At 72.3% G+C, this 56,707-nt stretch carries 51 protein-coding genes and 1 pseudogene (1 of these 52 running past the window's edge); 28 read left to right on the forward strand and 24 right to left on the reverse strand.

Translation table 11 applies throughout. The features are described 5' to 3' along the window. Positions 1-73: 73 nt before the first annotated feature. Together ACZ67Q_RS11290 and ACZ67Q_RS11295 are read right to left on the reverse strand one after the other, a co-directional pair. The gene (locus ACZ67Q_RS11290; protein WP_471179553.1) at positions 74-562 is read right to left on the reverse strand and encodes a hotdog fold thioesterase; all 489 of its coding nucleotides are present in this window, start codon (positions 560-562) and stop codon (positions 74-76) included. 80 nt (positions 563-642) lie between these two features. After that, positions 643-2,922, reverse strand: coding sequence for an FdhF/YdeP family oxidoreductase (locus tag ACZ67Q_RS11295; protein ID WP_471179555.1), 2,280 nt, complete (start codon positions 2,920-2,922; stop codon positions 643-645). 1,134 nt (positions 2,923-4,056) lie between these two features. Here ACZ67Q_RS11295 and polA point away from each other — a divergent pair. Beyond that, the gene (gene polA, locus ACZ67Q_RS11300; protein WP_471179558.1) at positions 4,057-6,783 is read left to right on the forward strand and encodes a DNA polymerase I; all 2,727 of its coding nucleotides are present in this window, start codon (positions 4,057-4,059) and stop codon (positions 6,781-6,783) included. Between the two features lie 297 nt (positions 6,784-7,080). Further along, positions 7,081-7,512: a hypothetical protein gene (locus ACZ67Q_RS11305; protein ID WP_471179561.1), complete on the forward strand. Its 432-nt coding sequence runs from the start codon at positions 7,081-7,083 to the stop codon at positions 7,510-7,512. Here the strand turns inward: ACZ67Q_RS11305 and ACZ67Q_RS11310 are convergent. Next, positions 7,475-8,326, reverse strand: coding sequence for a DUF4184 family protein (locus tag ACZ67Q_RS11310; RefSeq protein ID WP_471179563.1), 852 nt, complete (start codon positions 8,324-8,326; stop codon positions 7,475-7,477). The two genes, ACZ67Q_RS11305 and ACZ67Q_RS11310, sit on opposite strands and share 38 nt — an antisense overlap. 314 nt (positions 8,327-8,640) lie before the next feature. Between ACZ67Q_RS11310 and ACZ67Q_RS11315 the strand changes: the two genes are divergently transcribed. After that, positions 8,641-10,413 carry a lytic transglycosylase domain-containing protein gene (locus tag ACZ67Q_RS11315; RefSeq protein WP_471179565.1) on the forward strand — a complete coding sequence of 591 codons (1,773 nt, stop codon included), beginning with the start codon at positions 8,641-8,643 and terminating at the stop codon, positions 10,411-10,413. 47 nt (positions 10,414-10,460) lie between these two features. Here ACZ67Q_RS11315 and hrpB read toward each other — a convergent pair whose 3' ends face one another. Beyond that, positions 10,461-12,971: an ATP-dependent helicase HrpB gene (gene hrpB, locus ACZ67Q_RS11320; RefSeq protein WP_471179568.1), complete on the reverse strand. Its 2,511-nt coding sequence runs from the start codon at positions 12,969-12,971 to the stop codon at positions 10,461-10,463. Positions 12,972-13,068: 97 nt separating this feature from the next. Beyond that, positions 13,069-13,956: a class I SAM-dependent methyltransferase gene (locus tag ACZ67Q_RS11325; RefSeq protein WP_471179570.1), complete on the reverse strand. Its 888-nt coding sequence runs from the start codon at positions 13,954-13,956 to the stop codon at positions 13,069-13,071. A 326-nt stretch (positions 13,957-14,282) separates the two neighbouring features. Between ACZ67Q_RS11325 and rpsA the strand changes: the two genes are divergently transcribed. From rpsA to ACZ67Q_RS11345, 4 genes are all read left to right on the forward strand, one after another. Further along, on the forward strand, positions 14,283-15,773 hold the full coding sequence (rpsA, locus tag ACZ67Q_RS11330) for a 30S ribosomal protein S1 (RefSeq protein ID WP_361635277.1): 1,491 nt from the start codon (positions 14,283-14,285) through the stop codon (positions 15,771-15,773). Between the two features lie 257 nt (positions 15,774-16,030). Next, positions 16,031-16,969 carry a PAC2 family protein gene (locus tag ACZ67Q_RS11335; protein WP_471179573.1) on the forward strand — a complete coding sequence of 313 codons (939 nt, stop codon included), beginning with the start codon at positions 16,031-16,033 and terminating at the stop codon, positions 16,967-16,969. A gap of 45 nt (positions 16,970-17,014) precedes the next feature. After that, positions 17,015-17,620, forward strand: coding sequence for a dephospho-CoA kinase (gene coaE, locus ACZ67Q_RS11340; RefSeq protein WP_471179576.1), 606 nt, complete (start codon positions 17,015-17,017; stop codon positions 17,618-17,620). A gap of 216 nt (positions 17,621-17,836) precedes the next feature. Next, complete coding sequence (locus tag ACZ67Q_RS11345) at positions 17,837-18,217, forward strand: tetratricopeptide repeat protein (RefSeq protein ID WP_471179578.1); 381 nt, start codon at positions 17,837-17,839, stop codon at positions 18,215-18,217. Between the two features lie 102 nt (positions 18,218-18,319). Here ACZ67Q_RS11345 and ACZ67Q_RS11350 read toward each other — a convergent pair whose 3' ends face one another. Then, a complete protein-coding gene (locus tag ACZ67Q_RS11350) occupies positions 18,320-18,586 on the reverse strand; it encodes a DUF6343 family protein (protein WP_471179581.1) in 267 nt (88 codons plus the stop codon). Between the two features lie 149 nt (positions 18,587-18,735). Here ACZ67Q_RS11350 and ACZ67Q_RS11355 point away from each other — a divergent pair, with 149 nt between their 5' ends. Further along, positions 18,736-19,428: a class I SAM-dependent methyltransferase gene (locus tag ACZ67Q_RS11355; protein ID WP_471179584.1), complete on the forward strand. Its 693-nt coding sequence runs from the start codon at positions 18,736-18,738 to the stop codon at positions 19,426-19,428. Between the two features lie 239 nt (positions 19,429-19,667). Continuing rightward, positions 19,668-20,090, forward strand: coding sequence for a DoxX family protein (locus ACZ67Q_RS11360; RefSeq protein WP_471180101.1), 423 nt, complete (start codon positions 19,668-19,670; stop codon positions 20,088-20,090). 21 nt (positions 20,091-20,111) lie between these two features. Here the strand turns inward: ACZ67Q_RS11360 and ACZ67Q_RS11365 are convergent, their stop codons facing one another. Beyond that, entirely contained in the window at positions 20,112-20,756 is a 645-nt protein-coding gene (locus ACZ67Q_RS11365) for an RNA-binding S4 domain-containing protein (RefSeq protein ID WP_471179586.1), read from the reverse strand. A 68-nt stretch (positions 20,757-20,824) separates the two neighbouring features. Here ACZ67Q_RS11365 and ACZ67Q_RS11370 point away from each other — a divergent pair, with 68 nt between their 5' ends. From ACZ67Q_RS11370 to ACZ67Q_RS11390, 5 genes are all read left to right on the forward strand, one after another. Further along, on the forward strand, positions 20,825-21,673 hold the full coding sequence (locus ACZ67Q_RS11370; protein ID WP_471179589.1) for a uracil-DNA glycosylase: 849 nt from the start codon (positions 20,825-20,827) through the stop codon (positions 21,671-21,673). Positions 21,674-21,734: 61 nt separating this feature from the next. Then, positions 21,735-21,872 (forward strand): hypothetical protein, encoded by a 138-nt coding sequence (locus ACZ67Q_RS11375; protein ID WP_471180118.1) that lies wholly within the window; start codon positions 21,735-21,737, stop codon positions 21,870-21,872. A gap of 298 nt (positions 21,873-22,170) precedes the next feature. Then, the gene (locus tag ACZ67Q_RS11380; protein ID WP_471179592.1) at positions 22,171-22,935 is read left to right on the forward strand and encodes a nucleotidyltransferase domain-containing protein; all 765 of its coding nucleotides are present in this window, start codon (positions 22,171-22,173) and stop codon (positions 22,933-22,935) included. Between the two features lie 302 nt (positions 22,936-23,237). Next, positions 23,238-25,154 carry an FUSC family protein gene (locus ACZ67Q_RS11385; RefSeq protein WP_471179595.1) on the forward strand — a complete coding sequence of 639 codons (1,917 nt, stop codon included), beginning with the start codon at positions 23,238-23,240 and terminating at the stop codon, positions 25,152-25,154. A gap of 56 nt (positions 25,155-25,210) precedes the next feature. Beyond that, positions 25,211-25,891 (forward strand): DUF899 domain-containing protein, encoded by a 681-nt coding sequence (locus ACZ67Q_RS11390; protein ID WP_471179598.1) that lies wholly within the window; start codon positions 25,211-25,213, stop codon positions 25,889-25,891. A gap of 353 nt (positions 25,892-26,244) precedes the next feature. Here ACZ67Q_RS11390 and ACZ67Q_RS11395 read toward each other — a convergent pair whose 3' ends face one another. The 3 genes from ACZ67Q_RS11395 to ACZ67Q_RS11405 form a co-directional block, all read right to left on the reverse strand. After that, positions 26,245-28,164, reverse strand: a complete 1,920-nt coding sequence (locus ACZ67Q_RS11395) for an ABC transporter ATP-binding protein (RefSeq protein ID WP_471180104.1) — start codon at positions 28,162-28,164, stop codon at positions 26,245-26,247. Positions 28,165-28,582: 418 nt separating this feature from the next. Beyond that, a complete protein-coding gene (locus tag ACZ67Q_RS11400; RefSeq protein WP_471179601.1) occupies positions 28,583-29,026 on the reverse strand; it encodes a hypothetical protein in 444 nt (147 codons plus the stop codon). Continuing rightward, positions 29,023-29,763, reverse strand: coding sequence for an ATP-binding protein (locus tag ACZ67Q_RS11405; RefSeq protein WP_471179604.1), 741 nt, complete (start codon positions 29,761-29,763; stop codon positions 29,023-29,025). The genes ACZ67Q_RS11400 and ACZ67Q_RS11405 overlap by 4 nt, the downstream gene beginning before the upstream one ends. 191 nt (positions 29,764-29,954) lie before the next feature. On the opposite strand from ACZ67Q_RS11405, the gene ACZ67Q_RS11410 reads away from it, so the two are divergent. The 3 genes and pseudogenes from ACZ67Q_RS11410 to ACZ67Q_RS11420 form a co-directional block, all read left to right on the forward strand. Beyond that, positions 29,955-30,815, forward strand: coding sequence for a helix-turn-helix domain-containing protein (locus tag ACZ67Q_RS11410; protein WP_471179606.1), 861 nt, complete (start codon positions 29,955-29,957; stop codon positions 30,813-30,815). Further along, positions 30,816-31,091 (forward strand): DUF397 domain-containing protein, encoded by a 276-nt coding sequence (locus ACZ67Q_RS11415; RefSeq protein WP_471179609.1) that lies wholly within the window; start codon positions 30,816-30,818, stop codon positions 31,089-31,091. It begins immediately after the preceding gene. Positions 31,092-31,242: 151 nt separating this feature from the next. Beyond that, positions 31,243-31,470, forward strand: a pseudogene (locus ACZ67Q_RS11420) (SAM-dependent methyltransferase); the annotation flags it as partial. Between the two features lie 87 nt (positions 31,471-31,557). Here the strand turns inward: ACZ67Q_RS11420 and ACZ67Q_RS11425 are convergent. From ACZ67Q_RS11425 to ACZ67Q_RS11435, 3 genes are all read right to left on the reverse strand, one after another. Beyond that, the gene (locus tag ACZ67Q_RS11425) at positions 31,558-33,045 is read right to left on the reverse strand and encodes a glutamate synthase subunit beta (RefSeq protein ID WP_471179611.1); all 1,488 of its coding nucleotides are present in this window, start codon (positions 33,043-33,045) and stop codon (positions 31,558-31,560) included. A 168-nt stretch (positions 33,046-33,213) separates the two neighbouring features. Further along, the gene (locus ACZ67Q_RS11430) at positions 33,214-33,693 is read right to left on the reverse strand and encodes an anthrone oxygenase family protein (RefSeq protein ID WP_471179614.1); all 480 of its coding nucleotides are present in this window, start codon (positions 33,691-33,693) and stop codon (positions 33,214-33,216) included. A gap of 187 nt (positions 33,694-33,880) precedes the next feature. Then, entirely contained in the window at positions 33,881-34,576 is a 696-nt protein-coding gene (locus tag ACZ67Q_RS11435) for a DUF2293 domain-containing protein (protein WP_471179617.1), read from the reverse strand. 168 nt (positions 34,577-34,744) lie between these two features. Here ACZ67Q_RS11435 and ACZ67Q_RS11440 point away from each other — a divergent pair, with 168 nt between their 5' ends. Both ACZ67Q_RS11440 and ACZ67Q_RS11445 read left to right on the forward strand, forming a co-directional pair. Then, complete coding sequence (locus ACZ67Q_RS11440; protein WP_471179620.1) at positions 34,745-35,386, forward strand: nucleoside/nucleotide kinase family protein; 642 nt, start codon at positions 34,745-34,747, stop codon at positions 35,384-35,386. 145 nt (positions 35,387-35,531) lie between these two features. Further along, complete coding sequence (locus ACZ67Q_RS11445; RefSeq protein WP_471179623.1) at positions 35,532-35,951, forward strand: CBS domain-containing protein; 420 nt, start codon at positions 35,532-35,534, stop codon at positions 35,949-35,951. Between the two features lie 70 nt (positions 35,952-36,021). Here ACZ67Q_RS11445 and ACZ67Q_RS11450 read toward each other — a convergent pair whose 3' ends face one another. Then, positions 36,022-37,149: a magnesium and cobalt transport protein CorA gene (locus tag ACZ67Q_RS11450; RefSeq protein ID WP_471179626.1), complete on the reverse strand. Its 1,128-nt coding sequence runs from the start codon at positions 37,147-37,149 to the stop codon at positions 36,022-36,024. A gap of 228 nt (positions 37,150-37,377) precedes the next feature. Here ACZ67Q_RS11450 and ACZ67Q_RS11455 point away from each other — a divergent pair, with 228 nt between their 5' ends. After that, positions 37,378-38,175 (forward strand): methyltransferase domain-containing protein, encoded by a 798-nt coding sequence (locus tag ACZ67Q_RS11455; RefSeq protein ID WP_471179629.1) that lies wholly within the window; start codon positions 37,378-37,380, stop codon positions 38,173-38,175. Positions 38,176-38,204: 29 nt separating this feature from the next. Here the strand turns inward: ACZ67Q_RS11455 and ACZ67Q_RS11460 are convergent, their stop codons facing one another. Both ACZ67Q_RS11460 and ACZ67Q_RS11465 read right to left on the reverse strand, forming a co-directional pair. After that, positions 38,205-39,227 carry a carbohydrate kinase family protein gene (locus ACZ67Q_RS11460; RefSeq protein WP_471179631.1) on the reverse strand — a complete coding sequence of 341 codons (1,023 nt, stop codon included), beginning with the start codon at positions 39,225-39,227 and terminating at the stop codon, positions 38,205-38,207. A 26-nt stretch (positions 39,228-39,253) separates the two neighbouring features. After that, on the reverse strand, positions 39,254-40,159 hold the full coding sequence (locus tag ACZ67Q_RS11465; RefSeq protein WP_471179634.1) for a pseudouridine-5'-phosphate glycosidase: 906 nt from the start codon (positions 40,157-40,159) through the stop codon (positions 39,254-39,256). Between the two features lie 98 nt (positions 40,160-40,257). Here ACZ67Q_RS11465 and ACZ67Q_RS11470 point away from each other — a divergent pair, with 98 nt between their 5' ends. After that, positions 40,258-40,686 carry a VOC family protein gene (locus ACZ67Q_RS11470; RefSeq protein WP_471179636.1) on the forward strand — a complete coding sequence of 143 codons (429 nt, stop codon included), beginning with the start codon at positions 40,258-40,260 and terminating at the stop codon, positions 40,684-40,686. A 39-nt stretch (positions 40,687-40,725) separates the two neighbouring features. Here the strand turns inward: ACZ67Q_RS11470 and ACZ67Q_RS11475 are convergent, their stop codons facing one another. Next, entirely contained in the window at positions 40,726-41,280 is a 555-nt protein-coding gene (locus tag ACZ67Q_RS11475) for a methylated-DNA--[protein]-cysteine S-methyltransferase (RefSeq protein WP_471179638.1), read from the reverse strand. 63 nt (positions 41,281-41,343) lie between these two features. Continuing rightward, a complete protein-coding gene (locus ACZ67Q_RS11480; RefSeq protein WP_471179640.1) occupies positions 41,344-42,213 on the reverse strand; it encodes a glycerophosphodiester phosphodiesterase in 870 nt (289 codons plus the stop codon). Between the two features lie 291 nt (positions 42,214-42,504). Here ACZ67Q_RS11480 and ACZ67Q_RS11485 point away from each other — a divergent pair, with 291 nt between their 5' ends. The 6 genes from ACZ67Q_RS11485 to ACZ67Q_RS11510 all read left to right on the forward strand — a co-directional run bounded on the left by ACZ67Q_RS11485 (position 42,505) and on the right by ACZ67Q_RS11510 (position 51,072). Next, positions 42,505-43,371 carry an MHYT domain-containing protein gene (locus ACZ67Q_RS11485; RefSeq protein ID WP_471179642.1) on the forward strand — a complete coding sequence of 289 codons (867 nt, stop codon included), beginning with the start codon at positions 42,505-42,507 and terminating at the stop codon, positions 43,369-43,371. Positions 43,372-43,411: 40 nt separating this feature from the next. Further along, positions 43,412-45,568 (forward strand): excinuclease ABC subunit UvrB, encoded by a 2,157-nt coding sequence (gene uvrB, locus ACZ67Q_RS11490; protein WP_471179644.1) that lies wholly within the window; start codon positions 43,412-43,414, stop codon positions 45,566-45,568. 165 nt (positions 45,569-45,733) lie between these two features. Then, positions 45,734-46,312 carry a TerD family protein gene (locus ACZ67Q_RS11495; RefSeq protein ID WP_471179646.1) on the forward strand — a complete coding sequence of 193 codons (579 nt, stop codon included), beginning with the start codon at positions 45,734-45,736 and terminating at the stop codon, positions 46,310-46,312. A 67-nt stretch (positions 46,313-46,379) separates the two neighbouring features. Continuing rightward, a complete protein-coding gene (locus tag ACZ67Q_RS11500) occupies positions 46,380-48,425 on the forward strand; it encodes a TerD family protein (RefSeq protein WP_471179648.1) in 2,046 nt (681 codons plus the stop codon). Positions 48,426-48,648: 223 nt separating this feature from the next. Further along, a complete protein-coding gene (locus tag ACZ67Q_RS11505; protein ID WP_471179651.1) occupies positions 48,649-49,650 on the forward strand; it encodes a TerC family protein in 1,002 nt (333 codons plus the stop codon). A 339-nt stretch (positions 49,651-49,989) separates the two neighbouring features. Then, complete coding sequence (locus tag ACZ67Q_RS11510; RefSeq protein WP_471179652.1) at positions 49,990-51,072, forward strand: calcium:cation antiporter; 1,083 nt, start codon at positions 49,990-49,992, stop codon at positions 51,070-51,072. A gap of 22 nt (positions 51,073-51,094) precedes the next feature. On the opposite strand, the gene ACZ67Q_RS11515 is transcribed toward ACZ67Q_RS11510, so the two are convergent. Next, positions 51,095-52,366: an MFS transporter gene (locus ACZ67Q_RS11515; RefSeq protein ID WP_471179654.1), complete on the reverse strand. Its 1,272-nt coding sequence runs from the start codon at positions 52,364-52,366 to the stop codon at positions 51,095-51,097. Between the two features lie 221 nt (positions 52,367-52,587). Between ACZ67Q_RS11515 and aroQ the strand changes: the two genes are divergently transcribed. Continuing rightward, positions 52,588-53,061, forward strand: coding sequence for a type II 3-dehydroquinate dehydratase (gene aroQ, locus ACZ67Q_RS11520; protein WP_471179656.1), 474 nt, complete (start codon positions 52,588-52,590; stop codon positions 53,059-53,061). Positions 53,062-53,237: 176 nt separating this feature from the next. Here aroQ and ACZ67Q_RS11525 read toward each other — a convergent pair whose 3' ends face one another. The 5 genes from ACZ67Q_RS11525 to ACZ67Q_RS11545 all read right to left on the reverse strand — a co-directional run. Further along, the gene (locus ACZ67Q_RS11525; protein ID WP_471180107.1) at positions 53,238-53,966 is read right to left on the reverse strand and encodes an amino acid ABC transporter ATP-binding protein; all 729 of its coding nucleotides are present in this window, start codon (positions 53,964-53,966) and stop codon (positions 53,238-53,240) included. A 20-nt stretch (positions 53,967-53,986) separates the two neighbouring features. After that, positions 53,987-54,901, reverse strand: a complete 915-nt coding sequence (locus ACZ67Q_RS11530; protein ID WP_471179658.1) for an amino acid ABC transporter permease — start codon at positions 54,899-54,901, stop codon at positions 53,987-53,989. Positions 54,902-54,911: 10 nt separating this feature from the next. Continuing rightward, entirely contained in the window at positions 54,912-55,799 is an 888-nt protein-coding gene (locus ACZ67Q_RS11535) for an ABC transporter substrate-binding protein (protein WP_471179661.1), read from the reverse strand. A 153-nt stretch (positions 55,800-55,952) separates the two neighbouring features. Then, positions 55,953-56,609, reverse strand: a complete 657-nt coding sequence (locus ACZ67Q_RS11540; protein WP_471179664.1) for an MBL fold metallo-hydrolase — start codon at positions 56,607-56,609, stop codon at positions 55,953-55,955. 48 nt (positions 56,610-56,657) lie between these two features. Further along, positions 56,658-56,707 carry the 3' portion of a maleylpyruvate isomerase family mycothiol-dependent enzyme gene (locus ACZ67Q_RS11545; RefSeq protein ID WP_471179666.1) on the reverse strand. It continues 766 nt past the right edge of the window, so 50 of the gene's 816 nt are visible here — the last part of the coding sequence; its start codon lies beyond the right edge, outside the window — the gene reads right to left on this strand; its stop codon occupies positions 56,658-56,660.

A 56,707-nucleotide genomic window follows, 5' to 3' on the forward strand; every position in this document is an offset into this window, starting at 1 on the left:
CCGGGCTCGGTGGGGGGCTTGGGCTGGCCCGTGGGTGTACCAGGCGTGCGCGGATCGGGCCGGTGGGGCCGGGTCAGCCGGCCGGGCGGGCGGCGGCTTCGTCGCCGGGCCTGGCGTCGCGCAGCAGGCACGTCAGCCGGGCGGTGCACACGCGCCGACCCTGCTCGTCCGAGATGACGATCTCGTACGTCGCCGTCGAGCGGCCCCGGTGCACGGGCGTCGCCACGCCGGTGACCAGACCGGAGCGAACCCCGCGGTGGTGGGTGCAGTTGAGGTCGACGCCGACGGCGATCCTGGTGCTGCCGCCGTGCAGCATCGAGCCGACCGAGCCCAGGGTCTCGGCGAGCACCGCGGACGCGCCGCCGTGCAGCAGGCCGTAGGGCTGGGTGTTGCCCTCCACCGGCATGGTGCCGACGACCCGCTCGGCGGAGGCCTCCCGGATCTGCACGCCCATGCGCGTCCCGAGGTGCCCCGCGGAGAAGAGGGCCGGCAGGTCGATGCCGAGTGCGGCGTACTCGTCGAGGACCTCCTGCGGGAACTTCACGTGCTGCTGCTCGCCCATGGGCCCGGCTCCGTTCGTCGTCGTGACACGTCCTTGCCGGCTCGGGCGGACGCCCGAGCCCTGCTGACTTAAGCGAACGCTCAGTCGGTGGCCGATTGTTCCAGACGGACCACGACGGACTTGCTGGCCGGGGTGTTGCTGGTGTCCGCGGTGGCGTCCAGCGGCACCAGGACGTTCGTCTCCGGGTAGTAGGCGGCCGCGCAGCCCCGCGCGGTCGGGTAGTGCACCACCCGGAAGCCGGGTGCCCGCCGCTCGACCCCGTCCTGCCACTCGCTGACCAGGTCGACGTAGGAGCCGTCGGCGACGCCCAGGGCGCGGGCGTCGTCGGGGTTGACCAGCACCACCCGGCGGCCGTCCCGGATGCCCCGGTAGCGGTCGTCGAGGCCGTAGATCGTGGTGTTGTACTGGTCGTGCGAGCGCAGCGTCTGCAGCAGCAGCTGGCCCTCGGGCAGCTTCGGGAACTCCACCGGGGCCGCGGTGAAGTTGGCCTTGCCGGTGGCCGTCGGGAAGCGCCGTTCGTCGCGCGGGGCGTGCGGCAGCGCGAAGCCGCCGGGGCGGGTCACGCGCGCGTTGAAGTCCTCGAAGCCGGGGACCACGCGCGCGATGCGGTCGCGGATCGTCGCGTAGTCCTTCTCGAACTCCTCCCAGGGGGCGAGGCTCCGCTCCCCGAGGACCCGGCGGGCGAGACGGCACACGATGGCCGGCTCGGACAGCAGATGCCGGCTCGCCGGCTCCAGCCGGCCGCGGGAGGCGTGCACCATGCCCATCGAGTCCTCGACCGTGACGAACTGCTCGCCGCTGTCCTGCAGATCCCGTTCGGTGCGGCCGAGCGTCGGCAGGATCAGCGCCCGCGCGCCCGTCACCACATGGGAGCGGTTGAGCTTCGTCGACACGTGCACCGTCAGGCGGGCGCGCCGCATGGCCGCCTCGGTGACCTCCGTGTCGGGGGAGGCGGAGACGAAGTTGCCGCCCATCGCGAAGAACACCTTCGCCTCGCCGTCGCGCAGCGCTCGGATGGCCCGGACGACGTCGTAGCCGTGCTCACGCGGCGGAGCGAAGCCGAACTCCTTCTCCAGCGCGTCCAGGAAGGCCGGCGCCGGGCGTTCGAAGATGCCCATGGTGCGGTCGCCCTGCACGTTCGAGTGGCCGCGCACCGGGCACACGCCCGCGCCCGGACGGCCGATGTTGCCGCGCAGCAGCAGGAAGTTGACCACTTCCTTGATCGTCGGCACGGAGTGCTTGTGCTGGGTCAGGCCCATGGCCCAGCACACGATCGTGCGCTGCGAGGCGAGCACCATGGCGAGGGCCCGCTCGATCTCCTCGCGCGTCAGACCGGTCGCGGTGAGCGTCTCGTCCCAGTCGGCGGCACGGGCGGCTCGCGCGAACTCCTCGTATCCGTGGGTGTGTTCGCGGACGAACTCCTCGTCCACGGCGCCCTCGGTCTCGAGGACCAGCTTGTTGAGGAGACGGAAGAGGGCCTGGTCGCCGCCGAGGCGGATCTGCAGGAACAGGTCGGTGAGCGCGGCGCCCGAGGTGAGGCCCTTGGCGGTCTGCGGGTTGTGGAACTTCTCCAGGCCGGCCTCGGGCAGCGGGTTCACGCTGATGATCTTCGCGCCGTTGGTCTTGGCCTTCTCCAGCGCGGAGAGCATGCGCGGGTGGTTCGTGCCCGGGTTCTGCCCGGCGACGATGATCAGGTCGGCCTGGTAGAGGTCGTCCAGCAGGACGCTGCCCTTGCCGATGCCGATCGTCTCGCCGAGGGCCGAGCCGGAGGACTCGTGGCACATGTTGGAGCAGTCCGGCAGGTTGTTCGTGCCGAGCTCGCGGGCGAAGAGCTGGTAGAGGAACGCGGCCTCGTTGCTGGTACGGCCCGAGGTGTAGAAGACGGCCTCGTCCGGGGAGCCGAGCGCGGCGATCTCCTCGGCGACGATGTCGAAGGCGCGCTCCCAGGTGACCGGCTCGTAGTGGTCGGCGCCCTCGGGCAGGTACATGGGATGGGTCAGACGGCCCTGCTGCCCCAGCCAGTACCCGCTCCTGGTCGCCAGGTCGGAGAGGGGGTGCGCGGCGAAGAACTCCGGGGTGACCCGGCGCAGCGTGGCCTCCTCGGCGACCGCCTTCGCGCCGTTCTCGCAGAACTCCGCCTTGTGCCGGTGGTCCGGCTCCGGCCAGGCGCAGCCGGGGCAGTCGAAGCCGTCCTTCTGGTTCACGCTCAGCAGCGTGAGCATGGTGCGCTTCACGCCCATCTGCTGCTGGGCCATGCGCAGCGTGTGCCCGATGGCCGGCAGCCCGGCCGCGGCGTGCTTCGGCTCCGCGACCTGCGGCGCGTCCTGGACAGGGTCGGCCTTCGGCGGCTTCGTCGCCATCGCGCACTCTCCTTCGGGTACACGTGTGTGGTACGTCTCAGATCCTCGCACGGCCCACCGACAACGATCAGCCCCCTGGGCGTGCATGCCCGGGCCGGCGGGCGGGTGGGCGTGCCATGGAGGGCGGGTGTGCCCTGGAGGGTGGGTTCTGGCGGGCAGGTGTGCCCTGGAGGGCGGGCGTGCCGTGGAGGGCGAGTGTGCCGTGGAGGGCGGGTGTGCCCTGGCGGGAGGGTGGTGCCGGGGAGCGGTCCGTGCCGGTCCCGCTCGGCCCTGGTGGGGAGGCGGTTGGGGAGGGTGCCGGGGAGCGGTCCGTGCCGGTCCTTTCCGGGTGCGATCCCCGCTCCGCCCCAGCGGGGAGGCGGTCGCTGCCCGGGTGCAGTACGGATGGGACTCCGGACTCCGGCCCAGGTCCGTGGGCGACGCGGCCCCCGCCCGGGTTCTCTGCGGATGCGGACCCCGCCGAGGTGTGTCTGGCGGTCCGGGAGCCGGGTCACGCCGGCCCAGCGGAACCGGAGGGCCGGGCCTCGCGGTCCGGAGGGCCGGGCCTCGCGGTCCGGAGGGCTCGGCCTCGGGGTTCGGAGGGCTCGGCCTCGGGGTTCGGAGGGCTCGGACACGCAGTCCCGGCGTCTCGGCCGTCCCGGCGTCTTGGCCGCACCGGCGTCTCGGCCGTCCCGGCGTCCCGACCGCCCCACGGTCTCGGCGGGGGCCGTCCCGGCGGCCCGTCCACGCGTGGACCCCGGCCATGCCCGGCCCGCCTTGACGCCCCGCCCCTCTGATCACGTCCGCTGCACGCCCCCGCCTTTTCACCCCTTGCCGATGACGCCCGCGACCGATGCGATGAGCGCCCCCGCCGAATCTCCCGCACCTTTGTGCCTCGCCCGCCCCGCACCGCCCCGCCACAGCACCTCACGCTCCCGTCCCTTGTGCGGCCCCTCACACTCTGCGTGGGCGGAGACCGGGCCGCGGCGGCGCGACTCGGCGGGCCCGGCCGGCCGAACCCCGCAACGCACCCGGGCACGGCGACCGGGCGACGCCGGGGTGGCCGCCTCCCAGCAGCCGGCGGCAGCACTCCGCAGCCGGCGGCAGCCACCCGGTGGCGGCTCGGTGTCAGTGGGGCGTGGCAGGATCGGGGGCGTGGCAGAGACAGCAGCGAAGAAGACCGACAGCACCCCCGGCGGCAGCCGCCCGCGCCTGATGCTCATGGACGGGCACTCCCTGGCCTATCGCGCGTTCTTCGCGCTGCCCGCGGAGAACTTCACCACCGCGACCGGCCAGCCGACGAACGCGATCTACGGCTTCGCCTCGATGCTGGCGAACACCCTCCGCGACGAAGCGCCCACGCACTTCGCGGTCGCCTTCGACGTCTCCCGCAAGACGTGGCGCTCGCAGGAGTTCACCGAGTACAAGGCGAACCGCTCCAAGACCCCGGACGAGTTCAAGGGCCAGGTCGAGCTGATCGGCGAGCTGCTCGACGCGATGCACGTCTCCCGCTTCGCCGTCGACGGCTTCGAGGCGGACGACATCATCGCCACGCTCGCCACGCAGGCCGCCGACCAGGGCTTCGAGGTGCTGATCGTCACCGGCGACCGCGACTCCTTCCAGCTGGTCAGCGACCACGTCACGGTGCTGTACCCGACGAAGGGCGTCTCGGAGCTGACCCGGTTCACCCCGGAGAAGGTTTTCGAGAAGTACGGATTGACGCCCGCCCAGTACCCCGACTTCGCGGCGCTGCGCGGTGACCCCTCCGACAACCTCCCCGGCATCCCCGGCGTCGGCGAGAAGACCGCCGCGAAGTGGATCAACCAGTTCGGTTCCTTCGCGGAGCTGGTCGAGCGCGTCGAGGAGGTCAAGGGCAAGGCCGGGCAGAACCTCCGCGACCACCTGGAGGCCGTCAAGCTCAACCGCCGGCTCACCGAGCTGGAGCGGCAGGTGCCGCTCGAGAAGACGGTCGCCGACCTGGAGCGCCCGGCCTACGACCGCAAGGCCGTCGCGATGATCCTGGACACCCTGGAGATCCGTAACCCGTCGCTGCGCGAGCGGCTGCTCGCCGTCGACCCGGGTGCGGCGGAGGCCGAGACGAGCCCGGTCGTCACGGACGGCGTCGAGCTGGACGGCATGGTGCTGGGCAGCGGCGAGCTGACCGGCTGGCTGGCCGAGCACGGCAGCGAGCCGCTCGGCATCGCCACCGTCGACACCTGGGCGCTGGGCACCGGCTCCGTCGCCGAGGTCGCGCTGGCCACCGCCGGCGGCCCGGCCGCCTGGTTCGACCCGTCCCAGCTCGACGAGGCCGACGAGAACGCGTTCGCGGCCTGGCTCGCCGACGCCGAGCGGCCCAAGGTGTTCCACGACGCCAAGCGCGCCATGCGGGTCTTCGCCGAGCACGGCTGGAGCATCGCCGGTGTCGCCATGGACACCGCGCTCGCCGCGTACCTGGTCAAGCCCGGCCGCCGCTCCTTCGACCTGGACGCGCTGTCGATGGAGTACCTGCACCGCGAGCTGGCGCCCGCCGCCGCGGCCGACGGCCAGCTCGCCTTCGGCGCGGACGACGGCGCCGAGGCCGAGGCGCTGATGATCCAGGCCCGCGCCGTCCTCGACCTGGGCGAGGCGTTCGAGAGCAAGCTGAAGGAGGTCGGCGCCGCGGACCTGCTGCGCGACATGGAGCTGCCCACCTCCGCGCTGCTGGCCCGCATGGAGCGGCACGGCATCGCAGCGGACCGCTCCCACCTGGAGACCATGGAGCAGATGTTCGCGGGTGCTGTACAGCAGGCCGTGAAGGAGGCGCACGCGGCGGCCGGGCACGAGTTCAACCTCGGCTCGCCCAAGCAGCTCCAGGAGGTCCTCTTCGGCGAGCTGGGCCTGCCGAAGACGAAGAAGACCAAGACCGGCTACACCACCGACGCCGACGCCCTGGCCTGGCTCGCCGGCCAGACCGACAACGAGCTGCCGGTGATCATGCTCCGCCACCGTGAGCAGGCCAAGCTGCGCGTCACGGTCGAGGGCCTGATCAAGACGATCGCCTCGGACGGCCGGATCCACACCTCGTTCAACCAGACGGTCGCGGCGACCGGCCGGCTGTCCTCCACCGACCCGAACCTGCAGAACATCCCGGTCCGCACCGACGAGGGCCGCGCGATCCGCCGCGGTTTCGTCGTGGGCGAGGGCTACGAGTCGCTGATGACCGCCGACTACAGCCAGATCGAGCTGCGCGTGATGGCCCACCTGTCGGAGGACGCGGGCCTGATCGAGGCGTTCACCTCGGGCGAGGACCTGCACACGACCGCGGCCTCCCAGGTCTTCGCGGTGGAGCCCGCCGCCGTGGACGCCGAGATGCGCCGCAAGATCAAGGCGATGTCCTACGGCCTGGCGTACGGCCTGTCGGCGTTCGGCCTGTCCCAGCAGCTGAACATCGAGGCCGCCGAGGCGCGCACGCTGATGGACGCCTACTTCGACCGCTTCGGCGGGGTGCGGGACTATCTGCGCCGGGTCGTCGACGAGGCGCGGGCGACGGGGTACACGGCGACGCTGTTCGGCCGCCGCCGCTACCTGCCCGACCTCAACAGCGACAACCGCCAGCGGCGCGAGGCGGCCGAGCGGATGGCGCTGAACGCGCCCATCCAGGGCACGGCGGCCGACATCGTGAAGATCGCGATGCTGAACGTCGACCGGGCGCTGCGCGAGGCCGGCCTCGCCTCCCGCATGCTGCTCCAGGTCCACGACGAAATCGTGCTGGAGATCGCCCCCGGCGAGCGCGAGAAGGCGGAGGAACTGGTCCGCCGCGAGATGGCGGCCGCGGTCCAGCTCCGCGTCCCCCTGGGCGTCTCGGTCGGCGTCGGCCCGGACTGGGAGTCGGCAGCGCACTAGCCCGCCGGCGGCAGGGCCCGGGTTGGCTGAGCTGCGTGATCCGCTCAGCCGACCCCGGCCCCGCCCTGCAGGCACGGTGTCGGTCCCCGAACCCCCGGCCCGCTCTGCAGGCACCGGTGTCCGTCCCGACCTCCAGGGGCGCGGGGAACTGCGCGACCGGCCCACCGCCACCCGCAGCCGCCCACGACGCGAATCCACCCACCCCCCAGGCGTCCCGGGCCAACCCCCGGAGGGAGCGTCACTCGCCTGGCCCCCGCAGAAACGCGCCCCGCGCCGCCCTGCCGCCAGGATGCGGGCATGGGTATACGCATGCTCCACCGCCGCACGGCACGAGCTCAGGCCCAGCACCAGGCGCCGGCCCGAGCCGACGCCACGGCGGATCGCTCCGCGCCGCAGCCGTCCGTTCAGCCCTTCGCGGCGGACGCCAGTACCGGCCGCGTCCCCGCCACCCGCGCCGAGGCCCTGCGCCGCGGCACCGCGGCCCTCGCCCGTCGCCTCACCCGCCGGGACGCGTCGGCCGCGGCCGACGACACCGCCGTAGCGGAAACACCCGGTGAGGTGCCGCGCTGGCGGCTGTGGACCGAGCTGGGTCTGAGCTACCTGGCGTTGCTGCTGAGCCGGCTGCCACGCCCGTCCCGCCCGGCGCGCACGTTCACGGTGTTCGTGGTCCGGCTGCCCACGACCGCTGCGGTCACCCGGCCGGACGGCTCTCCTCGAGCTCGCCGCTGACCTCGCCCGCACCGACCGTGACCGGCCGCCGCGCCCGCACCCCGGCGGCGTACAGGAGCAGCCCGAGGACGAGTCCGGTGCCGGTGCCGAAACACACCGTCGGGATCAGCTCCCACGGCTCGGCGGTGTCCCCCCGGTAGGCCCACCACCTCGTGGCCCGCTGTGCCGCGCCCGCCAGTGCGCACGCGCCGAGCAGCGCCGCGGCCCACCACCGGTCCCGCACCGACAACGCGGGTACCGCGGCCGGCTCGCCCGAGGGGGCCCGGCGTACCGCGCGCCACACGAACGCGGTGATCACCACCGCGGCCGCCGCCGAGCCGCCGTACTGGAGGTACCAGTACAGCGGTGCGCCCGCCAGCCGCTGCCCCAGGACGGGGAACAAGCGCATCCCCCACCGGTCCAGGTGCGTGAACGCATCCCACACCACGTGCGTCAGCGCTCCGAGCGCCGCCGAGACGTACCACCACAGCCCGGCGGCAAGCCGTACACGCGCGCGTGGCGCCCCGCACCGCAGCAGCGCCGCCCACCGGCCCTGCCGGGGGCGTGGCAGCAGCGCCACGAGCGGCTCGCGCACCAGCAGCCACAACGCCACGAGCAGCCAGGAGATGAGCACGTCGACGGTGAGGACTCCCGCGAAGGAGTGCGTGATGCGCCCGAACTCCATCGCACCGGGCACGACACTCGCCGCGTAATAGGTCATGTCGGGCGAGAAGGAGCCCGCCACCAGGACGGCCGGCACCAGTCGCCCCCGGCCGGAGCCGTCGGCGCGCACAGCGGGCAGTACGGCGGCCGCGTGGCTCAGCGTGAACGGCAACCGCTCTCCCTCTGACGTGTGTTGACGGGGCGTGCCCGGTAGGTGATCAGCGGCGTCCAGTATGCGGTGCGGCACAGGACCTCGAACGGGACATGGCCAACCGGTAAAAATCGGGCACGAACAGGTGCCCGAGGAAAGGAAGTTGTCGTAGGGTCACGGAGATGCCGCGCCGGGACGACCAATTGCCCCATGAGGGCAACCGGAGCGGTGGTTCGTTCGTCACACCAAGGCGAGTACGCCACACCGGACACAACACGACGGCGCGGCAGCAGAAAAGGACGGACGCCCGGGCGTCCACGGGAGGGGTTCACCACATGGCGGCGCAATTCGGCAGCAGGCTGCGCAAGGGAGCGTTCACCACCGCCGTGGCCGCTGCGGCGGTCGCGGCGCTCTCCGCGTCCCAGGCTCCCGGCGTCACGGTCGACGACCAGGGAAGACAGTCCGCCGCCGGAACCGCGCCCAGCCCCGACGTGCAGGCGGACGACACCGACACCGCCACCGGCAACTCGCGGTACTACACCGACCTGCCGCCGCTCAACAGCCCCAACCCGGCGCCGACCACCGGCACCGTCCCGCCGGCGGCCACCGGCGCGACCGAGTCCGGCATCCCGGCGACCGTCCTCGACGCCTACCAGAAGGCGGCGGCCGAGCTGCGCGCCTCCAAGCCCGGCTGCAACCTGCCCTGGGAACTGCTGGCCGCCATCGGCAAGGTCGAGTCGGGCCAGGCCCGCGGCGGCCGCGTCGACGCGAACGGCACCACGATCGGCAAGATCCTCGGTCCCGCGCTGAACGGCAACGGCTTCGCGCTCATCAAGGACACCGACCACGGCGCGTACGACGGCGACACCACCGTCGACCGGGCCGTGGGTCCCATGCAGTTCATCCCGTCCACCTGGGCGTGGGCCGGCCGCGACGGCAACCGCGACGGTCTCAAGGACCCCAACAACGTCTACGACGCCGCCCTCGCCGCCGGCCACTACCTGTGCCGCAACGGCTGGGACCTGTCCACCCAGCAGGACATGAACCGGGCGATCCTCAGCTACAACAACTCCCAGGACTACCTGAGCACGGTCCTGACGTGGCTGGAGTACTACCGCAAGGGCACCCACGAGATCCCGGACGGCACCGGCACCCTGCCCTCGCACACCAGCCAGCCCGGCACCTCCGGCCCGAACCCGCGTCCCACGACGACGCCCCCCGCGCCGCACCCGTCGCCCGGGACGCCCACGCCCGGCGGCACCACGTCCCCGAAGCCGGGCAAGCCGACCACGCCCGGCAAGCCCGGCATCCCGACGCCGAAGCCCACGCCCACGCCCACCGACACGGTGGACCACCTGGAGCGGACGAACGCCACCAAGCCCACCGCGATGGCGGGCGACGCCTTCGCCCAGCGGATCGGCGCCCGTGCCGAGACGAAGGCCGGCAAGGCCGTCGCCAAGGTGCGCATCCGCTTCACCATCGACGGTGACACCGACACCACCTTCGCCGGCGGCGAGAGCGTCGCCACCGTCGTCACCGACAGCTCCGGCGTCGCCCTCGCCCCCGCCCTCCAGGCGGGCGAGAAGACCGGCGACTTCACGGTCCACGCGGCCGTCGTCGGCCGCATGGTCCCCGCCGTCGCCTACACCGCCACCGTCACCGAGCGCGCCGCCGACGCCCTCACCCACACCAGCGACACCCAGCAGACCTGCGTCGCCGGCGGCACGTTCGCCGACCAGGTCGAGGTCAAGGCCACCTACAAGGGCGCGGCCGCCGACAAGGTCGCCGCCACCGCCACCCTGATCAAGTCGGCCGACGACCCGTCCGAGAACGACAAGGGCCCCTACTTCAAGGACGCCGACGGCAAGGCCGTCCGCACCCTGAAGGATCTGCGGACCGACGCGAACGGCCTGCTGAAGCTCCCCAAGCTGTACGCGGACGACACCACCGGCACGTTCCTGCTGCGCATCACCACCGCGGGCGGGGCCACGCTGACCGTCGAACTCACCGTGACGGCACCGGCCACGACCACCAGCCCCTCCCCGTCCCCCTCGGGCAGCCCCTCCTCCTCGCCTTCGTCGTCGCCGTCGGCGAGCCCGAGCGCCTGACCCGCCCCGCTCCGCACGGCGCCCCTCCCCGCGAGGGGCGCCGCGCGTCAGGCGCGCCTGAGCCGCGCGTTCGTGTGCCGGGTCGGCTCCGCGGCGGCCGGGTCCTCCGGCCACGGATGCTTCGGGTAGCGGCCGCGCAGCTCCGCCCGCACCCCCTTGTAACCGTCGCGCCAGAACGAGGCGAGGTCGGCGGTGACGGCCGCCGGCCGCCCGGCCGGGGACAGCAGATGCACCAGCACCGGTATCCCGGCGAGACGGGGCGACTCCTGCAGCCCGAACATCTCCTGCAGCTTCACCGCGAGCACGGGCCGCTCCGGATCGGCGTAGTCGACCCGGACCCTGGACCCGCTGGGCACGGTGATCCGCTCCGGCGCCAGCTCCTCCAGCCGGGCCGCTTCCCCCGAGGCCCAGGGCAGCAGCCGGGCCAGCGCCTGCCCCGCGTCGATCCGGGCCAGGTCGGCCCGCCGCCGGGCCCGGCTCAGCTCCGGCTCCAGCCACTCCTCCACGCGCGCGTGCAGCGCCTCGTCGGACACGTCCGGCCAGGGCTCCCCAAGGTGCAGCCGGAGAAAGGCGAGCCGCTGCCGCAGCACGTCGGACTCCGGCGACCAGCGCAGCAGCCCGAACCCCTCCTGCCCCAACCCCTCCAGCAACGCCTGCCGTACGGCACCCGGGGCGGCGTCGGTGAGCGGCCGCGCCGTCAGCTCGATCGCACCCAGCCGCTCGACCCGCCGCGCGACGACGTCCCCGCCCGCCCAGTGCACCTCCTGCCGCGCGTCGAGCAGCGACCCGGCGGCCGACCGCGCCACCTCCTCGTCGATCACGGCGCCGAGCCGCACCCGCGCGTGCCCCCGACCCAGCGGCCGGTCGGCCACGGCGACCGCGATCCAGCGGGCACCGTGCAGCGGGGAACCGGCGGGCAGCTCGGCACGCGTACCGGAGGCCATCAGGTAGGAACCCCCGTCGAGCTTGGCCACACGCTCGGGGAAGGCGAGCGAGGCCACGACACCGGCCGCCCTGTCGTCCCCGGTGAGCGAGCCCACGTCGACGGCAGTGTCCGCAGGCCGGGCCACGTCCCCGGCGACGGCCCGCAGCCGCTTCACCTCCGTCCGCCACCGCGCGGCGTAGGCGTCACCGCCACGCCGGGCCGTCCGCAGCGCACCGGCCAGGTCGTCCCCGTACTCCCGCGGCGCCTCCTCGGACAGCAGCGCCACCACCTCCGCCCCCGCACCGGCGGTGTCCAGCAGGGCCCTCCCCAACCGTGGATGCACCCCCAGCCGCGCCAGCGCCCGCCCGCGCTCCGTGGCGCGGCCGGCCGGGTCCACCGCCCCCAGCGCCGTCAGCGCCTCCCGCGCCGCCGCCATCGGTCCGGCCGGCGGCGGATCAAGCAACGCGAGAGAGGACGCGTCGGGATCACCCCAGCAGGCCACCTGAAGGGCGAACGCCGTCAGGTCGGCCACCTTGATCTCCGGCGACGGGAACCGCGGCAGACGTCCCTCGTCCGCCTCCGGCCAGCACCGGTAGACGGTCCCCGGCGCCTCACGCCCGGCCCGCCCCGCCCGTTGCCGCCCCGCAGCGTGCGACGCCCGCACCGTCGCCAGCGCGCTCAGCCCGCGCGCGTGATCGACCCGGGGCTCCCGCGCGAGCCCCGAGTCGACGACCACCCGCACCCCGGGCACCGTCAGCGAGGACTCCGCGACCGAGGTCGTCAGCACCACCCGGCGCCGCTGCCCGGGCGAGAGCACCGCCTCCTGCACAGCGGCCGGCGCCCGCCCGTGCACCTGCAGCACGTCCACCTCGCCGAGGTCGCCGAGGAGTCCCGCCACGCGCGCGATCTCGCCCACGCCCGGCAGGAAGCACAGCACGTCCCCCTCCCGCTCACCGAGCGCCCGCCGCACCACCGACGCCACATGCGCGAGCAGTGCGGGATCCACCCACAAGCCGTGCGACGGCCGCACCGGTCGGGCCGGCGGCGCGTACACGACGCCGACCGCGTGGGCGGACCCCCGCGCCTCAACCACCGGCGCCCCGCCGAGCAGCCGCGCCCACTCGTCCCAGTCCGTCGTCGCCGATGCCGCCACCAGCTTCAGCTCCGGCCGCAGGGCCTCACGCACGTCCCACAGGAACGCCGCCACCGTGTCCGCGTCCAGATGCCGCTCATGGCACTCGTCGAGCAGTACGACGTCCACGCCCGGCAGCTCCTGGTCCCGCTGCAGCCGCTGGAGCAGCACACCGGTCGTCACGACCTCCACGCGCGTGTGGCGCCCCACGACCCGCTCACCGCGCACGGTGTACCCGACGGACCGACCTGGTTTCTCGCCCAGCAGCCACGCCATCCGACGCGCGGCGGCACGCGCCGCCATCCGCCGCGGCTCGGCCACGACGACCCGCCGCTCGGCCCCGCCGTCCAGCAGCCCGGCCAGGGCGAGCGGCACCAGCGTCGTCTTGCCCGTGCCGGGCGGTGCGCCGAGCACGGCGGCACCGTGGCCGCCGAGGGCGTCGTCCAGCGCGGGCAGGGCGCTGCGCACGGGCAGCGCGTCCAGGGCGTCGTAGCGGATCACGCATCCAGTTTCTTACGTGCGCGCGAGCGGCCGCCGGGCCTGTGGATAACTCTCCCGCCGGTCCCGGCGCCAGGACCGGCGGAGCAAAACGCGGGCCTCAGTCCCGTTCGCAGACGAAGATCGCCGTCCCCGGGATCAGATGTCCGCGCAGCGGCGACCAGCCGCCCCACTCGGAGGTGTTCCAGTCCGGCCACTCCGGCTCGACCAGGTCCACCAGCCGGAAGCCGGACGTCACCACGTCCCGCACCCGGTCGCCGAGGGTGCGGTGGTGCTCGACGTACACCGCGTTGCCGTCCTCGTCCTGCTCGACGTAGGGCGTGCGGTCGAAGTAGGACGCCGCGACCGTCAGCCCCTCCGGGCCCGGCTCGTCGGGGAAGGCCCAGCGGACGGGATGGGTGAGGGAGAAGACGAACCGCCCACCCGGCCGCAGTACGCGCCGCACCTCCCGCAGCACCAGCCGCGGGTCGGCCACGAACGGCAGCGCCCCGTACGCCGAGCAGGCCAGGTCGAAGGAGGCGTCCGCGAACGGCAGCACGGCCGCGTCCGCGCACACCAGGGGGAAGGAGGAACCGATCCGCAGCGCGTGCTGGAGCTGGCGGTGCGAGATGTCCAGGGCAACCGGGTACGCGCCCTGTGCGGCCAGCCAGCGCGCGCACTGGGCCGCGCCGGCGCCGATCTCCAGCACGTGCCGGCCCTCCAGCTCCTCCGGCGGGCCGAGCAGCTCGGCCTCCACCTCGTCCAGGCCCTCGGGCCCCCACACGAAGCGGTCGTCGCCGAGGAAGGTGCCGTGCTCGGTCTGGTACTCGTCGGCGTTGCGGTCCCACCAGCCCCGGTTGGCGCGGGCGCTCTCGGAGACCCCGGCGGCGCGCCGCGTGGCCTCCGCCTCGGCGTCGGGCCCGGCGGGGGAGGGCTGGGTGGATACGGACTCTTGGATGATCGGCTCCCTCGTCGTACTCTTCCGAACCAGCCCGTCCCCGGGTGCCATGACAGGGCCGCAAACGGCCCGTGTGGCCTCGCGAGACAGGTTTTGTGCCGGAAATGCGGTGATCCGCCCCGGGTGTGCGGCTTCGCGCATTGACCCTGCCCGGCTGCCCCCGTATGCTACAAGTTGCGCTGCGGGCCTGCGCACCTCAGACGTAGCAGGCTGCGCTCGCATCTGTATGTATGTCCCCTCGGTTCTCGAGGCGCCACGGAGCACCTGGTGCTCGCAGTGTGGCGCTTCCTTGGCTGTCCGGCCTTCTGCAGAGCGAAACGGGCTCCCGGCGTAAGCAGTACCTACGACTCACCGTCCGTACCGGAGCCCTTTCCCACATGACGAGCAGCACCGAGACCACCGCCACCACCCCGCAGGTTGCGGTCAACGACATCGGTAACGAGGAAGCCTTCCTCGCCGCGATCGACGAGACGATCAAGTACTTCAACGACGGCGACATCGTCGACGGCGTCATCGTGAAGGTCGACCGGGACGAGGTCCTGCTCGACATCGGTTACAAGACCGAAGGTGTCATCCCGAGCCGCGAGCTCTCGATCAAGCACGACGTCGACCCGAACGAGGTCGTCAAGGTCGGCGACGAGATCGAAGCCCTTGTTCTCCAGAAGGAGGACAAGGAAGGCCGCCTGATCCTCTCGAAGAAGCGCGCCCAGTACGAGCGCGCCTGGGGCACCATCGAGAAGATCAAGGAAGAGGACGGCATCGTCACCGGTACCGTCATCGAGGTCGTCAAGGGTGGTCTCATCCTCGACATCGGCCTCCGTGGCTTCCTGCCGGCTTCCCTCGTCGAGATGCGCCGTGTCCGCGACCTCCAGCCCTACGTGGGCAAGGAGCTCGAGGCCAAGATCATCGAGCTGGACAAGAACCGCAACAACGTGGTCCTGTCCCGCCGTGCCTGGCTGGAGCAGACCCAGTCCGAGGTCCGCCAGACGTTCCTCACGACCCTGCAGAAGGGTCAGGTCCGTTCCGGCGTCGTCTCCTCGATCGTCAACTTCGGTGCCTTCGTGGACCTGGGTGGCGTCGACGGTCTGGTCCACGTCTCCGAGCTGTCCTGGAAGCACATCGACCACCCCTCCGAGGTCGTCGAGGTCGGCCAGGAGGTCACGGTCGAGGTCCTCGACGTCGACATGGACCGCGAGCGCGTCTCCCTGTCGCTGAAGGCGACCCAGGAAGACCCGTGGCAGCAGTTCGCCCGCACCCACCAGATCGGCCAGGTCGTGCCCGGCAAGGTCACGAAGCTGGTTCCGTTCGGTGCGTTCGTCCGCGTGGACGAGGGCATCGAGGGTCTGGTCCACATCTCCGAGCTGGCCGAGCGTCACGTGGAGATCCCGGAGCAGGTCGTCCAGGTCAACGACGAGATCTTCGTCAAGGTCATCGACATCGACCTCGAGCGTCGCCGCATCAGCCTCTCGCTGAAGCAGGCCAACGAGGCCTTCGGTGCCGACCCGTCGGCGGTCGAGTTCGACCCGACCCTGTACGGCATGGCGGCGTCCTACGACGACCAGGGCAACTACATCTACCCCGAGGGCTTCGACCCCGAGACCAACGACTGGCTCGAGGGCTACGAGAAGCAGCGCGAGGAGTGGGAGCGCCAGTACGCCGAGGCGCAGCAGCGCTTCGAGCAGCACCAGCAGCAGGTCATCAAGTCCCGCGAGGCGGACGAGAAGGCCGCTGCCGAGGGTGGCGAGGCTGCCGCTCCGGTCGCGACCGGTGGCTCGTACTCCTCCGAGGGTGGCGACACCTCCGGCGCCCTGGCGTCGGACGAGGCGCTGGCGGCGCTGCGCGAGAAGCTGGCCGGCGGCCAGAGCTGATCGCTTGCCGCTGAGGCTTAGCAGTCGGTAGCTGAGGGGCCGTACCTTTCGGGGTGCGGCCCCTCAGTCATGCGTGGAGTCCGCCGACGGTCGTGTGCAGGCCGGTTGTGGCTGGTCGCGCAGTTCCCCGCGCCCCTTCAGGGCGTTGCATGCGCCCGGCGCTGTCATGATCCCCGTTTCACCGGCTTCCTTGATCGCGGGAATGCCTCCGCCGCGCTCCTCGTTGTCGTCTACGGACACGAGGAGGAGCGGTCACTGTGCTTGATCCGCAGGGTTTGTACACGTGGGAGCCGAAGGGGCTGGCCGTCGTCGACATGGCGCTCGCCCAGGAGTCGGCCGGACTTGTCATGCTCTACCACTTCGACGGATACATCGACGCGGGGGAGACCGGCGACCAGATCGTCGAAGGGCTCCTCGACTCGCTGCCCCACCAGGTCGTCGCCCGTTTCGACCACGACCGGCTGGTCGACTACCGCGCCCGGCGCCCGCTGCTGACGTTCCGCCGCGACCGCTGGACCGACTACGAGGATCCGGCCATCACCGTGCGGATCGTCCAGGACGCCACCGGCGCCCCCTTCCTGCTGCTGTCCGGGCCCGAGCCCGACGTGGAGTGGGAACGCTTCGCCGCGGCCGTGCGGCAGATCGTCGAGCGGCTCGGTGTCCGCCTGTCGGTGAACTTCCACGGCATCCCCATGGGCGTCCCGCACACCCGCCCGGTCGGCCTCACCCCGCACGGCAACCGCACCGACCTGGTCCCCGGCCACAGCAGCCCGTTCGACGAGGCACAGGTGCCCGGCAGCGCCGAAGCCCTCGTCGAGTACCGGCTGATGGAAGCGGGCCACGACGTCCTCGGCGTCGCCGCGCACGTCCCGCACTACATCGCCCGCTCGCCCTACCCGGACGCGGCGCTCACGGTGCTGGAGGCCATCACCGGCGCCACCGGCCTCGTGCTGCCGAGCATCGCGCACGCCCTGCGCAACGACGCCCACCGCACGCAGACCGAGATCGACCGCCAGATCAGGGAGGGCGACGAGGAGCTCACCGCCCTGGTCCAGGGTCTCGAGCACCAGTACGACGCCGCCGCCGGTGCGGAGAGCCGGGGCAACATGCTGGCCGAGCCCGTCGACATCCCGTCGGCGGACGAGATCGGCCGCGAGTTCGAGCGCTTCCTCGCCGAACGTGAGGGCGACAACTGACCTCCGCCGGTTCCGGCGTCAGCGGCAGGCCCTAAGCTTCCGCTCATGCTGACAGTGGGCCTGACCGGCGGTATCGGTGCCGGCAAGAGTGAGGTGTCGCGGCTGCTCGTCGAGTGCGGGGCCGTGCTGATCGACGCCGACCGTATCGCCCGCGAGGTCGTGGAGCCGGGCACGCCTGGCCTCGCGGCGGTCGTCGAGGCCTTCGGCTCCGATGTGCTCACGCCCGACGGCAGGCTCGACCGTCCCAAGCTGGGCTCGATCGTCTTCGCCGACCCCGAGAAGCTGGCCGCTCTGAACGCGATCGTGCACCCCTTGGTCGGGGCCCGCTCCCGCGAACTGGAACAGGCCGCGGCCGAGGACGCCGTCGTGGTCCACGACGTCCCCCTGCTCACCGAGAACGGCCTGGCCCCGCTGTACGACGTCGTGGTCGTCGTCGACGCCGGCCCCGCCACGCAGCTCGACCGGCTCGTGCGGCTGCGCGGCATGACGGAGGAGGACGCGCGCGCCCGCATGGCCGCGCAGGCCTCGCGTGAGAAGCGCCGGGAGATCGCCGACATCGTGATCGACAACGACGTGCCGCTGGAGCAACTGAGGGCACGCGTGCGGGAGGTCTGGGCGGAGCTGGCACGCAGGGCGCGGGAGGCCCGGTAGAGGCCGGGACCGGCACGGGGAGGCTGGGACCGGCGAGGGGACCGCGGTAGAGGCCCGGGACGGTCACACTGGTCCCACTGGCCGCAGGATCCCAACCGGTCGCCGTCGTCACGGTGGTCCCTCTGACCGCAGCAGTCGCAGTCACTGCTGTCGCTGCCGGAATAGGGGTACTCGGTCCGGGCGTTGAAGCCCTCGAGTGAGGGAAGGGATTTTTCCGTGCCCCAGACCAGCGGTTCGACCGGAGGTACTCCGGAGACACACGTCATCGACTTCCGTGCCGCCGAGCAATTGCTCGCCGCCCGCGATCCGCGAGGTGCGGTGAAGCTGCTCGACGGAGTGATCGCCGCGCACCCGGAGAACACCGCCGCCCGGCTGCTGCGCGCCCGCGCATTCTTCGCCGGCGCGCAACTGCGTCCCGCGGAGCTGGAGTTCACGATCGTCCTGGAGCGTGAACCGGACAACGCCTACGCCCACTTCGCGCTCGCCCGCACCTACGAACGCCAGGGCCGCAACGACCAGGCCCGACGGCACTTCCGGCTGGCGGCCGCGCTGGACCCGAACCCGCAGTACCTCAAGGCGGCACGCTTCGACGCATGAGGGCCGCGGTTTGACGCGGCCGAGGATTTCGACGCGCGAGAGGGGGCGTCGACGCGTGAGCGTCGCGGTTCGCCGCGGCTGGGCCGTCCCGCCGCCCTCGGCTCACGGCCGGCGGTGTTCCGGCGGCCGGTAGGGCGGGATGTCGGGCCCCGGCTGGAAGTGCGGGCCCTGCCGTATGTGCCGCAGGATCACCGTCATGTCGACGGTGATCACCAGCCACAGCACCCCGAACGCGGCCGCCCACCCGGGTTGCCCGGCGAGCGCGAACCCGGCCGTGCCGGCGATCGCCCAGATCAGGCCCCACACGCTCAGCCAGAAGCGCATCCGCAGCGCACTGCGTGCTGTCGTCGGCTCACTGCCTGTACGCATCGCGATCACCAGTCCTCCTTGCAACGTACTCCGGCCCGGGACGTTCACCAAGCGGTCCCCGTTCCGGCCTCGAACGAGAGCTCTTCGCTCGAAAGGGTGAATAGGAGGGCAGGGGGAACGGCCGTGCGAGAGCGGGTCGTTGGACTGGCATGGAGCTGAAGAAGCGAGCAGGACATCAGGGGACGGGACCGGGACCGATCACGCCGGACGGCTGCGCGGTCGAGCTGTACACACGGCTGCCGGTGCGGGACGAGCCGGACGTCATCGCCGCAGCAGTGCCGGCCGGAGCGAGCATTCTGGAGCTCGGCAGCGGTGTCGGTCGGGTGACCCACCCGTTGGTGGAGCGAGGCTTCAGGGTCACCGCGGTGGACGAGTCCGCGGAGATGCTGGAGCACGTGCGCGGGTCGCGCACGATATGCAGCCCGATCGAGGACCTCGACCTGGGCGAGCGTTTCGACGTCGTGCTGCTCGCGTCGTTCCTCGTGCACAGCGGGGACACCGAGATCCGGCGCGGACTGCTGCGCACCTGCGTGCGCCATGTCGCCGAGGGCGGTTGCGTGCTGATTCAACGGGAGGGCGAGGACTACCACAGCACCGTGCCGCGCGAGCGTGTCGACCCGGCCGGCTTCACCGTGCGGATCGCCTCGGCGCGGCCGGTCGGGGACGGGGTCAACGAGGTCGTGTGTGAGTACCTCTTCCCGGACGCGGTCTGGACCCAGACCTTCCGCTCCCGGCCCCTGACCAGGGAGCAGTTCGAGGCAGCACTGGCGGAAGAGGGGCTGAGGGTGGACCGGTACCTGACGCGGGACGGCATATGGGTGCGGGCGGTCCCGACGACCTAGTGGAGCGCGACCCGGCGCCGGCAACGGTCGCCGCTGCTCGGCCAACTGCGGCCGGGGAGCGATGAGTTTCGGAACCCCACCAGGTCTATCCCGGTGACATCACACGAACCAGGTGACATCACACCGGACCAGGCCACCGAACGCGAACCCAGGAGACCCTCATGTCCGAGACCACGGCTCCCGTCGGCACCCTCACCACCGCAGCGACCCCCGAGAGGGCGTCGGCCTCGACGAACCCCATGACCTCCATGGCCCCAGCGACGGTCATGACCAGGCGCGCTCGGTACGCCCGGATCGCGCTGCGTACCGTGCAGGTGCTGCTCGCGCTGTTCTACGCCTTCGCCAGTGCGCTGCCGAAGCTGATCGCGCACCCCACGGCGGTGGAGTCGTTCGACCGGATCGGCTGGGGCAGTGCGGGGATGTACGCCATCGGTCTGCTGGAGCTGGCAGGGGCCATAGCGCTGCTGGTTCCGGTGCTGCAGTCGGTCGCGGCGGTGTCCTTGAGCGCACTGATGGTGGGCGCGTTCATCGTCCAGATGACCGTGTTCGACGGCCAGAACGCGGCCACACCACTGATCCTGGTGGTGCCGCTCGCCCTCATAGCCTGGGCCCGCCGCAGGCACACCGCCGAACTGGTGGCGCTGCTGCGACACGGGGCGTGAGGCCGGGGCGGGAGCCCTCCGTCACCGGTGTCCGGACCCGCCTCCACCGGCCCGTGGACCGGGGCCCGGGCCGCCCAGACTCGGCAGGCCGCGCAGGGCCCGCAGGCGTTCGAGCTCGCGACGGTCGCGCTTGGTGGGGCGGCCGGCGCCACGGTCGCGGATGCCGGCGGGGGCGACGGCCTCGCGGGGCGGGGGCGGCGGGCTGTTGTCGATGTAGCACTGGACAGCCACGGGCGCTCCGACCCGCTTGCGGATCAGGCGCTTGACGACCACGACACGTTCCCGGTTCTCGCTCCGCAGCCGCACCTCGTCGCCCACACGGACGTTGTACGCCGGCTTGACGCGCTCGCCGTTCACCCGCACATGACCGCCCCGGCAGGCGGTGGCTCCGAGCGAACGGGTCTTGATCAGACGTACGGCCCAGATCCAGCTGTCGATGCGGACGGTCTCCCCGGGGGCGGGCCCGGCAGCCTCGGCCGCGGCGATGGCAGCGGCGACCTTCGGATCGGCGACCTCCGGATCGGCGGTCTCCGGCGCGGCGGCGATCTTGGGGTCTGCGCTCTCCTGCGTGGCGGCGGTGGCGCCCGCCGGGGGCACGGCAGCCGACGGTTCCGCGTCCGGGCCCGTCGTGTCCGTGGTCTTGTGGTCCGCACCTTCAGCAACCATGTTCTCGACCTTAGCTCGCCGCGCGGGGTGCGCCCCACGGGTTTCCCGCCCCGGCATACCGTGGTGCCATGACCCCCAGCGCATCCTCCGGCCTCCCCGACCTGGACCAGCGGATCGCCGGCTGCCGGGCCTGCCCGCGGCTCGTCGCCTGGCGGGAGGAGGTGGCGCGGACCAAGCGGGCAGCGTTCGCCGACTGGACGTACTGGGGGCGGCCGGTTCCCGGGTTCGGGCCGGCCGATGCGCGGCTGCTGATCGTCGGGCTCGCGCCCGCCGCCCACGGGGGCAACCGGACCGGGCGGATGTTCACCGGGGACCGCTCCGGTGACGTGCTGTATCAGGCGCTGTACGACGTGGGGCTGGCCTCGCAGCCGACGGCGGTCAGCGCGGACGACGGACTGGAGCTGTACGGCGTGCGGGTCACCGCGCCGGTGCACTGCGCACCGCCGGCGAACAAGCCGACGCCGCAGGAGCGGGACACCTGCCGGGCCTGGCTGGTGCAGGAGCTGACGCTGCTGCAGCCGACGCTGCGGGCGGTGGTGGTGCTCGGGGCGTTCGGCTGGCAGGCGGCGCTGCCCGCCTTCGCCGAGGCCGGCTGGCCGGTGCCACGCCCGCGACCGGCCTTCGGGCACGGTGCCAGGGTGACGCTGGATGGCGGAGCAGGCGGGGACGGCGGGACCGGCGGGGGAGGCGGCCGGGGTGGCGCGGTCCGTGGGGTCGGCGGGGGCGGCCGGGTCGGCGCGGTCCGTGCGGAAGGCGGAGGTGGCGGGGGCGGTGGAGGCGACAGGGAGCCGCTCCATCTCTTCGGCTGCTTTCACGTCAGCCAGCGCAACACCTTCACCGGGCGGCTCACGCCCGAGATGCTGCGGGACGTACTGAGCACGGCGGCTGAGGCTGCCGGGCTGCCGCACAGGGGGTGACCCACGCGGTACCGCGGTCGACGGCCGGCGTCGCTCAGTCGGCGGGTTCGTCCCCGAACAGGTGCTGCACGACTACTACTGGGTCAAGCGCGGCCGCGTCGACATGGAGCGCCTCTTCGACGCGGCGCCGGACGCGCCGTACCACTACCGACGGGGCGTCAACCCCAAGGCACTGTGGGCCTTCCTGCCCTCGACCTGACCACGAGCCGCGCGGGCAGCTACGAGCGCCCGCTCCCGAAGCGACGGACATGGGCCGCACACCGTGAGCGCCGGCGCCGATCGCGAAAAGAGGGTAACGACGCGCCGGTCTTCCACCGCACAAGTAGCCACCCGCGCTCCTTGCTTCATCACCTCGCGCACCCGCCCCAGCCCGCGTACGCTGCGCCAGGCCGCGACCGCGACCCCGGCCTCGACCCCAACCTCGACCTCGGCCCCGGCCTCGACCCCGATCCGAGCGCGACCCCCGCCCCGACCCCTCGCCCCGCTGGAGCGCACCCGTGCCGTCCGTTTCCGATCAGGCCTTCCTCGACCGCACCGCCGACCGACTCGCCGCCCTGCCCACCGTCCGCGCCGTCGCCCTCGGCGGCTCGCGGGCCCAGGGCACGCACCGGCCCGACAGCGACTGGGACCTGGCCGTCTACTACCGCGGCCCCTTCGACCCCGCCGACCTGCGCGCGCTCGGCTGGGATGGCGAGGTGTCGGAGGTCGGCGGCTGGGGCGGCGGTGTCTTCAACGGCGGCGCGTGGCTGACCGTCGAGGGCCGCCGCGTCGACGTCCACTACCGCGACCTCGACGTCGTCGAGCACGAACTGGCCGAAGCGGAGCAGGGCCGCTTCCGCGTGGAGCCGCTCCTCTTCCACCTGGCCGGCATCCCCACCTACCTCGTCGTCGCCGAGCTCGCGGTCAACCGGGTGCTGCGCGGTGCGATGCCGCAACCCGCCGCCTACCCGGAACCGCTCCGGCGCACGGCGCGCGAGCACTGGCTCGGCTGCGCCCGCTTCACGCTGGCCTACGCCCGGGACAACCATGCCCCGGCCGGACGTCTGACGGAGGTGGCCGGGGCCATCGCCACCGCCGCCGTACAGGCCGGGCACGCGGTGATGGCGGCGCGCGGCGAGTGGGTCACCAATGAGAAGCGGCTGCTGGAGCGGGCCGGCCTGCGCGGGGCCGACGGCCTGCTGGCCGGCCTCGAGGCGGAACCCGACCGGCTGGCCGCGGCCGTCGCCGACGCCGAGGAACTGCTCCTGAACGCCCCGCACTGAACCGGCGGTTCCTCAACAGTGCCCCTGGCGCCGAAGCGGCGTCTCCCCCGACACCTCGCCCTCCACCCGACCCGGTCCCTCCGCCTTACCCGCCCGAGCCGGTCCCTCCGCCTTGCCCGCCCGAGCCGGTCCCTCCGCCCGAGCCGCCCGGTCCGCCCGACCCGGTCCCGTCGCCCGGAACTGTCACCTGGGTGAAACACGACCGTCCCCTCCCCTCAAAGAACCCGATCTACGGTGGGACCACACCCACTCGGCCACCGTCGCCCGAAGGCACACCCCGCCCTCGTCCGAACAGGAGCCCCGTGTTCCGCCGCGTCACCTTCACGCTTCCGCCCTGGCTCGCCCACGCCCTGCGCGCCCAGCGAGGGCCGGTGCCCTGGAGCGCGGTCACGCGGGGAGCGCTGGCGGCCGGGCCACTGCTGCTCGGGGCGCTCGCCGCCGGCCGTACGTCGCTCGGTGTCGTCGCCGCCCTTGCGGCCATGTTCGCCGGGATCAACGACCGCCCCGGCAGCCGCCGGGCCTCGGTCGAGCGGATCGGGGTGCCCGCGCTCGCGGGGGCCGCCGGGCTGGTCGTCGGGACGTACGCCGGTCAGTACGCCGGCCCGGTCCTGCTCACCGCAGTGCTCACTGTGCTCGGGCTGGTCGCCGGTGGGGCCAGTGCCGTCGGGCCGGTCGCCTCGGCGGCGGCGACGCAGCTGCTGGCCGCGGCGGCCGTCGGGGCCGGGATGCCGCTGCCGGAGAGCGGGTGGCTGCGAGCGCTCGGCTTCCTCGCCGGGGCCGGATGGCTGCTGGCGCTGCGGCTCGCGCTGCCCACGCCCGGATCCCGCCCCGGCGATGGGCGGCCGGCCTTCCGGCTGAATCTCCGCAAGGACTTCCGGTTCGACGGGGAGCGGGACGCCGTCGCCGGTGTCTATGACGCGATCGCCGAACTGCTCGAAGCCGTCGGCGGCCCCCTTGCCCTCTCCCGGCGGGCCGCCCTCACCGCCGCCCTGGATCACGCCCAGGACTGCCTGTCCGGCCCCCGGCTGCGGCGGTACGCCTCCTGTGCCACCGAACGGCGGCTGCACGCGCAGTACGCCGCCGCCCTGCCGCTCGCAGAGGCCGCGACCGCGCTGGCCTGGGCCGGGGAGCCGGTCGGGGCGCGGGCCGGTGCGGGGCCGCGAAGGCTTGCCGCCGCGGTGCGCAACGACGCCGCCACCGGGCCGCTGCCCGCACCGAGCCGGGCGGAACCCGCTCTGCGGGCGCTCGACGACGCGCTGCTGCAGGCCGCCGACGTCTTCGACCGCGGCCACGGCACGGCACTGCACGAGCGGCGGCGCACGGCACGGCAACTGGTACGGGTCGCCTTCGGCTCCGGCGGGCGCGAGTACGGGCTGCGGGTCGCGGTCTCCTTCGGCACCGCGGCCGCCGTGGCGCAGGCGTTGCACCGTACGCACTGGTACGGGCAGCACAGCCACTGGTACTGGCTGCCCGCCACCGCGGTGTTCCTCGTCAAGCCCGACCTCGGGCCGCTGGCGTCGCGGGTGCTGTGCCGGGCGGCCGGGACCGTGCTCGGGGCTGTCGTCTTCGCCGTGCTCGCCGTCGTCCTGCCCCGGCCGGCCGGGCTCGTCCTCCTCGTCGCCCTGTGCGGTGCGCTCGTCCCGGTCGCCGCACGCCACTTCGCCGCGCAGACCGCCGTCGTCACCGTCCTGGTGCTCGCGCTGGTCATGGTGGGCGGTGAGCCGCCGGCATCCTTGAGCCGGATCGGGGAAACGCTGCTGGCCTGCGCGATCGTGCTGGTCGTCGGCCATCTGCCGGTGCCCGGGAAGCGGGGCGGCACGGTGCGCGACCGGCTCGCCGTCGCGGCCGGCGCAGCGGACGCCTACCTGATGCACGTCCTCACCGAACCCGGCTCCCGCACCGTCCGCTGGGCCCTGCGCCGAGAGGCCTACCGCGCTCTGGCCGAGGCGCGCACCGCCAGTGCGCTCGCCGCCGCAGAACTGCCCCCGCTGGCCCGGCACACCGCGGGGACCGGCGAGGTCGCCGCCGTCCTCGAACGCCTCGTCGACACCACCACCGCCTGCGCGGTCCACCTCGACGACACCGGAGCCCTCGGCCCGCGGCACGAGCGCCGGCTCACCGAACTCCTCGGCGAACTCGACGAACTGGGCGCGCGCGACGCACTCGACCGGCGGGTGGTCGCTGCCTCGGCTGCGGAATTTTTTCTGCCGCACCGATGAGTTCCGCGCCGACCCTCGGTCACCTCCTGGGAACGGACCGTTGCACAGGAGGGCTCATGTTGCTTCCGGAGGTCGTCTCGCGCGAGCAGTGGCGCGCGGCGCGCGAGGAACTGCTGGTCAAGGAGAAGGCGGTCACCCGCGCGCGCGACGCGCTGAGCGCGCAGCGACGCCGGCTGCCGATGGTGGAAATCGACAAGGAGTACGTCTTCGAGGGCGGCGACGGCAAGGCGACCCTGCTCGACCTCTTCGAGGGACGCGACCAACTCGTCGTCCACCACTTCATGTTCGCGCCCGAGTGGGAGGGCGGCTGCCGCCATTGCTCCGCATTTCTGGACCAAGTGGGGCAACTTGCCCATCTCCATGCGAGGGGGACGTCGTTCGCGGTGGTGTCCCGGGCGCCGTTCACGCGGATCCTGCCCTTCAAGGCGCGGATGGGGTGGACCGTGCCCTGGTACTCGTCGCACGAGACGGACTTCAACGAGGACTTCGAGGTGAGCGTGGAGCAGGGTGACGGCTCGCTCGTCGAGCGACCGGGACTGAGCTGCTTCCTGCGCGAGCGCGACCGGGCCTTTCACACCTACTCGACGCGCGGGGGCGGCCTCGACGACCACACCTGCTCGTCGCGCGAGTGCGGACTTGACGACATCGGGTCCACCAGCAGCCTGCTGGACCTCACGGCGCTCGGCCGGCAGGAGGGAAGGGTGCGGGTGCGCTATCACGACGAGTACGAGGACTGACACGCTTCGTACCGGATGCGTGCGTTCCGTGCACGGAATCTCACGGTCCGCGGTGAACTTGTGTCACCTACGTCTCAGTCGGGTCACTGAGCGAGCCGTGAGGCCTCCCCAGGGCGTTAACTCCTACACGGACAACGCTTTGTGGAGGTGCGAGATGGTGAACGGGCGAACCGTGCTCGAACGCTTTCCCGCAGGTGGGCCGCGTGGATCGTGGCCGGCGGAAGAGTTCGCGCAGGCGCGACGACAGGAGGGTCTGGCGGCTGAGGTTGTCATGGACCTCACGACAGACACATTCCTGGTGATCATCCGGAGCGCGGACGCCATGGAGTGACGACCGCGCCGCATGTCCCAGGTCAGCCCGCCGCCGTACTCCTCGGGGCGGGCACCGTCGTCTCACCGGCCCTCGCGGGCTCCCGTGCCGCCGTTCCCGGCACCTTCAAGGTGAACTGCTCCGCCTGGAGCGCGTACAGCTCCGCGTACACCCCGTCCTTGGCCAGCAGCTCCTCCGGAGTGCCGGACTCGACGAGGCGGCCCTGGTCCAGGACGTGCACCAGGTCCGCGTGGCGCACCGACGCCAGCCGGTGCGTGATGAGGACGACCGTCTGCCCAGCGGCCGCCAGCGCGCGGATCTTGTCGAAGACCTCCACCTCGGCTCTGGCGTCCAGGGCCGCCGTCGGCTCGTCCACGATCAGGATGTTCCCGCGCCGGTAGGCGGCCCGGGCGATGCCGAGGCGCTGCCACTGTCCGCCGGACAGCTCGTGGCCGCCGGAGAAGTGCCTGGCCAGCAGCGTGTCCAGGCCGCGCGGCAGGTCCGCGACGACGTCCTCGGCGCCGGCCTGGGTGATCGAGGCGGCCAGCCGCTCCTCGGTCAGCGGGGCGGAGGAACGCCCGATGGCCACGTTGACCCGGGCGGTGAACGGCCACCGTTTGAAGTCCTGCGCGACCATCGCCACCCGCTCGGCCAGCAGCCGCCGGTCGGCGCGGGCGGCGTCCACGTCGTCCCACAGGATCCGTCCGGCGTCCGGCCGGTACAGCCCCGCGAGCAGCTTGACCAGCGTCGTCTTGCCCGAGCCGTTCTCCCCGACCAGCGCGATGATCCGGCCGAGAGGGAGGTCGAGCGTGACGTCGTCCAGCGCGGGGCGGGTCGCGTCCCCGGGGTAGCGGAACGTGACGTTCTCGAAGCGGATCTCCCGCGGGTCCTCCGGCAGCGGCACGCCGCCGACCGGAATGGCCCGCTCGGCCGCCTCGACGTACAGCCGCTCCAGGTCGCCGACGAACAGGGCCTCCTCGTGCAGTTCGTTGATCTCCAGCACGAGCGTGTTCAGGCTGGTCGAGCCGCTGCGGATCGCGACCACCGCCGTGCCCGCCACCGACAGCGCCATCGCGCCGGTCAGCAGCAGCCCGCCGAGCGTGGCGTACGTCGCCACCGTCGCGAGCCCCGTCCAGGTCGCCGCGATCAACCCGGTGCGGGCGGCGAGCCGGGCGAGACGGGCCTGCTCGGCCTCGGCCGTCTCCGACATCGCCCGGAAATGGCGCAGCAGGAACGGGCCCACGCCGTGCACCCGGATCTCCGGCGCGGCCTGCGGCTCGGTCAGCAGGCCGCTGAGCAGGTGCCCGGCCCGGGCGTGCTGCACCCAGGTGTGGAACGACTCGTAGCGGCGCCGCGCGTTGGTCAGCGAGCTCCAGGCGCTCGGCAGGGTCATCGTGACGAGCAGCGGCAGCAGCGCCGGGTGCAGCACGGTCAGCACGCCGGCCGCCGCGACCAGCGAGATCACGGCGTTCACCACGCGCGTGCCGTACATGATCATCCTGCGGGCGGAGGAGGCGCCGTACTGGGCGGTGTCCAGCAGCTTGTGGAAGGCGTGGTCCTCGATCGCGGACAGTTCCACGTTCGCCGCCCGTTCCAGGTACAGCTCCGTGGCCACCCGCTCCACCTTGGGCTCCAGACGCCCGGTGGCGTACGTCGACGCCGCGCGCAGCAACGCCGAGAGCAGCAGTACGGCGGACAGGGCGACCAGCGCCGGGGCGGCACCGCGCAGGCGTGCCTCCAGCGTGCCGTCGCCGAGCAGCCGGCTCAGCATGCTGTTGACCGCGAGCAGGCTGACCGCTTGGCCGAGGCCGCGGCCGGACTCGGCGAGCAGCACCGTGCGGGTGGCCCTGGGATCGGCCTGCCGGGCGAGGCGGAGGCTGGAGCCGAGCAGGGCGGGCAGCCGGGTGACCATCGCGCGCAGGTTCAGTTCCAGGAACGCGTCCACGTGCTGGTTCCAGCCCATGTCGTACCGCAGCGGCCCGCCGAACAGCAGCCGTTCCGACTCCGACACCTCACGCTTGTCGGCGTCGTGCTTGTGCCCCACGTGACCTCCCCGGCTCCGGTCAGACGGTCACTATCCCGGGGCGCGGCGGGAGCGGGGGAGGGCGCAGAGCGGGGGGCGGGGGTGCGGGCGCGGGGGCGGCCGGCGGACGGTGTGCGCGGGCGCACGCGGGGCGCGCCGCCCGGGCGGCCGATGGGCGGGTGCGCGACTCCAAGGTGAGCGCCTCGGCGGGGCGCCTCGGCGGGGCGCCTCGGTGAGGCGGCCGACGGACGGTGTGCGCGGGCGCACGCGGGGGGGGGGGAGAGAGAGAGACGCGCGTGGGCGCGGGTTCGCCGCTGTGGCGAGCCCGTGGTCGCGTGAGGGGCGCCCGCCGCAGGCGTTACGCGCTGACCGGGCGGGACCAGCTCGGGACCGTTCCCGTCAGGCGGCACACCGCCAGGTACAGCGGGATCGGCGGGGTGTACGGAACCGTGTCGTCCGGTCGGTGGATGAGACCGGGGGCGTGCGGGGCGTCGGAGTCGGGCAGGATCGCGCCGGCGGCGTACTGCGCGGGGGCCGGCCACTCCACGGCGTAGTCGGAGTCGGACGGGACGATCCACCACCAGTGCGCCTCATCGGCGTACACGCAGCCGACGCGCGGCAGACGGGGCAGGAGCAGGGGGCCGAAGCGTGCCGGGACGGCCACCGCGTCGCAGCCGAGGGGGGCGGTCATGCCCTCCGGCACGGCGAGCCTGAGAGGGCCTGCGGGCGTGTGCAGACGGCGGGTGAGCTGGACGAGCGTGTTCATGGTCAGTACCGGGCCGCGGCCGGATCCGGCGCTCACGGCCTCCCCCTCTCACGGCCAGCCGGCTCGGCCGCGCTCGCGCCGGCCGGGGCGTGGTGCAGCCGTTCGGCGCGGTCGTTCCCCTCGTGCGCGTGGTGCAGCTGCCCGGCGCCGGTCTTCCCCTCCTCGCCGTCGCCGCCCTCTCCGGAGTCCGCCGGGCCCGGTTTGGGGCGGCTGCCCCATCCCAGGTCGTTGCGCGGCTCGCTGGGAGTGCCCGGCGTTTCGGCCTGGCGCGGCACCTCGGCCCACACCAGCAGTCCGGGGCCGTGCTCCTGGGCACCCCAGGCCCGGCACATGGCGTCGACCAGCAACAGCCCCCGTCCGTGTTCGGCCTCGCCCCGCTGGGGGGCCGGGTGGGGGTCGCCGGGCGCGCAGCCCTCGTCGCGCACGGCTATGCGCACGGTGTCGTCATGGTCGTGCAGCTCGCACACCACACGGCTGCTCGCCGTGTGGACGATTGCGTTGGTGACCAGCTCGGATATGACCAGGGCCGCGGTGTCGCAGGCGTCCTCGCCCACCGACCAGCCGGTGAGCCGCGCCCGCGTCAGGCGTCTGGCCCGCGCCGGGGAACCCGGGTGCGCGGCCAGCTCGAACCGGAACCGGCGCTCGGCAGCGTTCCCCAAGGGGTTCGCTCCCGCGGCGGCACCGAGACCGATCGGGTCTGCGGCGGCGTCTGTTCCTAAGGGCGCGGACGGAATCACGCTTGCCACTATCGCCCCGCCGGGAACACTTGGCAAGGGTCACTCTGAAAAATGCAGAGTGCGATGTGCTGCCTGCACAGGTCATGGCACACTGCTCGCGTCAGCACGTCGCGCGGCGCCAGTTCGGATCGCCGGAGGTCTGCCCAGACCTTCGAATGGATCTTCGAATGGCGCCGCAGGGCTGTCAGCATGCTTTCGTTGGGTGAGTCGCTTCCTGGAGGTGGAGCGTGAGCGAACCGCGGTCCGCGCCGACCGTGGGACAGGTGGTCCTCGGCCGGCGCCTGATGGATCTGCGGGAACGCGCCGGGCTCAAGCGTGAGGAAGCCGCCCGCGTCCTCCGTGTCGCCCCCGCCACCATCCGACGCATGGAGACGGCCGAGGTCGCGCTGAAGATCCCGTACCTTCAGCTGCTGCTGAAGGCGTACGGCGTCGAGGACGACGAGGCCGAGGCCTTCGTGCAACTCGCCGAGGACGCCAACCGGCCCGGCTGGTGGCAGCGCTTCCACGACATCCTGCCCGGCTGGTTCTCCCTGCACGTCAGCCTGGAGGGCGCGGCGTCGCTGATCCGTCAGTACGAGCCGCACTTCGTGCCCGGTCTGCTGCAGACCGAGGACTACGCGCGCGGTGTGCTGCGCTCGGGCGCCATCGGCCAGACCCGGCCGGAGGACATCGAGCGGCACGTAGCCCTGCGCATGCAACGCCAGCAACTGCTCACCCGTGAGGACGCCCCCCGGCTGTGGGTGGTCATGGACGAAACCGTCCTGCGCCGCCCGGTCGGCGGTCCGGAGGTGATGCGCGCCCAGATCGACAAGTTGCTCGAGGCCACGAAGCTGCCCCATGTGACGCTGCAGGTCGCCGAGTTCTCCGCCGGCCCGCACCCCGGCACGTACGGGCCGTTCGTGCTCTTCCGATTCGCCATGCCGGAACTCCCGGACATGGTCTACAGCGAGTACCTGACCGGCGCGGTCTATCTCGACGCGCGCCCCGAGGTGGCCGCCCATCTCGAGGTCATGGACCGCATGGCGGCACATGCCGCGACGGCACATCGCACGAAGGAGATCCTGCAGGATCTCCGCAAGGAGCTGTGAATGGATCACACCACGTCCCCTTCCCGGCCGCGGGTCCGCGCCGAGGGGATCTACAACGGCATGCCCGCGCGGGAGCTGGGCAGCGAGGGCTGGCACAAGCCGTGGAGCGGCGGCAACGGCGGCAATTGCCTGGAGGCGATGAAGCTCGCCGACGGACGGATCGCCGTCCGCCAGTCCACCGACCCGGACGGGCCGGCCCTGATCTACACCTCCGACGAGATGACCGCGTTCATCGAGGGCGCCAAGGCGGGGGTGGCGGACTTCCTGCTGTCCTGAGCCGCTCTGTTGCTTTTTCCTCGCCTTCCTAATCCTGGTACGAGATCTTGGTACGGCCGGTTCCGGTGCGAGATCTGGGTACGGCTGAACTTGGTACGAGCTTGATCACTGACTGCTTCCGTCGCCCCGCCGGACCCTTACGGAGTGCTTCATGACCGGGCAGGACCGCGACGGCACCGTCCAGATCGACCCGAACAGGCCGCACCCCGCGCGGATGTACGACTGATACCTCGGCGGCAAGGACCACTGCCCGGTCGACGAGGAGATGGGCCGGCAGATGCTCGACCCCCGGGTGCCGGTGATGGCCCCGGTCGACCGCGCCTTCATGCACCGCGCCACCCGATGGCTGGCCGGACAGGGCATCCGCCAGTTCCTCGACAACGACCCCATTGTGCTGCGGGGTGATTCCGGGGTACGGCGCGGTGGCGCGAAAGCCCTGAAGGGCAGGCGGCAACGTCCTGCACGGTCACGCGGTCAGGGGGCGGTCGTACGGGCCGATCGGTGACGTGAGGCGAGTACTGCCCGTGAGATGGCGGTCGACCGCGGCCGCCACCGCCCGGCCCTCCGCGATCGCCCACACGATCAAGGACTGGCCGCGCGCCGCGTCCCCGGCGGCGAACACACCGGGGACGTTCGTCGCGAAGTCCGCGTCCCGCGCGATCGTGCCCCGCGCGTCCACCGCCACACCGAGCTGGTCGATCAGGCCGTCGTGCCGGTCCGGGCCCGTGAAGCCGAGGGCGAGCAGGACGAGGTCGGCGGGCAGGGTCCGGTCGGTCCCGGGCAGCGGACGGCGGTGCGCGTCCACCTCCACCAGGTGCAGGCCCCGCACGTGCCCCCGCGCGTCCCCGGTGAAGCGCAGCGTCGACGCCGCGAACAGCCGCGCGTCCGCGTCCGCCGCCGGCGCCGTCCGCAGGTCACGGGCCTCTTCATGCGCGGCCGACAGGCGGTAGATCTTCGGGTACGTCGGCCACGGCTCGGCGTCCTCGTCGCGCTCGGTGCCGGGCCGGCCGTAGATGTCCAGCTGGGTGACGGATGCGGCACCCTCCCGTACCACTGTGCCCAGGCAGTCCGCGCCCGTGTCCCCGCCGCCGACGATCACGACGTGCCGGCCGGCGGCCGACAGCGGTGAACTCGTCAGGTCGCCCTCGCACACGCGGTTGGCCAGGGGGAGGTACTCCATCGCCTGGTGGATCCCCGTCAACTCCCGCCCCGGCACGTCCAGTTCCCGCCACGCCGTGGCCCCCGTGGCGACCACGACCGCGTCGTAGCGCGATCGCAGGTCGTCGGCACCGACATCCCGCCCGACGACCGTCGAGGTACGGAACTTCGTGCCCTCCGCCCGCATCTGCTCCAGCCGCCGCTCCAGATGGCGCTTCTCCATCTTGAACGCGGGGATGCCGTACCGCATCAGTCCGCCGAGGCGGTCGTCCCGCTCGTACACGGCGACGGTGTGCCCGGCCCGGGTGAGCTGCTGGGCCGCGGCGAGTCCGGTGGGGCCGGAGCCGATCACAGCCACCGTCCTGCCGGACAGTCGCTCGGGCGGCCTGGGCGGCGCGAACCCCTCCTCCCACGCCCGGTCCGCGATCGCACACTCGACGTTCTTGATCGTCACGGCGGGCTGGTCGATGGCCAGCACGCAGCCCGCCTCGCACGGCGCCGGGCAGAGCCGGCCGGTGAACTCGGGAAAGTTGTTCGTCGCGTGCAGCCGGTCGCTCGCCGCCCGCCAGTCCTCGCGGGAGACCAGGTCGTTCCACTCGGGGATGAGATTGCCGAGCGGGCAGGCGTGGTGGCAGAACGGAACACCGCAGTCCATACATCGGTCGGCCTGCTTGCTGATGATCGGCAGCAGCGCCCCGGGGACGTACACCTCGTCCCAGTCCCGCACCCGCTCCTCGACGGGCCGGCGCGGCCAGTCCTGGCGGGGGGTCGTCATGAATCCCTTGGGATCGGCCATGGCCGTCTTCCTCGCGTCGCGTGCGACAGGCCGTGCGCCGCGGGGCGGCACATCCTGCGGCCACGATACGTCCGGGCCGGCAGGCGCGCAGGGCGGCGGGCGGCGCCGTATGACGGAGGGGGCGGGGAGCGCGGGCAGGCGGTGCGGTCATCCATCCGTGTGCGGGGCTCAGAGGAGCGCCAGCACGTACGCCAGGGCGGACGCCGTCGAGGCGATCGTCCGGATGTGGTTCCACCGGGTCCACTCGCGCAGGTACGACGGCCAGTACTCGGCCGCCTCCGGGCTGTCCGCCGTGTGCCGCATCAGCCTGTCGTTGCGCGGCACGTTCGCCGCCGCCGTCACACCGAACGCCCCGAACAGATACAACGCGCTGCCCAGCAGGAGTTCCACGGCGCCCTGCTGCGGCCACAGCACGAAGGTGACGACCGCGAGTACCGCGCTCACCAGCGTCGCCCCGAGGAACACCACCATGAACGCCGGTGTCAGCGCCGCCCGGTTGATCGCGTTCATCGTGGCGACACCCTGCGCGGGCGGCAGCGCGGCGAGCCCGCGCATCACGAGCACGGAGAAGGCGCAGAAGACGCCGGCCATCAGTGCCGTCGCCACCACTCCCACCACGGTCAGCACCAGGTACGGTCCCTCGATCATGGCTCCCCCAACTCATGTCACGCCGCAGCAAATGTCGTAGATCATGTCCGGGCGAACGTCCACTTCACGCCCCAGTCAAGCCGCACGACGCGGGTACGCCCATGGCCGAGCCGCGCGGACCCATGCGAGAGCGTCCAGGGAGCGGGCCCGGACCCTTCGGACGGCCGTCCTTCAGCGCGGACTGGCTTCACCCCGCGGACGGCAGCTCCCCGTGCCGCCATCGCGCGAGCACCGCCTCCAGATGCGGCGCGATCCGCCGTCGTGCCTCGTGGCGCGGTATCCCGCTCATCAGCAGCCGGTCGTAGGGCGTGTCCAGATGCCGCACGGCTGCCCGCACCGCCACGATCACCGCGTCCTCCGACAGCGCTCGTCCCGCCGCACTGCGCCCCACACGTCCGCTGCCGCGCAGCGAGGCGTGCGCGGCGATCGCCCTCGCCCGCTCGTCGGGGCAACCGGGGAACAACCGCCGGATCTCGGCCGCGAACGCCGCCGTGAACCGCTGGTCCTCCGCCGCCCGCCTGCGGGCGTCCCGCGCCCGGCGCCGCCGCCGCGCCTCCGCGTCCGCGAGGCATCGCTCCTCGGCCCGGGCCAGCGCCGCCTCCTCCACCAGGACGCCCTGCCGCTCGTAACGCGCCTTGCGCCGGTTGAACCGCACGACCACCGCCCACAGGCTGCTCTCCTCCCGCGACCGACGGGTCAGCGCCGTGTCTCCGCGCGGCAGGAACACCAGGTGCCCCAGGTCGGCGCAGTCCAGGCAACGCGGTACGCCGCTCTCCAGGACGAGCATCGGCAACGGACCGCGCCGGCACGCCGCGCACCGCTTGTGCCGCAACGGCTGGACGACGACGAGGCCGGGGCCGGTCGGGGGAGTTGCGGAAGACATACCCCGTTCATGCCCACCACCGGGCGCGGCGCCACCCGCCCCAGCATCCCGTATGCGCGGACCGCGCGAGCCTGGCGCGAGTGCCGCACGGCGTGCGCGAGGGGCTCCGTCCTTCCGCGCTGTCATCCGCCCGGGGCGCCGCGCAGCGGTCGTGGCGGGTGTCGCATCATGGGCCCTGTGCGACTCGAAGCGATCACCTGGGACCTGCTCGCCGACAGGCTCGCCGAGCGGCTGCTTGACCTGACCCCCGCCGACGGCGGCTCCTGGCCGCGGATCGCCTTCGACGGCGCGCCGGCCGCCCGCCCGGGTGACCTCGCCGAGCGCGTGAGCCAGGCACTGCGGGTCCGTGGCCGCCCCTCCCTCGTCGTCGGCACCGACGGCTTCCTGCGCCCCGCGTCCCTGCGCCTGGAATACGGCCGGCAAGACCTTCAGGCGTACTACGACGGCTGGTTCGACACCGGCGCTCTGTGGCGCGAGGTCTTCGGGCCGCTCGAACCCGGCGGCGACGGACGCGTCCTGCCCGACCTGTGGGACCCGGTGACCGACCGCGCCACCCGCAGCCCCTACGTGCAACTCGCGCCCGGCGCATTGCTGTTGCTGCACGGCCCCCTCCTCCTTCGGCACTGGTTCCCCTTCGATCTGACCGTCCATGTCCTCCTCTCCCCAGGAGCGCTGCGCCGCCGGACCCCCGAGGCCGAGCAGTGGACCCTCCCCGCCTTCGAGCGCTACGCGGACGAGTCCGACCCGGTCGGCACCGCCGACGTCCTGGTAGGCGCCGACGACCCGCGACACCCGGCGTGGGGCGGCTGAGCGCCGAACCTGATCCGGACGGGACACGCGGAGCCCGGGCGGATCGCCGAAGGTGCGGTGCGCGGCGGGCGCGGAGAGAATGGACGACGCCGGAACCGCGGTGCGTCCCGCGCCGCGCCGGCCGTCCGGCTCAGGGAGGTACTCCATGACCACTGCCGGAGACATCATGCACCGCGGTGCCCAGTGGATCCCCGCCCATGAAACCCTCGACCGCGCCGCCCAGCTGATGCGCGAACTCAACGTCGGTGCCCTGCCCATCAGCGACGAGAACGAGCGGCTGTGCGGCATCCTCACCGACCGCGACATCGTCGTGGGCTGCGTGGCCATGGGCCACGACCCCGCCCGGGTCACGGCCGGCGACCTCGCCAAGGGCACCCCCCGCTGGATCGACGCGAACGCCGACATCAGCGAGGTCCTGCGCGAGATGCAGCAGCACCGGATCCGCCGGCTCCCGGTCATCGACAACAAGCGGCTGGTCGGCATGATCAGCGAGGCCGACCTCGTCCGGCACCTGTCCGAGGGGCAGATCGCGTCCTGGGCCGAACGCGTCTACGCCCGCGGGTGAGCGGTAGCGGTCGTCGCCGGCCGGGAAGCGGCGGGTTGTCCCCGTCCGCCGCGAGCCGTCGCGGCCGCCGTCACAGCCAGCCGTTGCGCCGGAAACCCCGGTACAGCGCCAGGCAGGCGACGGATATCACCCCGATGACCAGTCCGTAGCCGAACCTCCAGTGCAGCTCCGGCATGTGGTCGAAGTTCATGCCGTACACGCCGCACACCATCGTCGGTACGGCGATCACCGCGGCCCATGCCGTGATCTTCCGCATGTCCTCGTTCTGCGCGACGCTGACCTGCGCGAGGTGCGCCTGAAGAATCGAGTTCAGTAGCTCGTCGAAGGCGGCGATCTGCTCCGTGGCACGCAGCAGATGGTCGGAGACGTCCCGGAAGTAGGCCTGTATCTCCGGCTCGATCACCCGCATCGGCCGGTCAGCGAGCTCCACCAGCGGCCGGCCGAGCGGCACGACGGCCCGCTTCAGCTCCAGCAGCTCTCGCTTGAGCTGGTAGATGCGTCCCGGATCGACGCGGGCGCCGGTCTCCGCGAACACCTCCGTCTCCACCTGGTCGATGTCCGCCTGCACCGAGTCGATGACGCCGAGGTAGTCGTCGACGACATGGTCCGCTATCGCGTGCAGCACCGCGGACGGCCCCTTGGCGAGCTGCTGCCGATCGGCCTCCAGCCCCTCGCGTACCGGGCCCAGCGAGCCGTGCCGACCGTGCCGCACCGTGATGACGAAGTCCTGGCCGACGAACGCCATGATCTCCCCGGTGTTGACCACCTCGCTGGTCGCCGTGAGCTCCTCGTGCTCCACGTAGCAGACCGTCTTGAACACCGCGAAGAGCACGTCGCCGTACCGCTCGACCTTCGGGCGCTGATGCGCCTCGATCGCGTCCTCCACCGCCAGCGGGTGCAGGTCGAACAGCTCGGCGATGCCCGCGAACTCCTGGTCCGTCGGCTCGTGCAGACCGAGCCAGACGAATCCGTCCCCACTCTTGCGTACCTTGCGCACGGCCTCCACCAGATCCCCGGCGGCCGGAGCGCGCACCCCGCCGTGGTACGTCACGCAGTTGACCACGGAGGAACCGAGCGGGGAGCGTGCCGGATGACTGAGGTCCACCTTCGGTCGCCGCCGGGCCAGCTGTGCCACTCCGCGCAGCCCGCCGACCCTGTCCAGCCCTGTGACCTTCCGCAGATTCCCTGTCATCGACATATGGATCTCCTCGTGTGGCTCTCCCCGCGCCGCAGCGCCGCGCCCCTTGCCGGCACGAGGACCGCGCCGGAGCCGCCAGTCTGCCAGTCCGGCGCGACGGGCGGACGGGCCTGTGGGAGGCCGATGTTCCGCTTGGTTCCCGCCTGTGGACGGCGAGCTGCACGGGCGCGCCCGGCACCCTGAGCGTCGACCGCTCCCCACGAGCCGGACCACTGGGATGATCACGGCATGACGCGACCCGACGACGGCTACCTCCTCGACAACCGGCAGAGCGAGGCGGCGGAGCGCTTCGACGCCTTCACCGACCTCTTCGACCCCGTCACGTTCAGGCATCTGGAGCGCCTCGGCGTCGGACTCGGCGGGCGCTGCTGGGAGGTCGGCGCCGGCGGCACCTCCGTGGTCTCCTGGCTGGCCAAGAAGGTCGGCCCGACCGGCACGGTCGTCGCGACCGACATCGACACCACCCGGCTCGCCGCCGCGGCCCGGCCCCCGGTGGAGGTGCGCGTCCACGACGTGGCAGCCGAGGAACCGCCGGGGGACGGCTTCGATCTCGTCCACGCCCGTCTCGTCCTCGTCCATGTCCCGGACCGGGAGCGGGCGTTGGCGTCCATGGTGCGGGCCCTGCGCCCCGGCGGGCGGCTCCTGATCGAGGACGCCGACCCCGCCCTGCAACCCTTGGTCTGCCCCGACGAGTCCGGCCCGGAACAACGACTGGCCAACCGCCTGCGCCAGGGCTTCCGCGCTCTGCTGGCCGACCGCGGTGCCGACCTGGCCTACGGCCGTAAACTGCCGCGTCTGCTGCGCGAGGCGGGGCTGCAGCAGGTCGAGGCGGACGCCTACTTCCCGCTCACCTCGCCCGCCTGTGCCGCCCTGGAGGCCGCCACCGTCCGCCAGATCCGTTCCCGGCTCGTCGAGGCCGGACTCGCCACGGACGAGGACATCGACCGCCACCTGGCCAACGTCGCCTCCGGCAGCATGGACCTGGCGACGGCTCCGATGATTTCGGCGTGGGGGCGCAAGGCGTAGCGCTTTCCTGGGGCGCGCCTGAGTCCGTGTCAGGTGGGCTTTCCGGGCCGGCCGCCCACCTGGGTCACCGCGAGCGCGCCGGCCCGGCAGCCCTCTTCCGCCGCCTCCTGCGGGGCGGTACCGGAGAGCAGAGCGGCCAGGAAACCACCGGTGAAGGCGTCCCCGGCGCCGGTGGTGTCCCGGGCGTCCGCCGGGAACGCCGGAACGCGGGCGCACACGGTGCCCGACCTGGCCACCAGGGCGCCCTCGACGCCCGACGTGGCCACCACGAGGGGGACATGGCGACTGAGCTCGGCCGCCGCGTCGGCCGCGTCGGGCAGCCCGGTGAGCAGGCATGCCTCGTCGCGACTGGGCAAGAGGACGTCGATCCCCTCCACCAGCTTCAGGAACCGGTCCACGCCCAGCGCCTGGAGGAACCCGGCCGACGCAGGATCCACGCTGACGGGCACGCCCCGCGCGCGTGCCGCGGCGAGAGCGGTGGCCACGAGTCCGCGGCTCGGCTCGGCGAACAGCAGGTAACCCGACAGGTGCAGCCACACCACACCGTCCAGCAGGGTGTCCGACCAGTCGCCGCGGTCCAGCCGCAGGGAGGCGCCGCTGTCGGTGAGGAAGGTCCGTTCGGCCGCGGCCGTGGTGTCCACCAGGCAGATCACCGTCCCGGTCGGTGCCTGCGGATCGACGACCAGCCGCGGTCGCACCCCGCACGCCTCGAGCTCCCGGGCGTGCCACTCCGCCCTGTCCGCCCCGACGCGGCCGAGCAGCCGCACGTCGTGCCATCCCCGGCGGGCGGCCCAGCAGGCCACGTTGGCGCCGGCGCCGCCGGGCACGATCCGGATCGCGGCGGCGGTGTCGGTGCCCCGGGCCGGCGCTCCGTGGTGCCGGGCGACGACGTCCGTCACCACATCACCCACGACCAGCAGCCCACCCGGCTTTGCCGGCCCGCGGCTGCCGCGATCCGATCCGCCCGCGCCTGCCCGGCCCGTCTCGCTTGCGCCTCCGCGTGCCGGGCCCGGCCCGCTCACGCCTCCGCGTCCGGGACCTTTACCGCTCATCCCTTCGCCTGCCCGCCCCGTCTCGCTCACGCCCCCGTCCACGCCGCCGCGATGCGCGCCGCCAGCCGTACGTTGCCGCGCACCGCCGCAAGGTTGGCGCTCAGCGAGGCGCCCTCGGTGTGCCGCACCAAGTAGTCGAGCAGGAACGGTGTGACCGCCTGCCCGCTCACACCCTCCGCCTCGCACGCCTGCAGCGCCTCCGCCAACACACGCGCGTGCAGCTGCGGATCCAGCTGCTCCGCCTCGGGCACCGGGTTGGCGACGATCAGCGCGGACCCTTGCGCCCCGAGTGCGTCCTGCGCCCGCATCACGGCGGCCACCTGCTCGGGCGTGTCCAGCCGCCAGTCCACGGGATGACCGGAGTCGGACAGATAGAAGCCGGGAAAGCGGTCCGTGCCGTACCCGGCCACCGCCACGCCCAGCGTCTCCAGTCGCTGCAGCGTCGCCGGCACGTCCAGGATCGACTTCACGCCCGCGCACACCACTGTGATCCGCGTGCGGGCCAGCAGCCCCAGGTCGGCGGACTCGTCCTGGGTGACGGTCCACTGCCGGTGTACGCCCCCGAGGCCGCCCGTGGCGAACACCCGCAGGCCGGCCAGCGCCGCGAGCTGGGCGGTCGCCGACACCGTGGTCGCCCCGCTCGCCCCGGACGCCACTGCCAGCGGCAGGTCGCGGTGGCCCAGCTTGCGGATGCCGTCCTCGTTCGCGACCCGCTCCAGCTGTTCCTTGTCCAGGCCGACGAACGGGGTGCCGTCCAGGACGGCGATCGTCGCCGGCACCGCGCCTTCCTGCCGTACGGCGGCCTCCAGCTCCAGCGCCACCCGCAGGTTGCGCGGCCGCGGCAGCCCGTGCGCGATGATCGTGGATTCCAGTGCCACCACCGGCCGGCGCGTGGCGACCGCCTCCCGCACCTCTTCGGACACCACCAGCACGGCTGAGCCTCCTGTCTGTCGGTCCTGCCTCATCTCTGGCGGGCGGCGGCCCCGGTCAAACCCTTGCGGCGGCCCACGACGACGATCAACCTGGACGCATGACGGACAACTCGCCACGTCTTGACCATGTCGTCGTGTGGGTGCGCGACCCGGTCGCCGCGGCCGGCTTCTACGAGAAGGCGGTCGGCCTCGCACCGGTCCGGCTCGCCGAGTTCTCCGACGGCCGGGCGCCCTTTCCTTCCGTGCGGGTCAACGACGAGACGATCATCGACCTGATGCCGCTGAGCACGGCCCAGCGGATGACGGTGCTGCCCGGCGCCGCTGACAGCGCGGGTCACCCGGTCAACCACATCTGCCTGTCGCTGACCCGGGACGCCTTCGACGCCCTGCGCGTCCGTCTCCAGGAGGGCGCCGTCCCGGTCTCCGACCTGGCCCTCGACTCCTTCGGTGCCCGGGGTGCGGCCCGCCGCAGCTTCTACTTCCGCGACCCCGACGGCAACATCTTCGAGGCCCGGCACTACGACTGAGCCGGCCCCGGAGCGCCGGTGCCCCGGCCGTCCGCCCCCTCAGAACAGCGGCTCGGGCAGCACTCCCTCCAACGCGAGCAGCTTGCGCTTGGTCTCCAGCCCGCCTCCGAATCCGCCGATCCCGCCGTCGCTCTCCACCACCCGGTGGCAGGGCACGACGACCGGCAGCGGATTGGCCCCCATCGCCATCCCGACCGCCTGGGCCGCGCCCGGCTGGCCGACCCGGCGGGCCAGGTCGCCGTACCCGACGACCGTGCCGTAGGGCACCCCCTCGGCCAGCTCGCGCAGCACCTGGCGGTTGAAGCCGGAGATGAGCGACCAGTCCAGGGGCAGCGCGAAGTCCCGTCGCGTGCCGGAGAAGTATTCCTCGACCTGGCGTATCGCCTCCGTCAGCAGCGGTGAGCCGGGCGCCTCGACGGGCTCGGCACCCAGCCGGTCCGCGAGCCGCTCCAGCGCCCGGTGGCGGACCGCCTCCCTCGCGTGGAACACGACGCTGACCAGACCCTCGCCGGTCGCCGCGAGCAGCAGCGGGCCGATGCCGGTATCCACGACGGCCCACACGACCCGCTGCTCGTCACCCCCATGCCTGTTCATGCGACCACCGTACGACCCGCCACTGACAACGCCCCCGGAGCGGACCCGACGGCCCGGCGTCGCCTACCCCTCGAGCGCCGTGCGCACCACGTCGGGCTTGTTGGAGATGATGCCGTCCACTCCGTACCCGGCGGCCTTGCGAGCGCTGTCCGCGTTGTCGACGGTCCAGGTGGAGACCTCCAGCGGCTTGCCGTGCGCGCCGACGAGGGCGTGGACGGCGTCGACGTAGGAGGTGGAGATGGAGCTGAACGTCGGGTTGATCTCGTCGACGAAGCCCGCGTAACTCGGCAGGTCCACCACGTTCGGGGTGCCGAGGAAGCCGGTCTTCACGGCCGGCTTCAGCTGGTGCACCGTGCGCACGCTGTCCGCGCTGAAGCTCTGGATCACCAGGCGGTCCGCGACGTGTGATGCGTCGAGCCAGCCCTCGTTGGCCAGCAGCTTGAGGGTCTGGCGTTCGATGCCCGGGTACAGCTCGGGGTTCTTCAGCTCCAGCAGGAGACTCTCGTGGTTGTGCTCGACCCGGCGCATGTACTGAGCCAGCGTCGGCACGCGCGTGCCCGCGAACTCGGGGCCGAACCAGCTGCCCGCGTCCAGACGGGCGATCTCGGCGGCGGTGAAGTCCTTCACCTTCCAGGGCGCGCGGTCGGGATAGAGCTCCTCGACGTTGGTGGTGCGCTTGAGGCTGTCGTCGTGGATCACGACGAGCTTGCCGTCCTTGGTGCGCTGGACGTCGTTCTCCACCCAGTGGAAGCCGAGCGCGGCCGCCTTGTCGATGGCGGGCAGGGTGTTCTCGGGGGCGTAGGCCGAGGCGCCACGGTGCGCGATGACCACGGGGGGCTCGCTGACGACGGCGTGGGTGCCGGGTGCGGTGAACAGAAGGATGGCGCTGGCCAGGAGCGCGGTGGTCGTGGCGGCAAGTGCGCGCGCGTGCATGCGGACTCCTCGCGTCGGACGATCACAGACAACGATCACAGACAGCTCAACTCTGACAGCAGAGCGTCAGCGACGGGGGAGCGCAGAATGGCCACAGATTGAATGGAGTTGCCCAAGTCCGCTCACTGCGGGCGCACATCTGAGGTAAGGGCGTGTTTCTTTGCCGGAAAATCGTTCGACCATTCCGGTGGGGGTCATACTCTCTGCCTCAACCCTGGCCGCTGGTGCGTGCCCGGGAGGGGGTGCATTTCAGGAGATTCCCGGGCGGAACAGGCGGAAGGGCAGCCGCGCATGCAGGGCACGGTCGACGGATTCAGCTACGGACTCGTCACACCGGTGGTGGCCTACCTCATGGCCTGCCTCGGTGGCGCCCTCGGTCTGCGCTGCACCACCCGCGCGCTGCTCCACACCCACTCGTGGCGCCCGGGCTGGCTCGCCCTCGGCTCGGCGGCGATCGGCTCCGGCATCTGGACGATGCACTTCGTGGCGATGATGGGCTTCAGCATCGACCAGGCCCCGATCCACTACGACAAGCCCACGACCTACGCGAGCCTCGGCGTCGCCATCGTCATGGTCGGCATCGGGATCTTCATCGTGGGCTACCGGGGTGCCACCGGGACGGCGCTGTTCACCGGCGGCACCATCACCGGCCTCGGCATCGCCTCCATGCACTACCTCGGCATGGCCGGCCTGCGATTCGACGGGCGACTGGAGTACAACACCGTCACTGTCGCCGCCTCCGTCGCCATAGGCATGGCCGCCGCCACCGCCGCCCTGTGGGCAGCAGGACAGGTCCGGGGCTTCCTGTGGAGCGTGGGCGCCAGTCTGATCATGGGCCTCGCCGTCAGTGGCATGCACTACACCGGCATGGCCGCCCTCAGCGTCCACCTCCACGGCACCGGCGCCCCCGGCGAGGGCGACTCGCCCGCGTCCCTGCTCGCCCCGATGCTGATCGGGCCGCTCGCCTTCCTGTGCCTGGCCGCGGCCGTGGTGATCTTCGACCCGCAGATGGTCGCGGGCCGGCTCTCCCGGCCGGACGCCGGACCCCGGCCCGGGGTCCCCGCCCGCACCACCGCCCACGGGCCGGTGCGCCGCGCGCCCCAGCGGATCGACCGCGACCTGGGCCGACGCCGCTCGCGGGCCCCGCAGAACCGCTGAGCGGACCCCGTTGTCAGTGGCGGGTCGTACGGTTGATGTCATGCGGCCCGTTTCCCACATCGAACGCACGGTGGCGCCCATCGAGGTCGTCAGCCCCTACCAGCCCAACGGTGACCAGCCGACGGCCATCGCCGACCTGGCACGGCGCATCCAGGCCGGTGAGAAGGACGTCGTCCTGCTGGGCGCGACCGGCACCGGCAAGTCCGCCACCACCGCGTGGATGATCGAGAAGCTCCAGCGCCCCACCCTGGTGATGGCGCCGAACAAGACGCTGGCCGCCCAGCTGGCGAACGAGTTCCGCGAGCTCCTGCCGAACAACGCGGTCGAATACTTCGTCTCGTACTACGACTACTACCAGCCCGAGGCGTACGTCCCCCAGTCGGACACCTACATCGAGAAGGACTCCTCGATCAACGAGGAGGTCGAGCGGCTGCGCCACTCCGCGACCAACTCCCTGCTCACCCGGCGAGACGTCGTCGTGGTCGCCTCCGTCTCCTGCATCTACGGCCTGGGCACGCCCCAGGAGTACGTGGACCGCATGGTCCCGCTGAAGGTCGGCGCGGAGATCGACCGCGACGAGCTGCTGCGCCGCTTCGTCGACATCCAGTACACGCGCAACGACATGGCCTTCAGCCGTGGCACCTTCCGGGTCCGCGGCGACACCATCGAGATCTTCCCGGTCTACGAGGAGCTGGCCGTCCGCATCGAGATGTTCGGCGACGAGATCGAGGCGCTCACCACGCTGCACCCGATCACCGGCGAGATCATCAGCGACGAACAGCAGCTGTACGTCTTCCCCGCCTCCCACTACGTCGCCGGCCCCGAGCGCATGGAGCGCGCCATCAAGGGCATCGAGACCGAGCTGGACGAGCGCCTGGCCGAGCTGCGCAAGCAGGGCAAGCTCCTGGAGGAGCAGCGGCTGCGCATGCGCACCACCTACGACCTGGAGATGCTCCGCCAGATCGGCACCTGCTCCGGCGTCGAGAACTACTCGATGCACTTCGACGGCCGCGCCCCCGGCACTCCGCCGAACACGCTGCTCGACTACTTCCCGGAGGACTTCCTCCTGGTCATCGACGAGTCGCATGTCACGGTCCCGCAGATCGGCGCCATGTACGAGGGCGACGCCTCCCGCAAGCGCACCCTCGTCGAGCACGGGTTCCGGCTGCCGTCCGCGCTGGACAACCGGCCGCTGAAGTGGGAGGAGTTCCAGCAGCGCATCGGGCAGACCGTCTACCTGTCGGCCACCCCCGGCACCTACGAGCTGTCGCGCTCCAAGGGCGTGGTCGAGCAGATCATCCGCCCCACCGGCCTGGTCGACCCCCAGGTCGTCGTCAAGCCCACCGAGGGCCAGATCGACGACCTGGTGCACGAGATCCGCAAGCGGGTCGAGAAGGACGAGCGCGTCCTGGTCACCACGCTCACCAAGAAGATGGCCGAGGACCTCACGGAATACTTCCTGGAGCTCGGCATCCACGTGCGCTATCTGCACAGCGACGTCGACACCCTCCGCCGCGTCGAGCTGCTGCGTGAGTTGCGCTCCGGCGAGTTCGACGTCCTGGTCGGCATCAACCTGCTGCGTGAGGGACTGGACCTGCCCGAGGTCTCCCTGGTGGCGATCCTCGACGCCGACAAGGAGGGCTTCCTGCGCTCGGGCACCTCGCTGATCCAGACCATCGGCCGCGCCGCTCGTAACGTCTCCGGCGAGGTCCACATGTACGCCGACAAGATCACCCCGGCGATGGAGAAGGCCATCGAGGAGACCAATCGTCGCCGGGAGAAGCAGGTCGCCTACAACAAGGCGAACGGCATCGATCCGCAGCCGCTGCGCAAGAAGATCAACGACATCGTCGCGCAGATCGCCCGCGAGGACGTCGACACCGAGCAGCTGCTCGGCACCGGCTACCGGGCGAAGAAGGACGGCCGCGGCACCAAGGCGCCCGTCCCGTCCCTCGGCGCGCACACGGCCAAGGCGGCCAAGAGCACCAAGGCCACCAAGACCGCCAAGGGCAAGGCCAAGGAGACCGTGCCCACCGACAAGCCGGCCACCGAGCTCGCCGGGCAGATCGAGGAGCTCACCGAGCGGATGCGCGCCGCCGCAGCGGACCTGCAGTTCGAGATCGCGGCCCGGCTGCGCGACGAGGTCTCCGAGATGAAGAAGGAGCTGCGCCAGATGAAGGAGGCGGGCCTGGCCTGACGGTCGTGATCGCCCCTCCCGCCGGACCCCGGTGTGCACGCACTGTGTTGCAAGACCGACACAAAGCATGCGCCGGGGTTCGGCACTGTCAGTGCCGCTGCGTAGGGTTCTGATCAACCGCGAACCGTGCGGCAACAGGGGACTGCTCGAGAGGGGAATCAGCGCGTGACCGTCAACTTGACCAAGGGTCAGGCCATCAGTCTGCAGAAGAACGACGGTGGCAGTCTGACCGCGGTGCGCATGGGCCTCGGCTGGCAGGCGGCCCCCCGCCGCGGCCTGTTCGGCTCCCGCACCCGCGAGATCGACCTCGACGCCTCCGCCGTCCTCTTCGCGGACAAGCAGCCGGTCGACGTCGTCTTCTTCCGCCACCTGGTGAGTGACGACGGCTCCGTGCGTCACACCGGCGACAACCTCGTCGGCGGCGTCGGCCAGGGTGGCGACGACGAGGCCATCCTCGTCGACCTGCAGCGCGTCCCGGTCCACATCGACCAGATCGTCTTCACGGTGAACTCCTTCACCGGCCAGACCTTCCAGGAGGTGCAGAACGCGTTCTGCCGCCTGGTCGACGAGACCAACGGCCAGGAACTGGCCCGCTACACGCTCGCGGGCGGCGGCGCCTACACGGCCCAGATCATGGCGAAGGTGCACCGGTCGGGCAGCGGCTGGACGATGACGGCCCTGGGCTCCCCGGCCAACGGCCGCACCTTCCAGGACCTGATGCCGACCATCTGGCCGCTGCTCTAGACACATCGACAGGGCGGGTACGGGCGGCGCGCCGCACGACACGGTGACACCGAGGGGGACTTGAGCGATGACGGCTGAGCTGGTGCGGGGGCAGAACCACCCGCTGGACCAGGTGCGCCTGGAGATCCGGGTCTCGGCCGGAGCCCCGGTCGTGGCCGCCGCGACGCTCGTCGACGAGGCCGGCAAGGTGCGGGGACCGGAGTCCGTGATCCACCCCGGCGCTCCCGTGCTGCCGGGGCTCGAAGTCCCCAGGCAGGCGGCCGCGGCCCACCGTCTCGCGGTGGACCTCGGTGCCGTGCCGGACGCCGTGCACCGCGTCGACGTGCTGCTGGCCCTGCCCACCGGCACCGGCGGTCCGGTGCGCTTCGGCGCGGTCGCCGCCCCGTTCGTCGCGGTCACCGGCCTCGACGGTGGGGAGGTCGCCACCTTCACTCTGACCGGCCTGGACACCGAGTCCGCGGTCATCGCCCTGGAGCTGTACCGCAGACAGGACGCCTGGAAGGCCCGCGCGGTCGGCCAGGGATACGCCGGCGGTCTTGCGGAACTCCTCGCCGACCAGGGACTGGCCGAGGCCCGGCAGGTGGCGAACGACATCAACGAGGCGGTGACACAGGGGTTCACCCGCTCCGTGCAGGCGCCGCGTCTCCCGGACGGCGCGCCTACCCGTCAGCCGGCGGCCCCGACACAGGCCGGGCTCACCACCCAGGGGGACCCGGCCCCCCACGACGGTCCGGCTCCGCACGGCGGTTCGGCTCCGCAGGGCACGCCCGGTCCGGTGGCATCGCATCCCGCAGGCGTCCCCCCGCAGCCGGCCGGCGTCCCCGCGCACGCCGCTGGAGCCGTGAGCGAACCGGGCGCCGTATCGGACCGGCCGTCACCGTCGGCCACCGGAAGCCCGGTCGACTACACCCACCCGGGGCGGCGGCAGACCGCCCCGCCCCCGCCCGCGCCGAGCGCTCCCGCCGCGCAGCCGGGACAACCCGCCCGGCCCGTCGCCGGTGACGCGACCGGCTGGACGATGGACGAGCGGCTCTACAACCAGGTGTGGGGCATGTTCGAGGACTTCGCCCGCACGGCCGCCGCCTACCGCAGCGCCGTCGACTTCGCGGAGACCCGGCAGGAGAAGGAGCTCGACCGGATCCTGTCCGACCCCCGCAGCAGGATCGGCGGCCAGGGGGACGCGGCACGTGAGGAGGCGCGCGCCCGGTACGGCGCGCTCGTCGAGCAGGCACGGCAGGCGTTCGACCGGGACGTGGCCCAGCTGGTGGCAGAGGCGGAGGTCGTGGAGCCGGCTCTGCCGCCCGCGTACGCCCGCTGGGACAGCCCGGTCTGGCACGGCTACCGGGTGCCGATGGAGATGCCGATGGCACTGCGCCTGGGCGATCTGACCCTGCCCGAGAGCGACCGGCTGCGCATCCCGATGCTGGTGCGGCTGCCGTTGGAGCGTGGCCTGTGGATCGACAGCGGGCGCGTGGCCTCGGAGGCCGGGGCCTTCACGGACGATCACGAGAGCCGACGGCTGGCGGTGGAGGCGGCGGTCGCGCATGCAGCACGGCTGCTGGCCGCGTATCCGGCGGGGGAGTTCACCGTCCATGTGATCGACCCGGCCGGTGCGGCGGCACACGCGCTGGCGCCGCTGACGGACACCGGCGTGCTCGCCGGGCCGCCGGCCGTGGGCGCCGCCGGTGTGGCGGAGGTGCTGAGCCGCCTGACGCAGCGCGTGGACCTGGTGCAGATGGCGATTCGCGGCGGCGCGGCCGACTCCCTGCCGCCCGGCTTCGACACCGCCCAGCAGCTGCTGGTGGTCAACGACTTCCCGCACGGCTTCGACGACCGCGCCGTGACCCAGCTGCGCTACCTCGCCGACGAGGGGCCCTCCGTCGGCGTGCATCTGATGATGGTCGCCGACCGCGAGGACGCCGCCGGTTACGGTCCGTTGCTCGATCCGCTGTGGCGAGCCCTGCTGCGGCTGACCCCGGTGGCCGACGACCACCTGGCCGACCCGTGGGTCGGGCACGCCTGGACGTACGAGCCCGCGCTGGTGCCGGCCGGAAGCCAGGTGCTCCGCCAGGTGCTGACCCAGGTGTCGGCCGAGCGTACCAAGTACGTGTAAAGCGCCTCCCATCAGGGATTTTGATCCTTTCTTTGCCAATCACTTTACCTTTCCTTGGTGATTCGGTACTGTTGATGGCACGGAGGGGAGTACTCCCTGTCGCTGCGGCGTCCCCGTCAATACGGATCACCATTGATCCCGGGGCGTCGGCCCGTCCGCGGGTGGAAGAGACCTCCGGTAGCGATGACGCCGGCTACGTGCCGTGATGACTGCCGGAGGTGCAGTGGACGTTTCCATGACCCTGTGGGTCCTGACCATCGTGGGCCTCGCCGCCCTGATCGCGGTCGATTTCTTCATCGGCCGCAAGCCGCACGACGTGTCCATCAAGGAAGCCGGTATCTGGACGGTCGTCTGGATCGCCCTCGCGGGGCTCTTCGGACTCGGCCTGCTCGTCTTCGGAGGCGGACAACCCGCCGGCGAGTTCTTCGCCGGCTTCATCACCGAGAAGTCGCTGAGCGTGGACAACCTCTTCGTGTTCGTCCTGATCATGGCGAAGTTCGCGGTGCCGTCGCAGTACCAGCAGCGGGTGCTCCTCGTCGGGGTGCTCATAGCCCTGGTCCTGCGGGCCGTCTTCATCGCCGCGGGCGCCGCGATCCTCGCCAGCTTCTCGTGGGTCTTCTACCTCTTCGGGGCCTTCCTCATCTGGACCGCCTGGAAGCTGATCCAGGAGGCCCGGGCCGACGAGGAGGACGAGGAGTACGAGGAGAACAAGCTCCTGAAGGCCGTCGAGCGCAGGTTCGGCGTCGCGGACCGCTACCACGGCACCAAGCTGTGGATCCAGCAGAACGGCAAGCGGGTCATGACCCCGATGCTCGTGGTCATGCTCGCGATCGGCACCACCGACGTGCTGTTCGCCCTGGACTCCATCCCCGCGATCTTCGGCCTGACCCAGGACCCGTACATCGTCTTCACGGCCAACGCCTTCGCGCTGATGGGCCTCAGGCAGCTGTACTTCCTCATCGGCGGCTTGCTGAGGAAGCTGGTGCACCTGAGCTACGGGCTGTCGATCATCCTCGGCTTCATCGGCGTCAAGCTGGTGCTGCACGCGCTGCACGAGTCGGGCGTCCACGTCCCGGAGATCAGCATCCCGGTCTCCCTCGGCGTCATCCTCGCCGTCCTGCTCGTCACGACGCTCACCAGTCTGCGGGCCTCCCGCAAGCAGGCGGCCGTCGAGGCGGCGGAGCAGCACAGCACCGACGCCCCGAAGGACAACGTCCAGGCATGACAACGCCGGCCGGCCGCGCCTGACAACCGCGGCCCACGGCCCGCCTGACAACCACCGTGGGCGGCCGCGCGTGGCAAGCACCGTCGGCGGCCGCGCGTGGCCAACGGCCGCACCAGCCCGACGGCCGTCGGTCCAGCCCCACGGCCGCGGCCCGCCCCGCCCGACAGGCGCGCCCCTTCCGTCTCTCACCGTCCCTCACCGACCACGACCGAGAGGAGACGCCCTATCCCGCGCAGCAAGGACCCCCTCAACCAGACCTCGGCACCGGAAAGCGCCGGACCGGAGCACGGGCCGGACGATCGGAATGCGAAGGCCGCCCCCCTCTGCGACGATCGGCCCATGATCGCTCGGCTCAGGTCGCTCACCGCCCAGTGGACGTCCCTCGTGCCCGCCCTCGCGGTCGTGCTGTTGATTTTCACCTGGGGACGCGACATGCCCGGCGCGGTCGTCGCCGTGATGACGGTGGTCCTCGCCGGTTCCGTCCTGGCCGCTGTCCATCACGCCGAGGTGGTCGCCCACCGGGTGGGGGAACCCTTCGGATCCCTGGTGCTCGCCGTCGCCGTCACGATCATCGAGGTCGCGCTGATCGTCACCTTGATGGCCGACGGTGGCGACAAGTCCGCCACCCTCGCCGCCGTGATGATCACCTGCAACGGCGTCGTCGGGATCAGCCTGCTCGTCGGCTCGCTGCGCCACGGCACCGCGATCTTCAACCCGGAGGGCACCGGCGCCGCCCTCGCCACGGTGGCGACCCTGGCGACGCTCAGCCTGGTGCTGCCGACGTTCACCACGAGCAAGCCGGGACCGGAGTTCTCCCCGGCACAGCTCACCTTCGCCGCACTGTCCTCCCTGATCCTGTACGGGCTGTTCGTGGCGACACAGACCATGAGACACCGTGACTACTTCCTCCCGCTCACCCGGGAGGGCCAGGTCATCACCGAGGACGACCACGCGCAGGCTCCGTCCGCCCGGACGGCGAAGATCAGCCAGGGCCTGCTGGGCCTGGCCCTGATCGGCGTGGTGGGCCTCGCCAAGGGAGTGTCCCCGACGATCGAGAAGGGCGTGGCCGCCGCCGGGCTGCACCACGCCGTCGTCGGTGTCATCATCGCGCTGCTGGTGCTGCTGCCCGAGACCATCGCCGCGGTGCGCTCCGCGCGCCGCGACCGGGTGCAGACCAGCCTGAACCTGGCGCTCGGTTCCTCCATGGCCAGCATCGGCCTGACCATCCCCGCGGTCGCCCTGGCGTCCGTCTGGTTGTCCGGACCCCTGGTCCTCGGCCTCAACTCGCTCCACATGGTGTTGCTGGCCCTGACCGTGGTGGTCGCCTCGCTGACCGTCGTGCCGGGCCGCGCCACACCTCTCCAGGGAGGCGTGCACCTGGTGCTCTTCGCGGCGTATCTGGAGCTGGCGATCAATCCCTAGGGGGCGTCTCCGGCGCCGGCGGTCAGTCCACGGCCGGGCTGACGACCGGCACCGGCACCGGGCGGGTCTCCGGCAGCAGGGCGAAACAGCCGAGGCTGAGCAGCGCGATCCCGGTGAGATACGCGCCGACGCCCCACGGCACCCGCCCGCCCCGCTCGGCCAGCGCGGTCGCCACGATCGGGGTCAGCGCGCCCCCGAGGACCCCGGCGAGGTTGTAGCCGACCGCGGCGCCCGTGCACCGCACCCGCGGCTCGTACAGCTCGGGCAGGTAGGCGGCGATAACGGCGAACATGGTGACGAACGCGATCAGGGCGCCCGCGATGCCGAGGAACATCGGCAGCGGCTCGCCCGTGGCGAGCAGCGCGACCATTGGAAACATCCAGAGCGCGGAGGCCGCACACCCCGTCAGACACAGCGGCCGCCGCCCGAAGCGGTCACCCAGCATCGCCGCCAGCGGCGTCAGCGCGCCCTTGAGCACCACGGCCGCCATGATGCAGCCCAGCATCACCGGGCGGCTCACCCCGAGCCGCTCCGTCGCGTAGGCCAGCGACCAGGTCGTCACGGCGTAGAAGATCGCGTAACCGGCGGCGAGCGCACCGGCCGTCAGCAGCACCAACCGCCCGTGGTGGCGCACGATCTCGGCGAGCGGCACGCGCGCGTGGTCGTCGATCTCCAGGAACCGCGGGCTCTCGGCGAGCGACGACCGCAGCCACAGCCCCGCCAGCGCCAGCACGCCTGCCGCCCAGAACGGCACCCGCCACCCCCAGGCGGCGAACTCGGCGGCCGTGAGCAGCGAGGCGAGGGCCAGCACCATCGCGTTGGCGAGCAGGAACCCGACCGCCGGCCCAACCTGCGGAAAGCTCGACCACAGTGCGCGGCGCGCCGCCGGGGCGTGCTCCGCGGTGAGCAGCACCGCACCGCCCCACTCGCCGCCGAGTCCGAGCCCCTGCACGAACCGCAGCACGACCAGCAGCAGCGGGGCGGCGGCGCCGATCGTGCCGTACGACGGCACACAGCCGACGCCCACCGTCGCGGCCCCCGTGAGCAGCAGGGAGGCGATCAGTACCGGCCGCCGCCCGCGCCGGTCCCCGATGTGCCCGAAGAGCACCGAGCCGAGCGGGCGGGCGACGAATCCCACGCCGAACGTCGCGAAGGCGGCCAGGGTTCCCGCCAGCGGTGAGAAGGCGGGGAAGAACAGCGGGCCGAGGACCAGGGCGGCCGCGGTCCCGTAGACGAAGAAGTCGTAGAACTCGATGGCCGTGCCCGCGAGCGAGGCGACCGCGAGCCGTGGCATGGACGGTGTCCTCGCGCTGCGTACGTCGTGCATGCCGCGTCAACCACCCGCGCTCACCCACGGTTACGGGGCGCGTGGAGGCACTGGGCCACGCAGCGGGCGACGGTGATGCGCCGGCAGGGAAAGGGGAGGGCCCGTCGGCGGGCCGGGGGCACCGTGATAAACCGAGGAGCGAGCAGCGGCCCCGCCGGGCCGCCGCCCCCGACCGGACCGGAGGAACCGTGCCCCGCACCCTGGCCAGCGCGCCGATCATGATCCTGAACGGCCCCAACCTGAACCTGCTCGGGCAGCGCCAGCCGGAGATCTACGGCTCCGACTCGCTCGCCGACATCGAGGCGCTGTGCGCCAAGGCGGCGGCCGCGCACGGCGGCACGATCGACTTCCGGCAGTCCAACCACGAGGGCGAGCTGGTCGACTGGATCCACGAGGCGCGGCTGAACCACTGCGGGATCGTCATCAACCCCGCCGCCTACTCCCACACCTCGGTGGCGATCCTGGACGCCCTCAACACCTGCGACGGCCTGCCGGTGATCGAGGTGCACATCTCCAACATCCACCAGCGCGAGTCCTTCCGGCACCACTCCTACGTCTCGCTGCGCGCCGACGGCGTCATCGCCGGGTGCGGGGTGCAGGGGTACGTCTTCGGTGTGGAGCGCGTCGCCGCTCTCGTGGGGGCGGCACAGGCCGACGCGTAAGCCCCGCCGGCCATGGAGGGGCGCCCCTTACCGGACGCCCCGGCCGCCCATCGGCGCCGGACGCCCGGCCGCCCATCGGCGCCGGACGCCCGACCGCCCGTCGGCACCGGACACCCCCGCCGTCCATCGGCGCCGGACGCCCCGGCCGCCCATCGGCATCCGGCGGGCCCAGCCGCTTACAGCCGCCCCGCCTCCACGATCCGCCGCAGGAAGCGCCGTGTGCGCTCCTGCCGCGGGTCGCCGAAGACCTCCTCCGCGGTGCCGCGCTCCAGGACGACCCCGCCGTCCAGGAAGCACACCTGGTCGGCGACGTCGCGCGCGAACCCCATTTCGTGCGTGGCGAGGACCATGGTCATGCCGTCGTCCTTCAGCCCGCGCACCACGTCGAGCACCTCGCCGACCAGTTCCGGGTCGAGTGCGGCGGTGATCTCGTCGAACAGCAGCAGCCGGGGTCGTACGGCCAGGGCGCGCACGATCGCCACCCGCTGCTGCTGGCCGCCGCTCAGCCGGTCCGGGTAGGCGTGCGCCTTGTCGCCGAGCCCGAGCCGCTGAAGCAGCTCACGCGCGTGTGCCTCGGCATCGGCGCGGGAGACGCCGTGGACGCGGCGCGGCGCGAGGGTGATGTTGTCCAGCACGGTCATGTGCGGGAAGAGGTTGTACGCCTGGAAGACGACGCCGATCCGGCGCCGCACCGCGTCCTGGTCCACCCGTGGGTCGGTGATCTCCTCGCCGTCCAGCCAGATCGCGCCGTCGTCGATGTCCTCCAGCAGGTTGGCGCAGCGCAGCAGTGTCGACTTCCCGGAGCCGGAGGCGCCGATCAGCGCGGTCACCGTGTGCGGTGCGACCTCGAGATCGACGTCCCGCAGGACCACCGAACCGCCGAAGGTCTTGCGGACGGCCTCCATGCGCAGCACGGGCGCGTCACTCACAGGGAACCTCCTTGGGCCCGCTGCCGGTCCATGCGGGCCGTCACCCAGTCCGTGAGCCTGGTCATCGGGATGGTCAGCGCCACGAAGACCAGCCCCGCGACGATGTACGGCGTGTAGTTGAGGCTGCGGCCGACGATGATGTCCGCCGCCCGTACGGCGTCCACGGCACCGCCGATCGACACCAGACCGGTGTCCTTCTGCAGGGACACCAGGTCGTTCAGCAGCGGCGGCACCTGGCGGCGCACGGCCTGCGGCAGCACGACGTGGCGCAGGGCCTGACGGTTGGTCAGGCCGAGGGCGCGGGCGGCCGCGCGCTGCGAGGGGTGGATCGACTCGATGCCGGCCCGGAACACCTCGGCGACATACGCGGAGTACGTCAGTGTCAGCGCCGTACCGCCCAGCAGGACCGGATCGACGGTCACGCCCTGCAGGCGCAGGGCGGGCACGCCCAGGACCACGATCATCAGGTTGATGATGAGCGGCAGTCCGCGGAAGAAGTCCGTGTACGCCGCCGCGAGCGCCCGCAGCGGGAAGAACACCGGGCCGCGCAGCGTACGGGCGATGGCGATCAGCATGCCGAGGACCAGCACCGCCGCCCCGCAGACCAGCAGCAGGCGCACGTTCAGCCACAGCCCGTCGAGCACCTTGGGCAGCGCCTCACGCGCGTACCGCGCGCTGAAGAACGTCTCCTCGGTGCGCGGCCAGCCCGGCGCGTTGACGACGACCAGATAGAGCAGGACGCCCGTGACGAGCGTGGAGAGTGCCGCGACGGCCGTGGCGCGCCGGGCGCGGGCGCGCCGAAAACGCTCCCTCTCCAGCCGGCGCCGCGACGGGGTGTACCCGTCGTCGGGCATGTCGTCGTCGGAGTCCTTGCCGGAGTCCTCTCCCGACTCCTCCTTCATGACGGTCATCGCGGCTCCGTCACTTCAGCACCGGCGCGTCGACGGCGTCGGAGAGCCACTGCTGCTCCAGCTTCGCCAGCGTGCCGTCCTTGCGCAGGGCGTCCACCGCCGTGGTCACGCACGGGGTGAGGGCGCTGCCCTTGTCGAGGACGAGGCCGAACTGCTCCGGCGCGGCACCCTGGTTCTCGAACTGGCCGACGATCTTCGCGTCCGTCACCTCGGCGGAGGTGATGTAGAAGGCGGTGGGCAGGTCGACGACGATGGCGTCCACCTGACCGTTCTTCAGCGCGGACTTGGCCTGGTCGTTCTTGGCGTACGCGGCCGCGGGCCGGGAGGGCCGCACGACGTCGTCGATGTAGTCGAGGCTGGTCGTGCCGACCTGGGCGCCCAGCTTGAGGCCCTTCAGGTCGGCGATACCCTTCGCCTTCGCGGCCTTGCTGTCCTTGAGTGCGATGACCGCCTGGCGGACGTCGTAGTAGCCGGACGAGAAGTCCACGGCCTTCTCGCGCTCGTCGCTGATGGAGACCTGGTTGACGTCGAAGTCGAAGGTCTTCTCGCCGGGCGCGAACGCCTTGTTGAAGGGCACGCTCTGCCACACCACGGCGTCCGTGCCGTAGCCGAGCCGCTGGGCCACGGCGTAGGCGACGGCCGACTCGAAGCCCTTGCCGTTCGCGGGCTTGCCGTCCTTGAACCACGGCTCGTAGGCGGGCTCGTCGGTGGCGACGGTGATTTTGCCCGACGTCTTGGTGGCCAACTTCCCCGGAGCGCAGGAGGATCCGCCGGCCGAGCCCGACGGCTTGGCCGTCGCGTCCTCTTTCGGCTGCGGCGCGCAGCCGACGGCGGTGGCGAGGAGGGCTACGGAGGCGGCGGTGACGGCGCCGCGCAGGGCGCGGAGGGCAGGGTGCATGGCGGGAGAGTGGCAGCGATCACCGCGTTTGTCGAGGTCACGTCGACGTCTGTCCGCATACTGGGAACGGGTGTTTGCAGTCGCGTGAACGGCCTCACGTGCACGGCGTTCACGAGAGGGGCGCACGGACCTCCGCGCGTCCCTCGACGTCCGTCACCAGCCCCGCGCGCGCCACTCCGGCAGATGCGGCCGCTCCGCGCCCAGCGTCGTGTCGTTGCCGTGGCCCGGGTAGACCCAGGTCTCGTCGGGCAGGACGCCGAAGATCTTGGTCTCGACGTCGTGGATCAGGCTCGCGAACGCCTTCGGGTCCTTGCGGGTGTTGCCCACACCGCCGGGGAAGAGGCAGTCGCCGGTGAAGACGTGCGGGTGGCCGTGCGGGTCGTCGTAGACGAGCGCGATCGAGCCCGGCGTGTGTCCGACGAGGTGGCGGGCGGTCAGCTCGACCTGCCCGACACGGATGGTGTCGCCGTCGTCCACCAGGACGTCGGTGGGCACCGGGATGCCCTCCGCGTCGTCGCGGCCCGCGTAGGTGCGCGCGCCGGTGGCCGCCACGACCTGCGCGAGGGCCTGCCAGTGGTCGCCGTGCTGATGGGTGGTGACGACGGACGCGATGCCGTCGTCACCGATCATGCCGAGCAACGTGTGCGCGTCGGCGGCCGCGTCGATCAGGAGCTGTTCGTCCGTGGCCCGGCAGCGCAGCAGATAGGCGTTGTTGTCCATGGGGCCGACCGCGATCTTGGTGATCATCAGGTCCTTCAGCTCGTGCACGTCCGCCGGGCCGCCGACCGTCACCTGTCCGCTGTACGTCATGACCGTCAGCCTATCGCCGGGACGCCGCGGGAGAACCCGGAGCCGCTCCTACAGGGGCGGCAGGGACGGCAGGGGACCGCCGTCCACGCCGAGCGCGG

The organism is Streptomyces sp. NPDC036813 (assembly GCF_055609245.1).

Bases quoted from the DNA above. Each gene is read 5' to 3' on its own strand.
- ACZ67Q_RS11455 (WP_471179629.1), top strand. From the start codon at position 37,378: ATGACGCGACCCGACGACGGCTACCTCCTCGACAACCGGCAGAGCGAG.
- ACZ67Q_RS11425 (WP_471179611.1), bottom strand. From the start codon at position 33,045: ATGGCCGATCCCAAGGGATTCATGACGACCCCCCGCCAGGACTGGCCG.
- ACZ67Q_RS11395 (WP_471180104.1), bottom strand. From the start codon at position 28,164: ATGGGCTGGAACCAGCACGTGGACGCGTTCCTGGAACTGAACCTGCGC.
- ACZ67Q_RS11470 (WP_471179636.1), top strand. From the start codon at position 40,258: ATGACGGACAACTCGCCACGTCTTGACCATGTCGTCGTGTGGGTGCGC.
- ACZ67Q_RS11350 (WP_471179581.1), bottom strand. From the start codon at position 18,586: ATGCGTACAGGCAGTGAGCCGACGACAGCACGCAGTGCGCTGCGGATG.
- ACZ67Q_RS11295 (WP_471179555.1), bottom strand. From the start codon at position 2,922: ATGGCGACGAAGCCGCCGAAGGCCGACCCTGTCCAGGACGCGCCGCAG.
- ACZ67Q_RS11535 (WP_471179661.1), bottom strand. From the start codon at position 55,799: ATGCACCCTGCCCTCCGCGCCCTGCGCGGCGCCGTCACCGCCGCCTCC.
- ACZ67Q_RS11450 (WP_471179626.1), bottom strand. From the start codon at position 37,149: ATGTCGATGACAGGGAATCTGCGGAAGGTCACAGGGCTGGACAGGGTC.
- ACZ67Q_RS11485 (WP_471179642.1), top strand. From the start codon at position 42,505: ATGCAGGGCACGGTCGACGGATTCAGCTACGGACTCGTCACACCGGTG.
- ACZ67Q_RS11460 (WP_471179631.1), bottom strand. From the start codon at position 39,227: ATGAGCGGTAAAGGTCCCGGACGCGGAGGCGTGAGCGGGCCGGGCCCG.
- ACZ67Q_RS11480 (WP_471179640.1), bottom strand. From the start codon at position 42,213: ATGCACGCGCGCGCACTTGCCGCCACGACCACCGCGCTCCTGGCCAGC.
- rpsA (WP_361635277.1), top strand. From the start codon at position 14,283: ATGACGAGCAGCACCGAGACCACCGCCACCACCCCGCAGGTTGCGGTC.
- ACZ67Q_RS11370 (WP_471179589.1), top strand. From the start codon at position 20,825: ATGACCCCCAGCGCATCCTCCGGCCTCCCCGACCTGGACCAGCGGATC.
- ACZ67Q_RS11365 (WP_471179586.1), bottom strand. From the start codon at position 20,756: ATGGTTGCTGAAGGTGCGGACCACAAGACCACGGACACGACGGGCCCG.
- ACZ67Q_RS11430 (WP_471179614.1), bottom strand. From the start codon at position 33,693: ATGATCGAGGGACCGTACCTGGTGCTGACCGTGGTGGGAGTGGTGGCG.
- ACZ67Q_RS11390 (WP_471179598.1), top strand. From the start codon at position 25,211: ATGTTGCTTCCGGAGGTCGTCTCGCGCGAGCAGTGGCGCGCGGCGCGC.
- ACZ67Q_RS11475 (WP_471179638.1), bottom strand. From the start codon at position 41,280: ATGAACAGGCATGGGGGTGACGAGCAGCGGGTCGTGTGGGCCGTCGTG.
- ACZ67Q_RS11435 (WP_471179617.1), bottom strand. From the start codon at position 34,576: ATGTCTTCCGCAACTCCCCCGACCGGCCCCGGCCTCGTCGTCGTCCAG.
- uvrB (WP_471179644.1), top strand. From the start codon at position 43,412: ATGCGGCCCGTTTCCCACATCGAACGCACGGTGGCGCCCATCGAGGTC.
- ACZ67Q_RS11515 (WP_471179654.1), bottom strand. From the start codon at position 52,366: ATGCCACGGCTCGCGGTCGCCTCGCTCGCGGGCACGGCCATCGAGTTC.
- ACZ67Q_RS11525 (WP_471180107.1), bottom strand. From the start codon at position 53,966: ATGGAGGCCGTCCGCAAGACCTTCGGCGGTTCGGTGGTCCTGCGGGAC.
- coaE (WP_471179576.1), top strand. From the start codon at position 17,015: ATGCTGACAGTGGGCCTGACCGGCGGTATCGGTGCCGGCAAGAGTGAG.
- ACZ67Q_RS11355 (WP_471179584.1), top strand. From the start codon at position 18,736: ATGGAGCTGAAGAAGCGAGCAGGACATCAGGGGACGGGACCGGGACCG.
- ACZ67Q_RS11415 (WP_471179609.1), top strand. From the start codon at position 30,816: ATGGATCACACCACGTCCCCTTCCCGGCCGCGGGTCCGCGCCGAGGGG.
- ACZ67Q_RS11510 (WP_471179652.1), top strand. From the start codon at position 49,990: ATGATCGCTCGGCTCAGGTCGCTCACCGCCCAGTGGACGTCCCTCGTG.
- ACZ67Q_RS11540 (WP_471179664.1), bottom strand. From the start codon at position 56,609: ATGACGTACAGCGGACAGGTGACGGTCGGCGGCCCGGCGGACGTGCAC.
- ACZ67Q_RS11315 (WP_471179565.1), top strand. From the start codon at position 8,641: ATGGCGGCGCAATTCGGCAGCAGGCTGCGCAAGGGAGCGTTCACCACC.
- ACZ67Q_RS11325 (WP_471179570.1), bottom strand. From the start codon at position 13,956: ATGGCACCCGGGGACGGGCTGGTTCGGAAGAGTACGACGAGGGAGCCG.
- ACZ67Q_RS11500 (WP_471179648.1), top strand. From the start codon at position 46,380: ATGACGGCTGAGCTGGTGCGGGGGCAGAACCACCCGCTGGACCAGGTG.
- ACZ67Q_RS11305 (WP_471179561.1), top strand. From the start codon at position 7,081: ATGGGTATACGCATGCTCCACCGCCGCACGGCACGAGCTCAGGCCCAG.
- ACZ67Q_RS11445 (WP_471179623.1), top strand. From the start codon at position 35,532: ATGACCACTGCCGGAGACATCATGCACCGCGGTGCCCAGTGGATCCCC.
- ACZ67Q_RS11290 (WP_471179553.1), bottom strand. From the start codon at position 562: ATGGGCGAGCAGCAGCACGTGAAGTTCCCGCAGGAGGTCCTCGACGAG.
- ACZ67Q_RS11360 (WP_471180101.1), top strand. From the start codon at position 19,668: ATGACCTCCATGGCCCCAGCGACGGTCATGACCAGGCGCGCTCGGTAC.
- ACZ67Q_RS11440 (WP_471179620.1), top strand. From the start codon at position 34,745: ATGGGCCCTGTGCGACTCGAAGCGATCACCTGGGACCTGCTCGCCGAC.
- ACZ67Q_RS11530 (WP_471179658.1), bottom strand. From the start codon at position 54,901: ATGACCGTCATGAAGGAGGAGTCGGGAGAGGACTCCGGCAAGGACTCC.